Annotated in this window: 31 protein-coding genes; 4 read left to right on the top strand and 27 right to left on the bottom strand. The window is 67.0% G+C overall.

Annotation, left to right across the window (positions count from 1 at the left end):
- On the bottom strand, positions 1 to 678 hold a 678-nt coding region (locus E6K76_06820), incomplete at its 3' end, for a trypsin-like peptidase domain-containing protein (GenBank protein ID TMQ58830.1).
- Positions 679 to 1,032: 354 nt separating this feature from the next.
- Between E6K76_06820 and E6K76_06815 the strand changes: the two genes are divergently transcribed.
- A complete protein-coding gene (locus tag E6K76_06815) occupies positions 1,033 to 2,559 on the top strand; it encodes an FAD-binding oxidoreductase (GenBank protein TMQ58829.1) in 1,527 nt (508 codons plus the stop codon).
- Entirely contained in the window at positions 2,556 to 3,359 is an 804-nt protein-coding gene (locus E6K76_06810) for a hypothetical protein (protein TMQ58828.1), read from the top strand. The genes E6K76_06815 and E6K76_06810 overlap by 4 nt, the downstream gene beginning before the upstream one ends.
- Before the next feature lie 123 nt (positions 3,360 to 3,482).
- Here E6K76_06810 and E6K76_06805 read toward each other — a convergent pair whose 3' ends face one another.
- From E6K76_06805 to E6K76_06790, 4 genes are all read right to left on the bottom strand, one after another.
- The gene (locus E6K76_06805; GenBank protein TMQ58827.1) at positions 3,483 to 4,217 is read right to left on the bottom strand and encodes a hypothetical protein; all 735 of its coding nucleotides are present in this window, start codon (positions 4,215 to 4,217) and stop codon (positions 3,483 to 3,485) included.
- Between the two features lie 119 nt (positions 4,218 to 4,336).
- Positions 4,337 to 4,684, bottom strand: a complete 348-nt coding sequence (locus E6K76_06800) for an NIPSNAP family protein (GenBank protein ID TMQ58826.1) — start codon at positions 4,682 to 4,684, stop codon at positions 4,337 to 4,339.
- Between the two features lie 716 nt (positions 4,685 to 5,400).
- Positions 5,401 to 6,033 (bottom strand): response regulator transcription factor, encoded by a 633-nt coding sequence (locus tag E6K76_06795; GenBank protein TMQ58825.1) that lies wholly within the window; start codon positions 6,031 to 6,033, stop codon positions 5,401 to 5,403.
- A 161-nt stretch (positions 6,034 to 6,194) separates the two neighbouring features.
- Positions 6,195 to 6,704, bottom strand: a complete 510-nt coding sequence (locus E6K76_06790) for a DinB family protein (GenBank protein TMQ58824.1) — start codon at positions 6,702 to 6,704, stop codon at positions 6,195 to 6,197.
- 556 nt (positions 6,705 to 7,260) lie between these two features.
- Between E6K76_06790 and E6K76_06785 the strand changes: the two genes are divergently transcribed.
- A complete protein-coding gene (locus E6K76_06785; protein ID TMQ58823.1) occupies positions 7,261 to 8,643 on the top strand; it encodes a hypothetical protein in 1,383 nt (460 codons plus the stop codon).
- 69 nt (positions 8,644 to 8,712) lie between these two features.
- On the opposite strand, the gene E6K76_06780 is transcribed toward E6K76_06785, so the two are convergent.
- The 17 genes from E6K76_06780 to E6K76_06700 all read right to left on the bottom strand — a co-directional run bounded on the left by E6K76_06780 (position 8,713) and on the right by E6K76_06700 (position 28,470).
- Positions 8,713 to 9,138, bottom strand: a complete 426-nt coding sequence (locus tag E6K76_06780; GenBank protein ID TMQ58822.1) for a DUF1772 domain-containing protein — start codon at positions 9,136 to 9,138, stop codon at positions 8,713 to 8,715.
- A 23-nt stretch (positions 9,139 to 9,161) separates the two neighbouring features.
- Positions 9,162 to 9,533, bottom strand: coding sequence for a hypothetical protein (locus tag E6K76_06775; GenBank protein TMQ58821.1), 372 nt, complete (start codon positions 9,531 to 9,533; stop codon positions 9,162 to 9,164).
- Between the two features lie 11 nt (positions 9,534 to 9,544).
- Entirely contained in the window at positions 9,545 to 10,060 is a 516-nt protein-coding gene (locus E6K76_06770; GenBank protein TMQ58820.1) for a nuclear transport factor 2 family protein, read from the bottom strand.
- A gap of 20 nt (positions 10,061 to 10,080) precedes the next feature.
- Positions 10,081 to 10,752 (bottom strand): hypothetical protein, encoded by a 672-nt coding sequence (locus E6K76_06765; protein TMQ58819.1) that lies wholly within the window; start codon positions 10,750 to 10,752, stop codon positions 10,081 to 10,083.
- Positions 10,753 to 10,956: 204 nt separating this feature from the next.
- A complete protein-coding gene (locus E6K76_06760) occupies positions 10,957 to 11,439 on the bottom strand; it encodes a DinB family protein (GenBank protein ID TMQ58818.1) in 483 nt (160 codons plus the stop codon).
- A gap of 18 nt (positions 11,440 to 11,457) precedes the next feature.
- Complete coding sequence (locus E6K76_06755) at positions 11,458 to 12,042, bottom strand: isoprenylcysteine carboxylmethyltransferase family protein (GenBank protein ID TMQ58817.1); 585 nt, start codon at positions 12,040 to 12,042, stop codon at positions 11,458 to 11,460.
- A gap of 48 nt (positions 12,043 to 12,090) precedes the next feature.
- Positions 12,091 to 13,335 carry a hypothetical protein gene (locus E6K76_06750; protein ID TMQ58816.1) on the bottom strand — a complete coding sequence of 415 codons (1,245 nt, stop codon included), beginning with the start codon at positions 13,333 to 13,335 and terminating at the stop codon, positions 12,091 to 12,093.
- 650 nt (positions 13,336 to 13,985) lie between these two features.
- The gene (locus tag E6K76_06745; GenBank protein TMQ58815.1) at positions 13,986 to 16,229 is read right to left on the bottom strand and encodes a response regulator; all 2,244 of its coding nucleotides are present in this window, start codon (positions 16,227 to 16,229) and stop codon (positions 13,986 to 13,988) included.
- Positions 16,230 to 16,249: 20 nt separating this feature from the next.
- Positions 16,250 to 19,240 carry a chemotaxis protein CheR gene (locus E6K76_06740; GenBank protein TMQ58814.1) on the bottom strand — a complete coding sequence of 997 codons (2,991 nt, stop codon included), beginning with the start codon at positions 19,238 to 19,240 and terminating at the stop codon, positions 16,250 to 16,252.
- Between the two features lie 118 nt (positions 19,241 to 19,358).
- Positions 19,359 to 20,048, bottom strand: coding sequence for a response regulator transcription factor (locus E6K76_06735; protein TMQ58813.1), 690 nt, complete (start codon positions 20,046 to 20,048; stop codon positions 19,359 to 19,361).
- Entirely contained in the window at positions 20,045 to 21,154 is a 1,110-nt protein-coding gene (locus tag E6K76_06730) for a hypothetical protein (GenBank protein ID TMQ58812.1), read from the bottom strand. The genes E6K76_06735 and E6K76_06730 overlap by 4 nt, the downstream gene beginning before the upstream one ends.
- A 318-nt stretch (positions 21,155 to 21,472) precedes the next feature.
- Positions 21,473 to 22,138: a lamin tail domain-containing protein gene (locus E6K76_06725; GenBank protein ID TMQ58811.1), complete on the bottom strand. Its 666-nt coding sequence runs from the start codon at positions 22,136 to 22,138 to the stop codon at positions 21,473 to 21,475.
- A gap of 74 nt (positions 22,139 to 22,212) precedes the next feature.
- The gene (locus E6K76_06720; GenBank protein ID TMQ58810.1) at positions 22,213 to 23,283 is read right to left on the bottom strand and encodes an ABC transporter permease; all 1,071 of its coding nucleotides are present in this window, start codon (positions 23,281 to 23,283) and stop codon (positions 22,213 to 22,215) included.
- 13 nt (positions 23,284 to 23,296) lie between these two features.
- Positions 23,297 to 24,805: an ATP-binding cassette domain-containing protein gene (locus E6K76_06715; protein ID TMQ58809.1), complete on the bottom strand. Its 1,509-nt coding sequence runs from the start codon at positions 24,803 to 24,805 to the stop codon at positions 23,297 to 23,299.
- A gap of 49 nt (positions 24,806 to 24,854) precedes the next feature.
- Entirely contained in the window at positions 24,855 to 25,835 is a 981-nt protein-coding gene (arcC, locus tag E6K76_06710; GenBank protein TMQ58808.1) for a carbamate kinase, read from the bottom strand.
- Positions 25,836 to 25,838: 3 nt separating this feature from the next.
- Entirely contained in the window at positions 25,839 to 27,017 is a 1,179-nt protein-coding gene (locus E6K76_06705; protein TMQ58807.1) for a pyridoxal phosphate-dependent aminotransferase, read from the bottom strand.
- A 10-nt stretch (positions 27,018 to 27,027) separates the two neighbouring features.
- A complete protein-coding gene (locus E6K76_06700) occupies positions 27,028 to 28,470 on the bottom strand; it encodes a hypothetical protein (GenBank protein ID TMQ58806.1) in 1,443 nt (480 codons plus the stop codon).
- A 135-nt stretch (positions 28,471 to 28,605) separates the two neighbouring features.
- Here E6K76_06700 and E6K76_06695 point away from each other — a divergent pair, with 135 nt between their 5' ends.
- Complete coding sequence (locus E6K76_06695; GenBank protein TMQ58805.1) at positions 28,606 to 31,584, top strand: T9SS type A sorting domain-containing protein; 2,979 nt, start codon at positions 28,606 to 28,608, stop codon at positions 31,582 to 31,584.
- A gap of 884 nt (positions 31,585 to 32,468) precedes the next feature.
- Here the strand turns inward: E6K76_06695 and E6K76_06690 are convergent.
- From E6K76_06690 to E6K76_06670, 5 genes are all read right to left on the bottom strand, one after another.
- Positions 32,469 to 34,220, bottom strand: coding sequence for a hypothetical protein (locus E6K76_06690; protein ID TMQ58804.1), 1,752 nt, complete (start codon positions 34,218 to 34,220; stop codon positions 32,469 to 32,471).
- A 115-nt stretch (positions 34,221 to 34,335) separates the two neighbouring features.
- Positions 34,336 to 36,498: a hypothetical protein gene (locus E6K76_06685; protein TMQ58803.1), complete on the bottom strand. Its 2,163-nt coding sequence runs from the start codon at positions 36,496 to 36,498 to the stop codon at positions 34,336 to 34,338.
- A 196-nt stretch (positions 36,499 to 36,694) separates the two neighbouring features.
- On the bottom strand, positions 36,695 to 37,372 hold the full coding sequence (locus E6K76_06680; protein TMQ58802.1) for an STAS domain-containing protein: 678 nt from the start codon (positions 37,370 to 37,372) through the stop codon (positions 36,695 to 36,697).
- Positions 37,369 to 39,822 (bottom strand): HAMP domain-containing protein, encoded by a 2,454-nt coding sequence (locus E6K76_06675; protein TMQ58801.1) that lies wholly within the window; start codon positions 39,820 to 39,822, stop codon positions 37,369 to 37,371. Before E6K76_06675 ends, E6K76_06680 begins: the two co-directional genes overlap by 4 nt.
- A gap of 45 nt (positions 39,823 to 39,867) precedes the next feature.
- Positions 39,868 to 41,814 carry a hypothetical protein gene (locus E6K76_06670; GenBank protein TMQ58800.1) on the bottom strand — a complete coding sequence of 649 codons (1,947 nt, stop codon included), beginning with the start codon at positions 41,812 to 41,814 and terminating at the stop codon, positions 39,868 to 39,870.
- Positions 41,815 to 46,673 lie beyond the last annotated feature (4,859 nt).

Below are 46,673 nucleotides of genomic sequence, written 5' to 3'. Positions count from 1 at the left end.
CGGTTCGGGGTCCGGTAATCGTCGCCCGAGAATCTTCTCGATCGCATCGCACGCGCTAAAGATGTTCGCTGCGACGCCGAACGTGATGACGTGACGTGCTTCATGGCGAACAACCTCCCCGGGCCGCTTCTCTTCAACTACCTCATCACGAACCGCGATTGTTTCAAAGTTCTCGGTTACGACACCGATCACGGTGGCTGGATCCTCCGCCAAGAAAAGCGGGCCCCCGCTCAACCCTGGCGGGCAAGCGAAACTTAGCTCGAAAGCCGAATATCGACGACCGTCACGCTCAAAGAGAAACGGGCGCAGCACCGTCCCTCGGAAGAACCGAGGGGTCACCTTGACCGAGATCGGTGAAATCAAATCCACTGGATAACCGAACGCACAGACCTCTTCGCCGAAATCAGCCGCGTACTTAACTCGGCTAAACGGCGCCGCCCACCTCGCGCCTGGGGCGTCCGTCTGAAACACCGCAAGATCCGCTTCAAGAACCCATTCGATGCGTTGAACAGCAGTGAACAGGTCGGGCGGGGGACCGCCATGGTGATTGACCCGGAGTCGTTCCAGCGGGACTCCTTCTATGCAGTGGGCCGCGGTCACAAATACCATGGGCTCGAGAAGGCTGAAGCAGGATCCTAGGTACTTGCGCTCCCCGGTGTCGACGCCATCGAAGAGCAATCCGGTTCCGGCTACCGTTCTGCGGACGGCCTGGCGATCCACGTGAGGCACGGGAGCTCGAACGAGCGGACGGTCGCGCGCAAAGGGGGCGCGCCATGACCCCGAATACCGTCTCCGATCTCTCGCGTGGTCGCGAGGACCCGTATCACTCGTCCCCTCCGCTGTGTCGAGCTCGTGCGGCGGCGGCCGAGAAATTCCCGGCGCCCCGCGATGTCATTGCGAAACGGGACCAAGTCTGCGTTAAATCCTCCGAGAAATTACCGGCTCGCGAAAATCAGTGTACCGCAGATTTTCCTGTCGGCGATCGTCTCGGTTATGTGTCGGACGAGAGCGGACGGAAGGCCAGGGGAGACGATGTCGGCACGACAAACGACCGACGACACACGGATCGAATCCATCAGAATTGGTCCCGGCGATCCGCGGTATCTCGCGGTGGTCGATAAGCGCTTCAATAAGCGGTTCCGCGCGAGCCCGGACTACGTCCGGTTGGTCTGCTCGACCGATCAGGTGGTATCAGCGGTCGAGGAAGCCTTGATGCAAGGACGCCGACTCGCCGTGACGAGTGGCGGCCACTGCCTCGAGGGTTTCGTATCGGATGCCGGGGTGCGGGTGATCATCGACGTCTCGCCCATGAAGCGCGTGTATTACGACGCGGAAAGGGGCGCCGTGGCCGTCGAGGCCGGCGCCACGGTGGGCGAGACGTTCCGGGCGCTGTTCGAGACGTGGGGAGTCGTGATACCGCTCGGTGAGTATCCGGAGATCGGCATGGGCGGGCATGTGTCCGGTGGCGCCTTTGGCTTCCTCTGCCGCCAGCTCGGCCTCGCAGCGGATTATTTGTATGCGGTCGAGGTGGTCACGGTGGACGAGGGCGGACGGGCGAGCGGCGTGGTGGCGACCCGGGAGACGTCCGACCCGCATCGCGACCTCTGGTGGGCCCATACCGGCGGGGGCGGTGGCAACTTCGGCGTCGTCACCCGGTACTGGTTCCGATCGCCCGAAGCATCCGGAGAGGATCCCGCCGGGCTCTTGCCTCGCGCGCCGGAGTCGATCACGACCTTCAAGGCGGAATGGAGCTGGAGCGACATGGACGAGCCGGCATTCCTGCGACTCCTCAGGAACCACGGCGTCTGGTGCGAGCGAAACAGCAACGCCGATTCGCCGAATGCGTCCCTCTGGACCCTGTTCGAGATTCATCGTAAGCAGCTCGGAAAGATCGTCGTCCGCGGCGTGACCACGGCCGGCGCCGCCGCCGAGCGACAGGTGGATGACCATCTGGCGGCGCTGAGCGAAGGGGTCCTCGCACCGCACGGCCGAGAGCTCGCGCGGATGTCCTGGCTCGAGTTCGCCCTGAATCCATTCCCCGATTTGTTCGCCGCGCCGCCGGGCGGGGTGAGTGTCAAGGTGAAGGACGCGTTGCTCAAGAAACGGTTGACCGATCGCCAGATCGGCGTGGCGTACGATTACCTGACGCGCACCGACCACGACGTCATGGGCGGCATGCTGGGGCTCGCGACCTATGGCGGGCGGATCAACACCGTCGCGCCCGATGCGACCGCCTCCGCTCATCGAGATTCGATTCTCGACATGGCGTGCACCACCGGCTGGCTGAATCCGCGGGAAGAGGAGAAGAACCTGAGATGGGTGCGGGCATTCTACCGAGACCTGCTTGCGGAGAGCGGGGGTGTGCCAGTGCCCAGCGAGGCCTACGACGGGGCATTCATCAATCATCCCGACACCGACCTCCCGGACCCGGTGCTGAACACCTCGGGCGTGCCCTGGCACACACTGTATTACAAGGCGAACTACCCGCGCCTACAGCGGATCAAGGCGCGGTGGGACCCGCGGGATGTGTTCCGCCACGCGCTATCGATTCGGCCGTGAGGCGGGAGCGGCTGGGGGCCGCGACCTTCCTCATCCTTTTCTGCCTGGTCGCCATCGCCCAGCCGGCCTCTGCGACGATCGTGAAAACGAAGCGATTGCGCGAGCTTGCCTTGGTGATCGGATCGGGTATCGAATACGAAAGCGACGGCGACCAGACGGAATACGGTTTCCCCTTCCTCCTGGAATTCGAACCCTCGGATGCGCTCGGATTCACGTTCGAGCCGAGCTACGTCTCGATTCGCGACAAGAACGCTGGGCGCACGGTCCGTGGAGTCGGCGATCTCGAGACGACCGTGGCTTGGGAGTTTCTCGGGGAGCGCAGGAACCGGCCCGCCCTTGCTGTGGAAGGGAGCGCAAAGTGGCCAACCGCCAAGCACGAGGAAATCGGTACCGGCAAGGCCGACTACTCCCTCGGCGGCATCATCAGCAAGGAGTTCGTGCATGTGGATCTCGATCTCGAAGCGCTCTACACCTTCGTCGGGAGCCCGCCCGGCGTCAATCTGCGGAACACGTTCGAGGCATCCTTGGCGGCTGAATGGCACCTCAGCTCATTCCTCGATTTGGAAGGAGAGGTAGTCACAAGCTCTGGGTCGGGAAGCGGGTTTCGCGGACAGCCCGGTACCCTCGGTGGGCTCGGTGGCCTCGGAGCCTCGGAGAAAGGCGGGCGCGAAACCGAGGGAACGCTCGGTCTCGCCGAGCATCTGACCGATCATCTGAAACTCGAGGAGGGGATCATTTACGGGTCCGACGGCTCTTGGCAGGCAGTAGCCGCGTGGGAATTGGACTTCGCGGAGCGCTAGGGTTCTTCAACGTGCTCCGACGTGCCAGCAAACGCCGGCCAGATCGATGAAGTGGACTTCTCGACCCCACGGAAACTCGGTTGGCGGCTTGATCCGAAACCTTGGATACTTCTTCTCAAGCTGTCACTCATGCGATCCCGAGAAGCGGATGCCCGGTCCGAGGAGTGCCACGAACACCAGGGCGACCAAGATCCCAGCGACCACCCAGCCGGGGCTGAAACGCAGCGGAGAAACCGGGCCCGCCACGCCCGCCGATCCCACGGTCCGTTCCTCTACGAGTCTCGGGACGAATAGGAGCCCTGCCATGGCGCCGAAGCCGCTGCTCACGCCCGAGAGCAAGATCAGACTGGGGCCGACCCGATTGAGCGTCGACCCCGCGACCAAGAGCAGCCCACCCGCCACGTACGCCGGAAAGACCAGGCGGGGCCATTCCTTTCGATCCACCTGACCGTTCCGGACCAGGGAGATCGCATTGGCAGAAATGAGCCTGACCGCGCCAAAGTACAGTGCGGCGCCCGCCACCGTGATGACGGCGCGCCACGCCCCGTGGGGCTGAAGCCCGGAGATGACCACGGCCCAGTCCCCGAGATCGAGCACCCCGGAGAACAGCAGATATCCGGTGCCGTTCAGCAAGTTGACCGAGGTGAAGAGCCACAAGAAGTAACGCAACGCGCTGAACGTCGTTCCGCGGCGAAACAACCACATGGCGAGCGCGCCCACGACCACATTGGCAATGGAGCCCGCCGCCGCAACGAAGCGACTGCTGGTGCCTGTCTGCAGTGCGACGGTGGAAAGGGACAGCGCTCGAACGCCGGTCAGAGCGCATGCGAGGCCGTGGCCGAGTACCTCATGCGCCATGTCACAGGCCGCATACGCTACGGTTCCGACGGCGATCACCGTCCAGAGGTTGGCCGGGGCGGAACTCGGGTGCGAGGGGTCTCTCATCCGAGTCCCGGCTCAGGACGCTCCCGCGACCTTCAGGGTCGATCCTCCGCGCTCTTTCGAAGGGAATCTACCGTCGACGAATCCATCTCGATAACGACCGAGGTTTCGCTCTCAATGAGGGAGATGATCTTCTCGCGTGGCCCTTGTCGCCATTCAGCGCTTCCGTAGAAAGCATCCTGGCTCGATTGGCGATGTTCCAGGCTGTCATATGCTCGGATGAGGTAGTAGGAGCTTGTGTCGTGAGGGGAAGGACCAAACGCAACCACATCAACACCCCATCGTTTCAGCATGGGGAGGGACACTTCAGACACCAAGCGATGAAACTCGACGCGACTCCCAGGCGTCAGGTTATACGAACGTATTTCAACCAGCCTGTTCATCGCAGCTGGTTAGCAGACTCGGGGCTGCCCGGGGCGGGAGGGTGTCCGCAAGAAGCCCACCATCCTGAATTCCGATGCGCGAACCACGTCAAGAAACGCGCGACCGGATAGGCTTCTCCACGGCATCGCGGTGCCGACCTTGAACGCGCTCTTCCGAGCCGAATCGCTCGGAAAAGGTTGTCGCGGGCCAGCGTGTCCGGTCACCGGCCACGCCCACCGCCCGGGCCCCCCATCGAGGAGCGGGATCGAGCTGGATCGAGAGATCGCGCGCGGTGTCGGCCAAGGAGAATGTGCCCGACCCTGGCTAACCGGGTCGGCGCACGCTGGAGCGCGCCGCCTGCTCCGAATCGGAAGCTCGAGCCTGCCGTCCTATCGAGCGAGACCGGCTGGCCCCCGCTCCTCGTTTGCCTAGCGCACCCCGACGCCCGCCCATGCGCGCGGTGGAGATGCGCGTCGATTATGCGGGACCCGACTGCCGAACGCCGCCGGGTCCCTAGCCGCCAAAGCCGGTCCAGGGAGGATTCACTCGCAATAGGACCGTCTTTGGGACCCCTCAAATTGACGTGATCAGCGTGATGCTCGGGTCAAATCCTACGAAGCCGTACGGTATCGTGAGAATCAGCGTGCCACTGATTTCCGCGTCGGACGGACTCCCAAGCCAGTGTCAGACGGAATCGGATACGGGCGAGCCGGAGGCGAGCAGTCTTGCTGGTCAGCTACTCGACGAGGTGGTTTCGGACCGCGTACACGGTCAGGTCGGCATTCGTGCGGAGGCTCATCTTCTCGAGGACGCGCGAGCGATAGGTGCTGATGGTTTTCACGCTCAGGTGAAGCTCCTCGGCGACCTCCGAAACGGCGTGGCCGGAGGCAAGGAGCCGGAAGACCTGATATTCCCGCTCGGAAAGCTGATCATGCGGGGGCCGGTCGGCGTCGCGATCTATCATGAGGGCGAGGCGCTCGGCTAGCCGCGGGCTCACGTACCGTCCCCCCGACACGACCTTCCGGACCGCTTGAACCAGCTCCTCGGGAGCGCTCTCCTTGGTCAGGTATCCCGAAGCGCCGGACCGGAGCGCGCGGACCGCGTATTGGTCCTCGGAGGCTATGGTCAGGATGAGGATCGGGAGCTTCGGACGCTGGCGCTTGATTTCGCGGAGCAGATCGAGGCCGTTTCCGTCGGGGAAGTTGAGATCGAGCACGACCACATCCCATTCACCCTGCCGGAGTTTTGCCAACACCTCCCGGCAACTCCCCGCTTCGCCTTGAACGACGATGTCCCTGGCCTCGCCCAGCACTTCGGCTAGGCCGCGCCGGAGGACGGCATGATCGTCGGCGATGAGTGCGCGGATCACGGTTCCGCCTCTTGGGCGGGAGCGTTATGGGCAAAGCACATACGAGATCCCTCGGTCACTGCGACTCCCCTCACAACGCCGAGCGTACCGCGTCGGGCCCAGGCCCGATTACCCTGCGTCATTATAGCACGTAGGAATAGCACGTAGGACGCTCTCGGCGCTCAATCGGCGCTGAGCTCGATCTTCGTCCTGCCGACCCAACGCGGGGCCGAATCAATTGTCTGCCGGAGAATGAGGTTCAGCTGCGCGGCATGGTGCTGAACGTGCCGCATGTTGTAGAGGAGCAGCTCCGAGACGCTGCCGTCAACCGACCCGAATCTACGGCGTTGAAGGGCCCCCTCCTCCGTCAGAGCTTCGATCGTTGCTCGGCACTTTCTCCGGCCGTGGGCGAGATAGCGTTGAAGCTCGTCTTTCGTATACACCCGCTCCGGGAGCACCCCCGCCGGGTCCAGCTCGGTAAGGGTGAAGGGAGCGGGAGGAGCGAATCCCTCGGCCGAGTCGGAAAGGTAAAAGTCGAGGAAGAAGAGCGTGTGATACACGAGATACCAGTATTCGGGCTTTCGCGTGCGGTCGCCCCACAGCTCCTCGGGACAGGCGAGCAGAGCGTTCTCGAGCATGTCGATAGCGGCCCCGAACTGCTGCCAGACGATTGCCTTGCTTGCAGCATCCATTTCAGAATTCCCCGGCGGATGTCCCTTTAGCAAGATCGGAGTTTTGTCGCACAGCCGAGGATATACCCGTGAGGAAGTAACAAGCGTAGGAAGTGGCAGGGCGCCGGTCCCTCTGGTCGCGCCCGGGGTGACCCCGAGGCTTGGGGGGATTACGCTAGAGGTTTAGGTCGCCAGTAGGCGCTGACCGAGATGCTAGCGAACCCTGCCACTGCTGAAGGAAGGTCGTTGAGGTGACCGAAGTGCGCCATCGGGAGAACTCGGAAAATGGGGTCAGGGAAACCCTGATATGCCGACGCCAGGTGGTCTCCCGGGTGGTCCCATAGAGCCTCCCTGGGCCTCGCGCGGGCTCCGCGCCCAACCCGCGTGGTCCCTCTCGGCCACGGGTCGTTCGCGGTATAAAATTGCGGGACCTTCGCTTACCCGGATAGGGTAGGATGCGTTGGGGGTGTCCTTGTGAAGGGAGGCCTCAAATGAAACGTCTCACGATGGCGGCGGTCCTTATCCTTCTGGCATCCGCCCTCCTTGCCGCCGACGCGCAGCAGCCGCCCACCTACACATGGGTTCAAGGCACCATCCACGCCGTACAGCCGAAGAGCGGATCGTTCGAAATGGTGACCGGTGTCGGCATGTCGCTGCGTCTCCTGCGTCTCCTGGCCTCACACAACGCCCAGGTCGCGGGGGGCGGCGCAGCGCTGACCGACCTCAAGCGCGGCGACATCTGCCGAGCGCTGTGCTACGCGTCCGACGGAAAGCTCTTCGCGGATCGTATCGAGAAGGTCGCCGCCCGGTGAGGCGCGCGACGGTCACCTCATTCTTCCTCCTCGGCATCGCCGCGAGCGGCTGCGCGAGGTTCGTGCACCCCGGCGATCCGATCTCGGGGCTGACTCCCGAGCAGCGCGACCAATTCCGGCGCGGCCGGGCGGTCTTCGACAGCGTGTTCACGCCGGAAACCGGGCTTGGTCCGCTCTTCAACTCCGCCGCCTGTGGGGAGTGCCATGAAAACCCTGTGGCGGGGGGAAGCGGTGACGAGGTGGAGGTGCATGCCACCGCCTTCCACGTCGATGGGAACTGCGATATGCTCGCGGCGGAAGGTGGCCCCGTGTTTCAGCAGGAGGTGACGCCCGCGCTCAAGGCGGCATTGGGAATCGAGCGGGAGCCCATACCTGAGGACACCACCGGGCGCGGCCTACGGAGCTCGCCGGCGATTTTCGGCCGTGGCCTCCTCGATGCCGTACCCGACTCAGACCTCATCTCCTATGCGGATCCGGACGACCGGAACCACGACGGGATTTCCGGGCGGCCCAACCGGTTCGTGGATGGACGCATAGGACGGTTCGGGCGCAAGGGCTTCGTGCCGAATCTGAACGAATTCAACGCGGGCGCGTTCGTCATAGAGCAGGGCATCACGAATCCTGCCGCGCCCACCGAGGAATCGATCGGGGGTGACTCCATTCCCGCGGGGGTCGATCCCACCCCCGATCCCGAGATCAACCAAGAGGCCCTCGATCTCACGAACGACTTCCTGCGGTTCTTGGCCCCGCCTTCGCCCTTGCGACGGACCGAAGCAGCCAAGAGGGGCGAGAAGCTTTTCGCTCACATCGGATGCGCTTCCTGCCATCTCCCGAGGCTTCGCACGGGGAAGAACCCCGTGCGTGCGCTCAACCGGAAGACTTTCTTCGCCTACACCGACCTCCTCTTGCACGACATGGGCCCGGATCTGGCGGATATTTGCCTCGGCCTCGCGACCCCGTCCGAGTTCAGGACCGAGCCTCTCATCGGCGTGCATCTCTCGTCACATTTCCTTCACGATGGCCGCGCTGCGACGCTCGAGCAGGCGATCGAGCTGCACGGAGGCGAAGGATCCGGGACACGGGATCGTTTCAAGGCGCTCAAGCCGAAGGAGCGGGAGGCGGTCATCGCGTTTCTGAAAACGTTGTAGGCAGGGCGGCGGCCCTCGCGCCCGGATCCCGGAAGCCCAGGGTCGCACCCATCTTACTTCCCTCGCGTTTCAGAAACGCGCCAGGAAGATGGCGAACGCGATGACGCCGGCCGCAGTTCGTGCCGCATGAAGGTGCCCCCACCGTGCGAGCAGCCCCGGGGCCTCTTGCCCTCGAGGATCCAGGCTCGGGTCGAGCAATCGCTTGTTCGTAGGAAGGATCACAAGAAGAGTGAAGGGAATCGCGGACGCCAGAAGAATCGCAGCCAGCGCGAGCCAGGCGTCGTGCCGCAGCCAGGCCGACCACAGACCCGTGGCCGTACCGATCACCGCCAGGATGGATTGCATCACCGCGGCTCTGGGATAGCTCGCCACGAACTCTTTCACGGCGAACTCTGCCCCGCGGGAGATTCGCGCCGGATGCTGGACCGCGCTCACGAAGAGTGCGGCGCCGGCGAAGAGACCCGCGCAGGTTGCCGCGTAGACAAGACTCAGCATGTGTTGCCTCCAGGGGTGCCAGATCAGCGCCTGACGATCCCGACCACATTCCCGGTTCCGCACTCCAGCCGCAGGAGCTCGCCCTTGCGGACCCCGTAGCGAGCGACGGGAACCTGGTAGTCGCCTCGTCCGCCCGCCGAACGGACCAGAATCAGGGGCGCGCCGTCGCGTGGATCAATCATGGGATTCTTGCATTCATCCCCGGGAGTGGGCTCCACAGCCCTGCCGTCGGGAGCGCGCACCAGAAAATGGGTGGGCGCGTCGATCGCGGGGTGAATCCCCGAAGCGCAGCCACCGACGAGGCTCAGCGTGATCAGGGCAGCGACCGCCCAGAGCGAGAGCGACCGATCGGCGCTCTTCCCCGCGAAGCTCACACCATAATGACCGATGAACATGGGCGCGGCCCTCATTTCGGCTTCGATCCAGCTCCCCTTGGTACGAGGTAATCGTGCGCGGCCACGATTACCCACCCGTCCCTGCCGCGGACCCAGGTGTCGGTGAAGCGGTATCGACGGTTGAACGGACCGTCGGCGCCGCGCCCCCGCACGACCAGCCAGCCTGTGACCACCGCCGTCGTGCCGAAGGAGTGGACGCGCATGTTCTTATTGCGCGCAAACTGCACGCTGTCGGTCCCGGCGGTCAGTTCACGCACAACCGCGCCGCCCCCCATCATGCGGTCGTTCTCCGTGTACACGAATCCCTTCGCAAGGAGCCGGCGAAAGACCGTCGCGTCACGCCGTACCAAGGCCCTGGCCCATTCATTCTCGAGGCGCACGAGCGTGGTCGCCTCGGAGGCGGACGCGTCGCGCTCTCGCGCGCCCCCGCCGTCGCGCACCCCCGGCGTCGCCTGCGCCGCAGCGCGCGAGACCGGGCCCGCGGTGCAGAGGCCGAGGAGAAAAATCGCTGCGAGAGCACGGCTCATGGAGTACCCCCTCTCCCCCGTCAAATCCTGTCCCAGTCCCAGATGGCATACCGGGTCGTGGAATCGACCGGATGGCCGCACTGCTTCAACGTGAGCAGGATGTTGCCCCGGTGATGGCTCTCATGCGCGATGAAGTACGCCAGGTACGGGATGAGGCCACGCTTGATCGTTCGGACGCCGGGGGCGCCTTCGCTCGCAAGGCGAAACAGATCCTCGACGCGTCGCGCGGAATCGCTCATGGCCGCGACGAGGGCTCTTCGGTCGGGCTCATCGTACGTAGCGAAGGTCCGGGCTCCCTTCGCGAGGGACTTCGCCCGGCGATTCAGGTGCCAGACACGCACGTTGTGGAGGTGGGCGAATTGACGGACGACATTGCGGCCGCCGCGCGTGGAGAGCGTGCACCGCATCCCGGCGTCGCTGATGCGTTCGATCAGGCGAAGGTTGATTCGATGGTTGGTGCGCCAGGCCTCGACTATTTGGTCGACCATAGGAGCGCGTAGGATACCACGGGGACGGGATCCGATCGCCCCGGGGCGCCGCGGGGCTCCTACCGCAGGGCGCGGAACGCCGAGCCAACGAAGGCCTTGACCTGGGCCCCGCCCGTCAGCTTGAGCCACACCGGGCCTCCATTCGGCTCGACCTCGACCGAGAACCGCAGAAAGGGGCAGCACATCCGCTCGAGACCGATCCATTCTGCGAGCTCCGCGATCGCGCCTGCTTCCGCCGCGAATCGGAATGCGTAGCCGTCCGAAAGCTCGCGCCTCTCCAGGATTCTCCCGCCCAACTTCTGGAGCAGCGAGGCGTGGCGCTCTCGCTCCGACGCGGAAAACGCGTCGAGGTTACACGCGATGGGGATTCCGGAGTCTGCTGCGGTCATGGAAGGGGCCGGCACCCCGCTATTTCGGCGGCCATATTCCGAGACCGCGCCGGACCAAGACCAGTTGACCCACGTGGTAGGCGTTATGGTCGGCGACCAGGAGGACCTCACGTAAGTAGGTCTGGCCCGCGCCGTGCGGAATCCGCGCGAAGAGGTCCACGGCGGAGTCCGCGGCCAGTTTCTTCAGCGCCTCGCGGTCGCGGCGAAAGGCGGCGATGCTTTCATCCCACGCCTCCCCTGTGGGCGGACCTGCGCCCGACGGCCAGTATTCCTCGGGCCACGCCCGCTCCGCATAAGCCGGGTTCCGGCAGAAGTCGAGGATGTCGTGCTGCGTGAGCCGCAAATGCTCGAGAAGCTGCCACGGCGAGTGAGGCAGGTCGTGCGGCGTGGTGCCTTGGAATGCGGGAGCGATCCCCTTCACCGCCGCATCGAAACCGACGTGCGCGTCTTCCCAGTCCAGAAGCTTCAGGAGATGTTTGCGAAGAGGCTCGTCTCGAGCCATCGAGGGTACCCTCCATGGTCACCCCTTCGGCAAGAAGCGCCCCGTGCGCTCCCGATACGCTCGGTACTCATCGCCGAAGCGAGCCGCCAGATTCTGCTCCTCTTTACGTGTGCGGAGCAAGATCAGCGCGAGCACCAGCACCCCGGTGGCAAACAGGAACCAGTTGGCCGTGATGAGAAAAACCGCCGCCACGAAGAGGGCCAACGAATCGTAGAACGGGTGACGTACCCAGCGGTAGGGACCGCTCGTCACGAGCGTATGCTCCTTCCTCGTGACGACCGTGTCGGTCAGATTCGGTCCCAGGGTTCGGAAGGTCCAGATCCACAACACCCCCGCCACGGCCCCGATGCAGAGCCCCATCACCCGGAGCCGATTCGGCAGCTCCACGTAGGACCAGGCCAGCCGCGACGGATCGATCATCCACATGAGAAGAGCAAGCACGAAGACCAACCCGACCGGCCGGAGGGTCAGCAGAATGAAGAGCCCTTCCTGGCCGCGGTCGAGCCTTTCGCCCGTCGCCTGTGATTTGATCCGGTGGTATAACGCGATCGGCAGGAGGATCAGAGCGCCCAGGATGAGCGCGACCCGGAGCATCTCGTGCATCGCACCCCCGATGGATCCCGGGCTACGGAGCTGCCGGGTCCACTCTCTTCAGCGGTATCTCAGGTCCCGGATCGGGGCAGGATAGGCCACGTCGGGCCCACCCGGGGCCGTGTACTCGAACGCGCCGAGATCGAGCAGGCCCAATAGGGATCGCGTCTTCCCCTGCGCATCGTAGACGTACTGGCTGGTGGGGGTGAGGATGTACCCGGTGGAGGAGATGCCGGGCAACGCGCCCGCGTTCAGGACCGACGACGGCGAGATGGAAGTGAGGTGGAAGTCGTACGCTGCCGGGTTCGCGAACCTGGGCGAGTTGTTGAACGAGGGCTCGAAATAGTTGCTGCTCTCGGTCACCGTGGACCCGCTGGACCAATAGGTGCCCGGGCCGTAAAAAATGTTGTTCATCGCTTTGACGATGGAGCCGGCGCGCAATCTCATGAAGGTCCCACTGCCCAGGTTGTTCACGAGGGTGTTGCTCATCACGTAGAGGTCGTTGACGCCGAGCTGGCTCTCCATTCCATAGGCAAGCATGGAGCTGTTGACCGAGCTCGGGCCCTGCTCGATCACGTTTCCGATGACGTAGGACCGGCCGCAATCCGGAATATCAATGCTGTAGCTCGACTCCCCGTCGGCTTCGTCCATGATGCGGTTGTATAGAATGTAGTTATTCCGCGCGCGCGTCTTGATGTTGTGCCCGATCCATGCTCGGTGGGTGTAGGAGTATCGGATCGTGAAGCTCCTGCCGTGGACGTACATGTTGTGGGATTGGCCGTCCCCGTGGCCGTTGTGATCGAAAACGCTGTATTCGATCAGGATCGAATCGGCCCCGCCCAGGATCCCGTCCTCGTTGTCGTGAAAATAGCAGTTTCGAAGGACCAGGTTCCCCGGCGTGTCGAACCGGATCCCGGCGCCGTTCCAGCCCGAGACCGAGGCGGCGCCGGAGAATTCGATGTTCTCCGCGGTGAAGTTCGTCCCGTAGAAGACCCAAATCCCCTTGTCCTGCTCGACGACCCCGTCGGAGCGCATGTAGGCGCGGCCGCCGACCCCGCGAACGACGAGATTGTTCGAAGTCCACTCGGTCACGTCCGCGCTGTAGACCCCGGCATCGACCAGCACCGTATCGCCGTCTTGCGTTGCCTGGGAGGCATCCCGCACGGTGGTATAGGTCCTGCTCGGGCCCACGCGAAGCGTCCTGGCGACGGAATCCGCGTGGAATATGCAGAGCGAGAGCACGACGGCGACGCCAACGCATGCCGACGAGGACAGGGGGCTTGAGGCCTTCATACGATCATTCATGTTGAAATCTCCATTGAGCTGCCGGGATCCCGCCCCCCAAGGCGCCGGCCAATGATGTGCAGCTTACCTGGAAAGAAATCGACAGGTGGGCACAAAAGCTTAATCGAAACCTCCCCATGCAATTGTCGCGCCATAACCTAGGTCCCCGCCGCTCATTGGTTGAACCCCACCAGGCTTCCTCTACTCCATGGTGTCGTTCTAACGAGAGATCGAAATTTCCGTCAGGTGAAATACCCGTGCTATTCCCTATCGACCCCGCGCAACCGTACCGGTAGACACACGGCGTGCCCTCATTTGTGCGTCCCGCAGGGGCCGTATCCAGACGGCTCCTGTCCCGCCGGGTACTTGCTTCGACGCGTAGCCTAAGGTGCGCCCTTCACTTCGGGAGCCGCGGTGTAGGGCGTCGGACCCCCCTGGCACGCTCTCTGCGGAACCAGGGGATTCGGTGATCCGGGTCCTTTGGAGGCCCCCCCACTATCAGCCCGGATTGGTCTACGGGACAGCCGCCATGTGAGCGATTCACGGGACGGCCGCTAGGGGGACCGAACCGGTTGACATAGATGCTCCCTCGACGAGAGCGGGGGGGCGAGAGTGAGGCGCCTTTGGAACGCAGTGTGCGGCCAGGGGCGCCTTCGATTTTCTGGGCCGGGCTACTGCGCCCCATGCACCATGTGCTCCATCGACTCGGCAAGGCTCTCGGGGCGGACCGGCTTCTGGATGAAGCCGGCGTGGGCAGCGGCCGCCTGCGTTTCGGCTTCCTGGTGGCCTGAGATGACGATCACCGGAATCGGTCGGAGCGCAGGATCCCGGTTCCTGCCCGCGAGGAAAGCCCATCCGTCCATGACCGGCATCACCAGATCGAGCAGGATTACGTAGGGCGCAGGGTGCGTTCGGAGATATACGAGCGCTTCCTTGCCGTTCGCGGCACCGACCGATTCATAGCCGTCCAGCGCCAACACCTGTTGCATCGCCTCTCGCGCGTCCGACTCGTCGTCGATCACGAGCACGACCTTTCGCTCTGATGACGCGCCCGGTATGGCTCGCCTGCCCACAGCCTCCCCGGCCCCGGCGGTCCGGTGCGAATCGTCGGCATCATCGTAGGGGCGCGCGATCGGAAGCGTGAAGTGGATCGTCGTGCCCGCGCCCATCTCGCTCTCTGCCCAGATCCGGCCCCCGTGAGCCTCGATGATCCCCTTCGCGATCGTGAGCCCGAGACCAACTCCCAAATTGGAGGTCTTGGCTGCTTGCCAGAACTGCTCGAAGATATGCGGGAGCTCTTCGCTCGGGATTCCCGCCCCGGTGTCACCGACCGAGAACCAGACCTCGTTGCCCTTCGGTTGGGCCCGGACCGTGACGGTGCCTTCCTGTGGAGTGAACTTGATCGCGTTCCCGATCAGGTTCGTGAGCACCTGCAAGATCCTCTCTCGGTCGCAGGTGAGCACAAGATCGGAGACGCCCGCCAGATCACACTGCAGGCGCACCGAAGCAATCGCCTGAAACCCTTCGAGGGCTTCCCGGACCAGAGGGAGGAGCGGGCACGGTTTCCTGTCGACCGCGAGGTGGCCGGATACGATCCCGACGCTATCCAAAAGGTCCGCGACGAGACGGGTCATCTTCTCCGCCGTGCGATGAATCATCTCGGCGGATTTTCGGCTCTGAATCCTCCGGTCGGTGGCCACGGGGCTCTTCAGAAGCACCGCGCTTGCCATGTCGACCACACCCAAGAGGTCTCTCAGATCATGCGAAACGACGCCGAGAAGATTTTCGCGGATGCGAATCGCACGCTGCACCTGGGTATGAAGCCGTGCGTTGTCCGCGGCAACAGCCGTCCGGCGGGCAATATCTTGGAAGAAGAGGACGTCTTCGGAGGTGTAATGGCGCTTCGACTCGGTCACGATGAACGTGAGCGTCGCGAGCAACTTTCGCCGCACCATGAGCGGCACAATGATCATCGACCTCGGACCAATCGCTCGGACGAGGTCGGAGTCCTCCTCACTCAGGCCGGAAAGGAAAAAGGGCTCCTCGGTCCGCTCGAAGAGGACGGGACTACGCGACGTCGCGACCCTCCGCTGCAGAGCCTGCGGGCCCGGCCGTAATGCGGACTCTTTGACACGTTCCGCCAGCGCCAACTGTTTTTCCGGGCTTCCGAAAGCCACCTCCAGGCGCTGAAGCCGCCCATTCTCGTCGAGCACGTCGGCGATGCAGAGGTCCGCCAGCGCCGGGACCGCGATGCGGACCACACGCTCCAGTACCGTCGGGTAATCCAAAGTGGAAGAAAGCATCTCTCCGGCGTCGGCGAGGAAACGGAGCCGATCGAGCTGCTTCAAGGCGGTGACGTCGATGAGGGCGCTCCTGTATCCGATCATGGCCCCGTCGTGGTCCCGGAGCGGAACGGTCGCCATCTGCATGACCCAGGTTCCGTGGCTCCTGCTCGACAACGTCCACTCGGTCGTCACCCGGTCCGTCTTCTCCGCGCAGGCACGCAGATGGGCTTCGAAATTGAGCTGGGTCCGGAAGGGATCCTTGTCTCGGATGGAGATCACGGCGGGGAACCGCTTATGGACGAGCTTTTCCCTGGGCACCTCGAGGAGCGAGGCGCCGGTCAGGTTGATCTCCTGTATATAGCCCTCGAGGTCGAACGTGCAGTATCCGACCGGCGCGAAATCGTAGAGGTCAGCGTAACGGCTCCGGGAGTCTTCGAGTAGCTGCTGCCCTTCCTGAAGCTCGCGATTCTGCATCTCGAGCTCGATCTGGCTCACCTGGAGGTCGTGCACCAGGCGTACCGGGTCGCTGGCCTTCAGCGCAGTCTCGAGGCGGCGCTCGGCGTCCTGAAGCTTCCGGAGCTCCCGAATCAGCTCCGTCTTCGACATCTCTTCCAGGTGTGCCTTGGCCATGGCGGCCTACGGAAGAGGGTTCACTCCTCGAACGACAGGAGTACGAGGGCGGACTCGGCCGGAACCGGAATCCGGCTGCCGCCTACTTTCAGCGTTTGTGTGCTGCCCCGCGCGGCAGGTTGACGAAGCAGAACTCCCCGAAAGCTCTCCCCGGTGCGGAGTGTCACTTCCAAACGTTGGCAAAGCTCGCCCGTGTCCGCCCACTGCGGGTCTCCATCATTCGGGAAGATGGTCCCGATGGTTTCCTGCTCGACGACTTGGAAGTAGTCGTAGAAGGGCTGATTCACCCACACGATGCGCAGCTTGCTGTCGACGATCATGAGCGGATGGTGGATGGCGCCCAGAAAATGGCCCGCATACTCCCCGACGTCACGGGTCAGCATCGCAGATTTTTTTCGCGCGTCAATATCCATCAGGGTGATGACCGCTCCTCGGATCACATGGTCCAAGGTCTTGTAGGGCACGATCCGAACCGAGTACCACCGACGGTTTCGGCAGAGAACATCTTCCTCCAGAGTGTTCAGTGTCTCCACCACGCCGCGGACTTTGGTCAAGACGTCGGCCCCGAAGAAGCCATCGATGAAGCTGATCGAACGACCCAGGTCGCCAGCGACCAGACCCAGCAGCTTCTCCGCGGCGAGAGTGTATCTCCGGATGCAAAAATCCATGCCAACGATGAGGACGGAGTTGTCGAACCCCGCCAGGAGGTTGTGCAGGTCGTCGTTGGAGAGACCGAGCTCCGACATTCTGTTCTGGAGCTCCTCGTTGACGGTTGTCAACTCCTCGTTCGTGGACTGCATCTCTTCCCTTGATGTCTCCAGCTCTTCGTTCGTGCTCTGCAGCTCTTCGTTGGAAGACTGAAGCTCCTCATTGGCCGACTTGAGCTCTTCGTTGGCGCTCTCTTTGTCCTCGATAGTGGCCTGCAGGTAGTCCTTGGTGACCTCGAGCTCCCGTTCCAGCTCCTGAAGCCGTTTTCCCAGGGCCACGATCCGCTCGTCCGGCTCGTCCGTTGGAATCGGGGGAAGCTCCTCGGGAGGCTCCATCGCCAAGAAGGACACGAGGAGGCACCGGGTCTTGGTCTCCGGATCTTGGATCGGCACCAGGTCGAGTCTCACGGCACCTGGCTTGCCGGCGTCCGAAAACTTCACGTCGGTGCTGACGCGGATCTGCTCGGCAAACGCCTGCTGAATAGCCCTCTTGAGCTCGATGCGCAGCTCGGGACGGGCCAAGCGTAAGATGCTGAAGCTGGCCGAGCCAGGCGCCGGATCGAGGTAGGGACCCGTGTGCCCTCGGAAATGCAAAATATCGAGGTTCTCATTGAGGAGCACGCCCGGGGGGGCGTACACGTCGAGAATCTTACGGTCGGCCAACGCTTGAAGGCTGATCACCGGAGGCGCCGCCCCGCGCTGGTTCCGCTCCGGGATGTTGGGGCCGCTCAGCATGGTTTCGAGAGCGAACGTCGAGCCTGAAGGTTTTTTCGAGTAAATCTTGCTCGTCCGATCGACCAAGCTGAAAAGCTCCGGGCCGTCTCCGACCGTCTCCGAGCTGCCGAGCAAGAGATAGCCGGACGTGTTCAGAGAGTAGTGGAGGATACTCAGCACCTTCTTCTGCGTCGAAGGCTGCAGATAGATGAGGAGGTTTCTGCAGCTCACCAGGTCCATGCGGGAGAAAGGCGAGTCCTTGATCAGGTTCTGCTGGGAAAAAACAACCGTGTCGCGGACACGCCGCGTGACGTGATATTCGGTGCCCTTCTTGGTAAAGAAACGACTCAGCCTTTCCGGAGAAACATCGAGCTCGATGTTCTGCGGGTAGCTTCCTCGGCGCGCGTGCTGAATCGACTGCTCGTCCACGTCGGTCCCGAAAATCTGGATCCTCTTCTCCTTCCCAACGCTCTCCAAGAATTCGATCAGAGAGATGGCGATGGAATAGGCTTCCTCCCCCGTAGCGCAGGCCGGCACCCAGACACGAACCGGCGCGTGCGTCCCGGCATGCTCCAGCACTCTTGGAAAGACCTTCGTCTTGAGCGCCTCGAAGGTCGTCCGGTCCCTGAAGAAGTTCGTGACGGTGATGAGCGTGTCCTTGTACAAGGCCTGAAGCTCCCCGGCATTGGTCTGGACGTACCTCACGTAATCCTCGAGGCTTCCGATTTTGTGGAGGATCATCCGCCTTTCGATCCGCCGCTCCACCGTCGAAGGCTTGTAGCGGGTCAAGTCGTTTCCGAAAGCGGACCGAATCAGGATGAAGAGCCTCGCGAGCTGCTCTTGAAACTGCGGCGCCCGCGCGGGAGCGCTCGGCAGCTTCACTCCATGCGGTCGCTTTGCGATCCGGGTCAGCTCTTCGGCGATCTCCTTGGGCGGGAGGCAGAAGTCCGCGAACCCGCTCGCAAGGGCGCTCCGCGGCATGCCGTCGTACTTGGCGGAAGAAGGGTCCTGGACGAATGTGATTCCGCCCGCTTCCTTGACCGCCCTAAGCCCGAGGGTGCCGTCCGTGCCTGTCCCCGAGAGGATGATCCCGATGCTCGATGCCCCCTGGTCTTGGGCGAGCGTGCGGAAAAAATAGTCGATGGGCAGGTAGGGACGCTCCCCGGCGGGTGCGATGAGGTGAATCACACCGTTCATGAGCGCGAGATCGGTGTTGGGCGGGATCACGTAGACCCGATTCGGCTCGACCGTCATCGATTCGGCCGCGGTCGTGACTTCGACTTTGCTGCTGCGCGAGAGAAGCTGGGGCAGAACGCTTTCACGATCCGGGGCGAGGTGCTGGACCACGATGAACGACATGTTGTCCAGCGGCACGTGCTTGACGAGCTGACCCAGCGCCTCCAGCCCGCCGGCTGATGCGCCGATGCCGACGATGAAGGGCCTCTCCGCCTCTCGTTCCGGCTCCGAGGCCTCTTCCAGCTCGACCGCCCGATCCTGGTCCTCGTCCTCGAAAAGCGCGTCGCGGTCCTTGCGCCCTGTCTCGGGGGTCTGGTCAGCCATGTTGCCTCCCGGCTGGGTCATGAGGGTCAACCACTCACGCTAGCATCCCGGGGAGAAGTCGGCAAGCTGAAGCGCCACGGAATTGACACAAATAAGGAGCGAGCCCGATTCGCTGCATACAGGCGCGGCGGGATGAGCTTTGGTAGGTCTAGTGCTCGCCTGCGCGGGGAGCTGCCGACGTCTCCAAGGGGACGATCCCGCGTTGGAGGGCGAAACGCACTAGATCCGTTCGGCTCCGGAGGCCGAGCTTCCGCATGAGGTTCGCGCGGTGGCTCTCCGCGGTGCGTGGGCTGATGAATAATCGCTTCGCGATTTCGCCGCTTGTGAGCCCCTCGGCAACCAGGTGGAGCACCTCTCGCTCGCGCGACGTGAGCGTGCCGTACGGATCAGCGCCGATGGGCCGCCGGAGATACGACTCGATCCGGTCGGTGGAGAAAGGGGCGCTCAGGTAGCGGCGGCCGGCTGCTGCCTCGCGGATCGCCGTCACGAGCTCCTCGACGCTCGCGTCTTTGAGAACGTAGGCGGAAGCCCCACTTCGGAGAGCCTCGACGACGTGCGCCTCACTCGAATACATGGAGAGAATGACAACGCGGGTCCTGGGAAGCCGCTTCGCCACGCGGCGCGTCACGTCGAAGCCGCCGAGACCCGGCATCATGAGATCCAGAACCAAGACGTCCGGCCTTAACCGCTCGGCCAGACTCATGACCTTGAGCCCGTCCTCGGCTTCGCCGATCACGGCGAATCCGGATTCGGCCTCCAGAAGCGCGCGAAGGCCCCGGAGGACGATCCTGTGATCGTCCGCCAGGACGATCGTCGTGGCCGAGCTCGCGGAACTCATGGGATCACTCCCGGCGCCGTACTCCGAAGCGGCAGCTCCGCCAAGAGCCGCGTGCCCAGCGCGGGAGAGGATTCGATCGTAAGGTGCCCTCCGAGGAGGTGGGCGCGCTCCTCCATGCCTGTGAGACCGGCGGAGCGGCCGGCCCGCGCCGCCTCCTGATCGAATCCTGACCCCCGGTCTTCGACCCGTAGCTTCAGGAATTTCGAATCCGCCTGGACCTCCACTTCGACAACCTCAGCGCCCGCATAGCGAGCCGCGTTGGTGAGCGCCTCCTGAATGAGGCGGAATGCCGCCGTCTCCACGGGCCTGGGAAAGCGCGAATCCGCGCCGACGTGGCTGAACGAAACGCGGATCCGGGTCTGTTCGGTGAAGCGCTCGAAGTGCCAGACAAGCGCGGACAAAAGCCCCAGCTGATCGAGCATCGGCGGCCGCAAATCCATCGAGATATTCCGGGTGCGGTCCATCAGCTCGTTGACGATTTGCAGCATCTGTTCGCGCCGCGATCCCGCGAGCCCCGGCTGAGGCTCCCGCTCGTCGGCGCTCAGCATCAGCTTGAGTCCCGTCAAGAGCTGACCGACTTCGTCGTGAAGCTCGCGTGCGATCTCGGATCGTTCGGTTTCTTGGATATCCACGAGCCGTCGCGAGAGAGCCTCGAGACGCTCCCGCCCGCTCTCGGTCTCTTGGAGCAGCCGCCGGAGGCTTCGGTGTGTGGAATCGGCGGTGAGTAGAATGGCGGGCACCCGATCGAACGGGACGGGGATCCACGCCGCCTCGACGTCGAACAGATCCCCGCTTTTCTTCTTATGACGCCAGAGGCCGATGCCCGGCGAGTTAGGCTGCCCGTTGATCAGGCTCCGCTGGACGGTTGATGCATCTTCGGGAAGATGAATATCGAGATAAGACATGCGTAGGAATTCATCGCGCGAGTAGAGATATTTGGAAACCGCCGCATCGTTTACCGCGAGAAAGCGGAGCGTGGCTCGGTCGAGTACCCATGCAGGGTGTGGGTACCTCTCGAAGACGATCCGGTACTGATCAACGCGGCGCTCTGGATCGTTCGGTTTCCGCCTCGAGATTACTTTCAAATCCTTCGCTTCCCGCAGCATGGCGCGATCCTGTCACTCAGTGACGGCACAGGACCCCCCATTCCCTAGAATTAATACACCAACAACCACCAGAGGTGGGCTGCGATAGCGGAGCTTCAGCGTGCGGGATCGTACAAGCGCTTGGTGGTCAAAAACCTTCGTCAGCGCGTCATACCACGGCGGGGGTCCCGGTTGCGGCCACCTTGACCTTTATTAACACTACGCCTGAGATGGGCTGGAGTCAAGCCTCCGGGTGGGCCCCGCCCGTGCCTCCGCGGGGCCCCCCGTGCCTCCGCGGGGCCCCGCCCGCCCCCGCGGGGCCCCCGCCCCGCCCCCGCCTCATCGATACAGCCTCTTGATCGCGCCCCACGTGCTGGGGCTCACGTCCGTGGTGCATCCGTTCACGCCCCCAGGAGTCGGAGGGCAGCCCGTTCCAGCCGGCGTCCCACCCCCAGTGTAACGATTGAGCGAGTCGAAAAGAATCCAGTCCTCGCTTTCCGTGCTCGCGTGGCCGACCGACCGGTCGTTTCCTCCCTCGATGCTCCCGTACGTGTGTGTGTCGACGGTGGTGGTGTCGGGTCCGGTGACGCGCAGCAGATATACCTGGTCCCCGGAATTGTTGAGGCTCAGCCCCGCCGCGGCAAGCCCCTGCGATCGCTGCCACGCAACCGCGGCGCTCCCCGTGGTGAGCTTCACCTCCCCCGGGGCGAGGGTTCCCTCGAGCGCAAAACGCACCGTTCTAGCCGCGTCGGCGAGGCGGTACTCCCCGATCGCGAGCGCCTCCGGGCCGACGTTTTGGATCTCGATCCACTCGTCGTTCTTGGAATCATAGAGTCCGTCGCCATCCCAGTCGCGCGCAGGCGACGCGAGAATCTCGTTGAGCCGAAGCCCCGGCGCCACCACGCGCGCCCCTCCCTCGACATCGCGCCTAGACACCGCCTGGGCCGCGACGGCCGCCGCAATGGCGATTACGAGCGCCCACACGACACCTCCCCAACGAACCATGTGCTTTCTCCTTGCGCCGAAGCGCGGTTGTGTCGGGGCGTGTCATGAATCGTCCTTACGTCGGAGCGGAGCGGTTAGTACGTTTCGCGATGCCGGGTGCGCCAGAGGGCGCGGGGGGCTCCTTGATCGGGGAGGAGGCGGGGGAGATTCCACAAGGCCGGAAACACGAGCAGGAGCGAGATCGCCGTCCCCCAACGCGGATCCGCAAGGGAGACCAGGGTCCCCGGCGCGTTCAGCCACAGGGCGAACGCAACGGATGCAATAAGGACGCCGCGCACGCTTCCAAGGCCGTAGAGCGCGATCGTGATCCCCGCGAAGGCGAGCGGGAGGGGCCAGCGCTCGAGCGCCACGGCCGGGTCCGTCCAGAGTTGGAGGGCCCCGGCCAGTCCGGCGCAGACTCCGCCGGCGGCGAGCATCGAAAGCTGGACCAGGTCCACGTCCACCCCGGCCGCCACCGCGGCGAGCGGGTTCGAGCCGACCGTCCTGAGATCGAATCCACGGGCGGACGTGCGCAAGACGTGTGCGAAGGCCAGGGCGAGGAGAAGGCCGAGCGAGAGAACCAGAATTCCCCACGTCAGGACGAAGGTATGCCCCAGCCCGAGGCCCGGGGTCCACCGGAGGGCGGCCGGAACGGGACCCAGCTCGAACGCGAGCGCGGGGAGCGCGGCCGGCGTGAGGGAGAGCGCCCGCGCGACCGGAGTCATCGCCACCCCGAGAAGAAGCCCGCTCACCACCTCGTGGACCGCAAACCGCCTGCGCAGCCAAAGCAGGACGGCCCCCGCGAGCGCGCCGGCCGCGGATCCCCCGAGGAGCGCGAGTCCGGCGCGGGCGGCGGGATCGATCGACGGGGTACGAACGATCGCGGCGGCCACGGAGAACCCGGCGAGAAATTGTGCGTAGATTCCAAGATTCAACACGCCGGCATGGAGCGGCCCCAGAAAACCGAGCCCCAGGAACAGGAGCCCCGCCACCACGAGGATCACATCGCCGCTCCACGGTGCGGCCCACGCGGCCGGGTTCCACGGCGAAGCCTGGCGCGCGAGGATCTGGGTGCCGGCGACGAGAAGGGCAAAGCAGGCGACGTTGGCAAAGAGTGACCTTGCGCCGCCCCGGCAGCGACCCGGGATCACGGACGCACTCCCGATTCGTTCGCGCGGATCACGCCGCCGTCCCCGACATCTCGTCGATGATGGCCTCGCGCGTCAGGGTTTCGGTCACCGGAAGCCACACCAGCCTGCCCGCCGCAAGGACCGCGAGGCGATCGGCCACCCGGAGCGCCTCCTCGGGATCCTCCGAGAGCCAGAGCAGGCCGCTCCGGCGTTCGCACTGCAGCACGAGCGCCTTCCGCACGTACTCCTGCGCCTCAAGGCTCAAGCCCTGCGCGGGGGAGCGCGCGACGAGGAGCACCGGATCGCGCAGCACCTCCCGCGCGATCACGATCCGCTGCTGCGCCCCCAGGCTCAGGTGCCCGAACCGGTCGCGTGGCTTGGCGTCGGGCACCTCGAAATCGCTCAGGGAGCGCACCGCGTTCCCTCGGATCGACTCGAACTTGAGCCAGCCGCGCCTCGCGAACGGGCCACGGCGCGTCTGACCCAGAATGAGATTCTCCTCCACGGTGAAATTCCCCAGCGACTGATCGCGCGCATGCGGCGGGCTCACGAAGCTCACCCCCGCTTCGACCCGCTGGCGACGATCGGTTGCGGCCAGCTCTTTCCCGAGGAACTGGATCGATCCACGGTCCGGGGCGCGATGGCCGAGCAGCACGTCGTGGAGGAGGTTGAGGCCGTCGGCCGGGGCCCCCACGATCGCGAGCACTTCTCCGGCGCGCACTTCGAACGCGACCCCCGCAAGCGACGTCTCGCGGCCTCGCCCTCGGAGGACGATGTTTTCGATGCGAAGCAGCGCGTCGCCCGCAGAGTGTGGCCCGGTCGGCGCCCGCCGGAAACCGCCCCCGGTCCACCGCTCGCTCAGAGCGGACTCCGTGACCTCGGCGGTCGAGACGGTGACCGGCGCCTCGCCTCGCCGGAGGATCGTCACCGCCTCCGCGTCCGGGTAGCCGTCGCGAGCCCACGTGCTCGTGAATACGATCGGGATCCCATCTTCCCGCGCGATGGCGCGGACAACCCCGAGAAAATGCCGCGCCTCGTGGGGACCCAACTCGCTCGTCGGCTCATCGAGGAGCAACGCGCGGGGGGATTCGCCGAGGGCCGCGGCGAGCTCGATCAGCCTCCGCTCGAGCGGACGCAGGGCTTCGACCGGAACGTCCAGCAGAGCCTCCAGCCCGACGCGCTTCGCGAGCGCCCGGGCATGTTCCTCGGCTCTCTTGCCGTGGATCGCGAGCCCCAACCGCCGGGGCGGACGTCCGACCAGGAGGCGTTCCAGGGTCGAAAGTTGGGTGGCATCGCACTCGCGGGGTAAGAATCGCGCGCCGCGCCGCCGGTCGCGCGGAGGGGCATTGTCCGATTCGCCGAGTCTCACCGTGCCGCGCTCCTCGCGGCGAAGCCCGGCGACCGCTTCGAGCAACGCAGTCTTGCCCGTGTCGCGCTCTCCCAGGACCATGTGCACGGCCCCGGGCTTGACTTCCATGTCGAGGTCCCGCACGAGCCAGCGCGAACCGTCCGCCACCGTGAGCCCCTTCACCCTGAGCCCCGTGCTTCTCCCGCTCACTCCCGACCCCCTTCCCACGTCCGTGCCCGTCCCGCCGGCGCGGCGCGCTTCACTCCCGAACGATCCGGGTTCCCGCCGCTCCTTCCAGAGCCTCGCGGATCTTCTCCGGCGAGGTGATCCAGACCGAGCCACCCCCGCTGCGCACGAACTCGATCGCGGCCTGGATCTTCGGCCCCATGCTCCCCTGTGGAAAATGCCCCTCGGCCATGAATCGTTCAAGCTCCGATGCGTTAGCGGTCGTCAGATCCCGCTGGTCCGGCTTTCCGAAATGGACCGCGACCCGGTCCACCCCGGTCACGATCACGAGCGCCTCCGAGCCGAGGAGCCTCCCCAAGAGCGAGGACGCGAGGTCCTTGTCGATGACCGCCTCCACCCCGTGGAGGGTCCCGTCCCACTGGCGAGAGACCGGGATCCCGCCTCCCCCGGCCGCGATCACAACGCTCCCATCCTGCACGAGCTTTCGTATGGCTGCGATCTCCACGATCTCGAGCGGCTTCGGGGAAGGTACGACGCGCCGGTACCCCCGCCCCGCATCCTCCACCACCGTCCACCCCTTCTCCTTCGCCAGGGTTCGCGCGCGCTCGTGGGAATAGAAAGGACCGATCGGCTTCGTGGGACGCCGGAACGCCGGGTCCCGTTCGTCCACGAGCACCTGCGTCACCATCGTCACGACCGGGCGGTCGATCCCGATCCGATGGAGCTCATTCTGAAGGGCCTGCTGCATCATGTAGCCGATACCGCCCTGCGAATCGGCCCCGCATACGTCGAGCGGCATCGGGGGTATCTGATCCCGCACCGCCTCGTTCCGGATCAGGATGTTTCCCACGATCGGCCCGTTGCCGTGGCTCAGCACCACGGTGACGCCCTCTTGGATGAGCCGCGCGATCGGCTCCATCGTCACGCGCGTGATCGAGAGCTGCTCTTCGAATGTGCCGGTCCCGCGGGCGGGGAGAATCGCGTTCCCGCCGAGCGTGATCACGGCGGATCGGGGAAGCTTGTGTGCGCGCGGCTCGGGTTCGCGCGGCGTCATCCGTCAGCGCGCGGCCCGAACCTGGCTCTGGACCCAGACGCCGATGCGGCGGAGCGCCTCGCGGATATTCTCGATCGAGTTCGCGTAGGAGAAGCGCATGTAGCCCTCCCCGCGCGGACCGAACGCGGTCCCGGACAACGCGGCGACACCGGCCTCCTCGAGCAGGATCCGCTCCGCGTCGGCGCTCTTCATCTGGAGCGCCTCGATATTCGGGAACACGTAGAAGGCGCCCGCGGGCTTCAGGCAGCGGATTCCCGGGATCGCGTTCAGACCCCGGACGATCTCGTCGCGCCGCCGGTGGAACTCGGCGACCATGCCGCGAACTTCGCTCTGGGTCCCGCCGAGGGCCACGATGGCCGCCCGCTGCACGAACGAGGTGGCGCAGGAGTAGACGTTCGTGGCGAGCCGCGCGACGTGCTTCGCGAGCGTCGGATTCATGACACCGTACCCGAGCCGCCAGCCGGTCATCGCGTAGGTCTTCGAGAATCCGTCGAGGAGGATCGTCTTCTCCGCCATTCCCGGACGCGTGGCAATCGACTCGTGGACGCCGTCGTAGAGAATCTTCGAGTAGATCTCGTCGGAGAGCACGAAGATCTCGCGCTCGCGGAGCAGCGCGGCGATCTCATCGAGATCTTTGGGGGTGAGGACCGAGCCGGTCGGGTTGTGCGGCGAGTTGAGCACCACCATCCGCGTCCTCGGGGTGAGCAGGGGCTCGAGATCGGCCGCGCCGACCCGGAATCCTCGGTCCTCGCGCAACGGCATCGGAACCGCCTTCGCGCCGATGAAGCGGACCACGGATTCATAGATAGGAAAGCCGGGATCGGGCACGACCACTTCGTCCCCGGGGTTCACGCAGGCCATGATCGCGAACGTGAGCACCGGTTTCCCGCCCGGGGTCACGACGACCTGGTCCGGGGCGGTCGGGAGCCCCCGGTCGCGGCTGATGAAGGCTGCGATCGCCTCGCGCACCTCGGGCAGCCCCGCCGAGGGACCGTAGTGCGTGAACCCCTCGTCGAGGGCGCGCGCCGCGGCGGCGCGGATCGGAGCCGGAGTGTCGAAGTCGGGCTCCCCGATTTCGAGATGCACGATCGAGCGGCCCTGGGCTTCCAACGCCCGCGCTTTCGCGAGAACCTCGAAGGCCGTCTCGGTGCCGAGCTGATTCATCCGGTCCGCGTATCGCATGGGTTCTCTCCTAGGGTGACCGATCCAGCTTGAGCCAGACGCTTCCGCTCCAGGGCCTGGTGCCGCCCGGGCCCTCACCGCGCTCGAGCGCGTATCCGATGCGCCAGAGCCGTGACCCGAACCCTCCGCGCGCCGAGACCCAGAGGCCGGGCTTCGATCGCGCCCGCAGCGTGGTTTCCCCGGAGGGCGCGAGCCCCACGCCCCACGCGGGCGCGCCCTTCCGAATCCGGGTCGCCTCGACGAGGATCGAGTGCCGGCCGAGCTTTCCCGCGCGCAGGTCGAGCCGCGAGCCGAGCGTCGTGCTCGAGCTGCTCGAACCGGCGTTCGAGGAGCCGCGCCTCAGCGCGTGAACGGCGAGGCTGCACCGGTCATCGCGGGCGAGGGTCGCGACGGCGAGCCCGTAGGATTCATGCACCGTGAAGCGATTCCCTTCACGGCCGAGCCCGGCCGCCCCGACCCGCAGCCGCAAGGCGGCGGCGCCACGGCGAGATCTCGACGCCTCCAGCTCGAGGAGCCCGTCGTCGGCCGCGGCGTTCCGCGACCAGGAACGCCACGTCACGCGTGCCCGCGAATCGGGGCCGAGCGTCTCCGCGCCGAGCTCCGCGGCGACCTTTCTCGACTTCCAGGAGCGGAAACGCCAGCGCGCGGAAAGGAGCGCCCTTCCGGCGCGCCCGCGGGCTTCCGCGAGAAGCGCGTGTCCCTCCGGAGACCGGAGCGCCTCGAGGGCCCAGTCCCGGCCCTGGCTCTGCCGGGCGACGGTGATCGAGCCGCAGCGGAAAGGCCGGGGCGCGGTCCCTCCGCCTCCGTCCGGGGCATCGTTCCCGCCGACCCGGGCGGGCAGCCCCGCGCCGAACGCCGCCGAGCCGCGCATCCGCCCGCGCGAGACCCCCAAGCCCACGCCCGCGATCGGCTCGCGGATCTCGCTTCGAACCCCTGCGAAGGCCCAGATCGTGGGGCCCGCGTTCCAGGTGAAGGCGCCCCCGTCGATCGCTCCCGCCGAGGCCCCCAGCGAGGGGTGCGCGCGTACAGGGTCGGTCCTCGGCCCCCGCACGCGCCGTCCGCTCCGCCCCACGCGCATCGCTTCCGCGAACAGCGCGGGGCCGTGCGACAGGGTGACCCGGCCGGCGGCGAGATCGAGGTGACCCGCGGCCGCGGTCGCGCGGGCTCCCGCTCTCGGGTGCCTCCCGTCCACGAGAAAACCCAGCTCGCCGCGCACACCCCGGCGCTCTTCAAGCACCGCGATCCGCCGCAGTCGAAATCGGCCGCGCGTGAGAGCGCCGCGGAGGAGCGCCCCCCTACGCGCGGGTCTCTCCTCTTCCAGGAGATCGGCGTTCTCGAGTTCCTCTTCCGCAAGCGGCAGCCACCTGTCGTCGCCGGTGGAATCCTGCTCGGTGGGCGCGAGGCCCGCCGAATCCAACGTCGCGAATTCCGCCAGCCGGGTGTCCCTACGCATGATAGCAGAGGGCGCGATTTCGGTGGAAGCGATCGCGCGGATCGGATATAATACTCGACGCCGCTTCCGAGTGGTTTCCTCAGTCGCGGAGCGGATGTCGCAATTTTCCAGCACACGAGGTCTCCCCGAGGCGACATGCCATGCCCGCGCCGGTCTGTCCGCAGACGCCCCGCTGTGCCCGGCCTGTATTCCGCTCAGGAGCGCCCTCGAGATCGGGTTTTGACTCGAATTCACCCCCCATTCGATCGATTCAAAAGGAGCGCACCTATGCGACGTAGTGCTACCGCGGTGCTTTGGTCTCTTCTCCTCCCGGCATTTTCCTTCGGCAGCGCCGGGGCCTCCTCGAACGTGCCCGCGCCGGCCGGCCCGACGATCCTCCCGGGAATCGTGCAGACCCAGATTCCCGAGAGGGGACCCGATGTGGGTGCGCCCCCACCGCGCGCGGGACGATCGATGCGCTCGGCGACGGTCGGGGACACCGTTTGGGCGTTCATCGACAGCCTCGAGACGCGCACGAGCCCGAGTAACGAGGGGGGGTGGACGCACTACGACGCTTCCGCGAAGCCCACCGCGTGGCACATCGACACGTTCCTCGGTTGCCAGAACCATTCGTGGTGGTGCGGGATCATAGACTCTTCCTGGATTTACGACTCGAACCGCGCCGGGTACGACAACGATTGGATTCAGTACCTCCAGAACAAATTCCCCACGAACGTCATCCCCCCGGGCACGCCGGTCAAGCTCAGCTTCCGACACCACTTCGACGCCGAGCCCGGTTACGACTATGGCTATGTCGAGGTGAACGACCTCGACAACAGCTGGCAGCAGATCGCCTTCTTCACCGGGAAGGTTCCGAATAGCTCCCTTTGCGACACGTTCACGGTGACTATCCCCGACTCCATCGTCGCGAAGTACCGCCGCGGAAACCCCGACGACTCGATACCCCTTCCGGTCCCGTTCCGGTTCTCGTTCACGAGCGATATCGGCTATTCCTCGGCGGACGGCCTCTACAACGGGGATGGCTGGATCATCGACAACATCACCATCAAGGCGGGGTCGAACGTCATTTTCTTCGACGACGCGGAGAGCGGGATGGGAAGCTGGCAGCGGTCCACCTTCCCGGGCGTGGGGGACTACTTCTTCCTCCAGCGGAACGTCCTGACGGAGGATATCTGCGCTACGAATCAGTCGAAGGTCTGGACCGACTGGAACCAGGTCACCCTGTCCCTGGTTCCCGGGCTGGACAACTTCGTCGTGACCCCGCCGGTCAAGACCAACAGGGCGAGCACGGTCTTTCTCAATTTCGATGTCTACCGGAACCTGCCCCTCAATTCGTGCTTCTACTATCACACCAATTTCCGCACGAAGAACGTCGGTGACGCCCAGTGGGGAAATTGGATCGATCCGACGTTCTTCGTTTATTACGGGGGGAGCAAAGACTGGATCCGGCAGGCGATCTCGTTGCCCGGGGCGGGCGGGAAGGATTCGGTCCAGGTGGAGTTGGGGCTCAGGGATTACTCCAACGTCTTTTGCTCCGGCGTCTCGTCGCCCGCCAATACGTATGCCCTGTTCGACAACGTGGCGATCGGCGTCATCGGCCAGGCCGCTCCCGGCTTCGTCGTCCGCGACATCGACCTTTTCAACGACACGTTTCAGACGACCGCGTTCTTCCGGGACGACAACTTCAATACGCCCCTCGGCGACACCACGGTCGTACAGGTCAGCGCGTCGCACGGGTACAAGAACGGCTTCATGTATTACAGGCTGAATGGGGGGTCGTTCAACTCCGTGCCGCTCCAACGCGTGGCGCCAGCGCTCCCGACCCATTTCTTCGCCGACGTCCCGCCCGGGAACTACCCGGCGAACACGACCCTCGAGTACTACTTCGCGGCGACGGACAGTCAGAACACGACCGCCTATTTCCCGAGCGACGCGATCACGAACCAGCGCTATCGCTCGGCTTCGATCCTGCCCGTGAAGACCGCGATCAACCTTCCGATGGGGTGCAGCGACAGCCTCGCCTCGATCCTTTTCGTGAATCACTTCTCCGGACGCGAGCCGCAGGTCTACATGACAAACGCCCTGAGCGCGCTCGGGTTCAAGTACGACACCTGGGATGTGAACGGCCCCTCGAGCGGGATCGGAAACTGCCTCGGGGGCTCCGACCCGACGGACGTGCAGTACCACTGGCCGGTCACCGACGTCGGCAAGCTGCTCCAGTACTCCACGATCATTTGGCACTCGGGAGACCTCTCCGCGTTCACCATCACGCCCCAGGACCAGGCGGTGATCCAGTCTTGGATCCAGCAACCCGGGAAAAACCGCAACTTCTGGATCACCGGAGATGACGTGGGCTTCGAGCTCATGGCGAACAACGGCGAGCTCAACTACAACAGCTTCCTCGGATTCACGTGCGGGGTGGTCTGGCTCCGGAACAACTGGGAAAACAGCCCCCAGGACACGCTCCATCCGATCGTGAGAGGGGTCAACGGGGGCCCCACGGCGGGACGGTTCATGCACGTGAACGGGGACTGCCCGATCATCAATCAGTTCGACCTGGTCACCCTTTCCTCGACCGCCAACTCGGGCAGGTCGGGCCTCATGCTCGCGTACCCGAACACATTTGCCGCCGCGACCCGCTACGCCACCGATTACAACACGTTCTCCCCGACGGACAGCGCCAAGGTCGTCTTCCAGGGCTTCAGCTTCAACTTCATCGAGGAGACCGGGGAGCGGTACCAGCTCGCGAAGTCGGTCGTCCAGACCTACTTCAAGGAAGCGCCCTGCTACATCGCTTCGGGGGTCGACGAGGGATCGGGCGGGGAGACGCCGCCCGTCCGGAGCAGCCTGGCGCAGAACGTGCCGAACCCGTTCAACCCCGAGACCGCGATCCACTACTCGGTCGCGCGAGCGGGTCAGGTTGATATTCGCATCTACAACGTGGCCGGAGCCCTGGTCCGTACTTTGGTGAGTCGCGTTGAGCCTTCCGGCGAGCACATCGCCCGCTGGAACGGAACGGACGACCAGGGGCATTCCCTCCCGAGCGGAGCCTACTTCTACGTGCTCGAATCGAACGGGTTCCGGGCCTCGAAGAAGCTGATCCTCCTGCGCTAGCCCGCGCCTTAGGCGGCGGAATTTCGAAGACTGGGGACGGCCCGCATTCACCGCGGGCCGTCCATTTTTCTCGCGCGCGAGTCCGAGACGCATTCCCGTGATCGTTCCTCCGAAGGAGTAGTCGAGCCTTCCCCAGGACGCTTCGAGACTCCCCAATCTGAGATTGAAGGCGACGCCGATCCGGCCGGGCCCCGTGCCGCGTCCCAAGCTCACGCGCAGGGCGTCCGCAAGCGGAATCTCGAGCGCCATGCGCGGGGCGTGGGTCGCGTCCGGTTGCCAGCGATCCAGGATCGCGATGGCGGCCGATCCCGCGCGAAGCGAGGCGCCCAGCTCCAACGCGGCGGGAACGGCCGCGCGCTCGAGCGCCCGGGTTCTCAGAAGCCGGGCCCCGCCGACCCACGCTTCGATCCCGCCGCCCAGCGCGCCCCGCGCGCATCCGCCGAGGGCCCAGCCGCCCCAGGTTTCCGCGTCGTCGGGGAGAAAATCGAGCCGTTCCGCGCGCAGCGCCAGAGAGATTGGACGCACGGCGGTCTCCCTGATCTCAAGGCCGATCGACGACTCCCGTGTCCCCGGGCCGGAGAGCGCAACGTAATCGAGCCGGATCGCATGGGTGTTCCCCTGCAGGGAGAGGTCGAGCTGATTCAGCAAGAGCGCGTCGGCTCCAAAGAGCGAGGCGCGGCATGCCCCGGCGCGCCAAGTGAAACGAGGCGGCGCTGCCGACGCGGAGTCTCCGCCGCCGGCACGCCACTCCCCGGCGAACGGGAGCCATGCGCCGTCGGTGGATGCGGCCCCCAGTGCTTCCGGGCTCGCGTCCCGGAGCTCGAACGCCGCCCGGGCGGGGGCCGGCACGGCCATGATCCAGAGAAGGAGAATCGCGACGGGCCTCATCGCGTCCGCCCGTCCACCACGGCGAGCGCGAGGGCGCCGCTCCTCGCGGGCTCGCCGTCGTCGGGAATCGTTTCGGCGCGCACGACGTAGATCCCGGCCGGCACGGGAGCACCCTGGTCGTCGCGGCCGTCCCAGAAAAACGCGCCTTCCCCCAGGACCCGCTGCCCGTCGACGAGGAGCCGCCGCGCGCGGCCGAGGAGGTCGTGGACGAAGACGCGGATCCGGCTCCCGCGCGCCTCCTCGCTGAATCGCAGCGCGACCGGCGCCACGGGCGACCCCGGTACCCGCCGCACCACCCGCGCGCTCGCGTAGAGGAGCCCGCCGCGGCCTCCCGGGCTCTTCCCGGGAGCCTGGATCGAGTTCGGCCGTCCGGGGGTCCCGGCCCGAGGGTCGATCGATTCCGCCCAAGAGCTCGGCGCGGCGCTGGGGAGGGTCGCTCCGAGGCGCTCGAGCGATCCATCGCGCGCGGTGTATCCCGCCCGATAGGGAACGACATCCGAGGGCGCGCCACGCGGGTCGATGACGCGCACCCGATCGGCGAAACCGTCTTCCCCATCGGTGTCGTTGAGCGCCCCCCAGCCGCCGAGGCATCCGAGAACCGCGCTGTCGGGCAGCGAGAAGGCCCCGCGCACCAGCCCGGGCGATTGCGCGACCACGAAGATCTCCCCCGCGCTGGCCGCCCGCGGCGCCGCCCCCCGATCGATCGGATACGCGTGGCCGCCCGCGTCGGAGAGAGCGAAGAGGCCCACATCCGCGAGATCGTCCCGCGCGATCAGCTCGATCCATTCCCCTGCGCCCCGGTCCCGAAACGCGATCTCGTTCACGACGAGCGGGCCGGCGGTGGAGCGCGACAAGAGCGTCACGGTATCGGCGAGGCCGGACCCGCTCGCCCCCGGGGGTTCGCCCAGATCGCGCAGGATGAGCCGCAGACCGAATGGACCCGGCCCCGGCGGGAAGAGGGTGCATTGCACGCCCGCGCTCTCTCCCGGAGCCAGGGTCGCGCCCGGCCCGATCGCCACCGGCGCGGCGGACCATTCGCTTCCCGGACCGTCCCCGGCGCGCATCGCGACCTCGGCGCGCCATCGGGTCGCCGCGACCTCCCGGCGTCCAAGATTCTTCACGGTCGCCCGGAGAAAGGCGACCTCACCCGGCCAGGGCACGTCCGGCACGAGCCGGGCGCTTCCGCGCACGATGGAGAGCCGCGCGTCGGGATGGTTGGCCCTCCCCGGAGTGGGGCTCGGCTCGGGCGCCCAGTCGGCCGCGTTCCACCGGGTGTCCACCCCGTCCTCGGCGCGGGCGAGACTTTGCCCGGATGCGGCGTCGGCGGCAGGCGCGCCCTCGAATAGCTCGCGGGCCGTGAGCGCCCCGTAGCCCAAGAGGTCGAGCACCACCCCGTCGCGGCTCAGCCGAAGCGCGTCGGGACCGTTCTGGAGGGGCGCGAGAAGGGAGGTCCCCGCGATCAAGAAGGCGCGCCGGGGCTGGACCGAATCACCTCCGGCGCCCACGTAGACCGGGGTCCAGACGCCGGGCCTTGCGCCATCGCCCGACTCCACCACGATCCCGAGCAGGGAAATCGCGACGGTGTCCGGATTCCACAGCTCCACGAACTCCGATCCCTCATCGGCCCCCTCGGGGTCGTAGAGCACCTCGTTCAGGAGGAGCTCGGCGTTCGCGTGCGCCGCGGGCAGGGCGAGCAAAACGAGCAAAGCAAGATGTGCCGCGGGCCTCCGCCCGAGACTGCGATGCATGGGATTCCCCCTGGATGAGGAGGCGGGGGAGGCGTCGGAAACGATCGGCGGCGCTCGGGAGCGCGTGCTCCGTTCTCGGGGAGGTGTCTGAGACCGGCGGTGTGGAGGTGCCGCCCTAGAGCAGGTGAAACCTCTTTCGCAAGATCCACTCGGCGGAGGCGCCGAGGACGAGCAGGAGGAATAGCGCCACGTTGTGGAACAGGTCCAGCTCGATGATGCGGGCCTTGGCGATGTCGGGCGAGCGCAACCTGGCGAGGACCGGTTCCGGGCTGGCGAGGGGTGCCGAGACCCCGCCCGAGCGCGAGGCAAGCCGCTCGAGCACGGAAGGCTCGGCGCCGAGCGATTCGAACTCGACTCCTTGCTCCCCGACCGCGACCCGCACGCTGTCCGTGCCCAGGAGCCGCCCCCCACGCTCCACCCGCCCGAGGAGCGAATAGATCCCCTCCGGAAGCGCGATCGAGCCGGCGAAATCCCCCTGCGAGGAAGCGCCGAGCAGGACCTCGCCCGCGAGGGCGCCGGCGCTTCGCCGCGCCCGTACGGTCGCCCGCGCCCCGGTCGCAAAGGCGGCGTTCGAGAGCGCGAGCCTCACGGGAACCGCGCGCTCCGCGGGCGTGAGGTCGGGAGCGGAGAGCCGCACCGGCCGGTCGTCGGCGCTCTGCGAGAGCCAAGCGTTGATCCCACCGAAGAACGAGGGCTCGATGCCCGCCCCGCCCGCCAAGCCGGAAGCGGTCAGGCCCCATCGATAGACCCCTGTCGCGTTCAATACCGCGACGCGACCCGCTCCGACCCGTCCGGCGAGGAGAAGCGGCGTCGTCTCCGTCCCGTACCGCGCCTCGAGGAGCGGGACGAGCGCGTTCCCCTTCAGGCTCAAGAGGACCGGAACCTGAATCGGCGGGAGCGAGCGCCAGGTGGTGATCGCGGTGGCGGCGTCCCCGCCCAAGAGCGAGACCTCGTGCGCTCTGCCGGCAGGAGACAGGTCCACGCCCGCGCTGGGCCCGGTCGCTCTGCCGAGGTCGCGCCACTCGAGCCCGAGGGCGCTCGTCAAGGGCCCCGCGGCGGGAGGCGGATTCACGGGATCCGTCCAGAAGAGCACGCCGCCACCGCGATGGAGAAAATTGAGAACCTCGGCGCTCCGCTCCGGATTGAGCGTGCGCGAGTCGTACCGAACGACCGCGACGTCGGCGTCGAGCAGCGCCTGGGCGAGACTCTGCGGCGCGCCTCCCGGAGCCACGACGCCCGCCGCTCCCGACGGCATGAGCCGTTGGATCGCCCAGGACGTGTCCCCCTCCACCCCGCGCGCGAGGGAGCGGAGATCCCAGTCCCAGGATGTCGCCACAAGCGGCACCAAGCGTCTTGCGGGGCGGGCGGTGACCGCGACCAGGCGGCGTTTGTTCTGGGTGATTCGATCGCCGGGCAAGCTGTCGAGCTTCACCGCGAGGAAATGCTTTCCGCGTTCTCCGAGCGTGAAGGGAATCGTGACCCGGCTCACGGAGCCTGTTCGCTCCAGCGCGAAGGAGGCCCGGCCCAGCTCGCGCGCCCCCTCGCTCAGCCGCGCCACTCCGCGCGTCGCGGGGCGCGCTCCGTTCCGAATGGTCACCGTGAGCATCGCGGGCCGACCGAGGACGACCTCGCTCGGCGCGTCGATCCCGCCGATGCCGGTCGTGGGGGGATCGCCCGCGGAGCCGGTGACGAGCGCGAAGGCGGGGACGATCGATCCCAGCGCGCGCTCGGGATCCTCTCCGCGGTTCACCGCGCCGTCGCTCAGGACGAGAACCGCCGCGAGCGAGTCCGGGTCGACGCGGTCGAGCGCCTCGCGAATCGCGTCGCCGAGCGCGGTCTCCCCCGCGCCGCGCGTTTGGGACGCGGCGTTCCACGACGACGGCCTTGCGATCGGCCCCAACGAGGCGTCGAAGGGTGCCAGCCGCACGTCGTACCGGCCCGAGAGCTCTCCGGCGATCGCGGCCGCCGCGCTGTCCGCCGCTTGGCGGCGGGTTCGTCCCGCCGCGTCGCCATCCCGAACCTCCATGCTTCCCGAGTGGTCGACCAGGATCAGCATCCGGTTCCGCTCGCGCGACGCGCTCGAGTAGCGCACGACCGGCGCGAGCGAGGCGAAGAGCAGCGCCAGGAGCGTGATGGTGCGGACGGCGACGAGAATCGCGCGGCGGCGCGGTGAGAGGGCCGGGTACCGCGTGAGATAGAGCGAGAGCCCGAGCGCCAGGGCTCCCGCGAGGAGCGCGAGCGCGATGACGTTGGGAGATGACGAGAGCGAGAAATTCAACGGTCCGGTCTCGAGAAAATCAGGATCCCGACGGGTACGGGTCTTACGTTGTGAGGGCGGGGTCGAGTCACGGGGAGAGCGGCTTCGTAGGAGGTGGCCGTGAGCTGAAGATAGGGGGTGGAGGGTCTCCGGTCAAGCCGGAAAAAGAAAGACCCCCGCGTCTCGAAGGAAACGGGGGCCGAATGTGTCTCCGGTGTCAGCGCCTCGTCGGGCTCGAGCTGGTCGCCGGGGCGTCTCTCTTGGCAAGCGCTTCGCGCCGCTCGCGCGTGTCCAGCTCGAGCTTGCGCAGGAGCACGTAGAGCTGGACGGGGTTCAGCTCGCGTCCGCCCCGCTCCGGTCTCCTCAGCTCCTTCTGGATCCTCATGAGGCCATAATCGGGGTGCTGGCGCACGATCTCGCGCACGAGGTCGTCATCGGAAAGCACCGTCTCGCTGCGCTGCGGGGCATGTGCTTCGCCCGGCTGGCGGGGCGCGGCCGTCCCCGCGGCGTTCGGCGACATGGAGAGATTCGCCGGCACGATCGGCCCGAAGGAGGCGACCGCGAGATCGGTGTCGCTGTAGGATTGCAAGATATTCTCGAACTCGAGAAGGTCGAAGACCTCCCGGACATCGGGGGCCATCCCGGCGAGTTTCAGGTCCCCTCCGTGCTCGCGGATTTCACGAATTTCGCTGATGAAGATTCCCCACCCGGCGCTCGAGATGTACTCCACCTTCGCGAGATCCACCACCACGTGGAAGCGCTTCTCGCGGAGCAACGCTTGGAGACGCCGCTCGAGGTCGGGGCTCGTCGTGGTGTCCACGTAGCCGGAGACGCGCAGAATCGATACACCCCGGTTCTGGGGCGCCTCTTCGACGTAGACGTCGATTCCCTTCATACTCCCCCTCCTTGTCCTTCCGGAGCGCGGCCGGCCTGGGCATCCCCGGAGAGCGCCCGGGCCAGCCTTGCCATACGTCTATCGGTTCCGTTTCGGGCGAACTCGAGCCTTTTTTCCTTCGTGTTAAGCCCTTGACGCCTTAGGGTTGCGTAGACAACCGCCGGGGTCAAACGGGCTCCCGAGCGGCCCGTCGCCCGCAGCAGATCCGAGACCCGCCGGGCCCCCATCAGGGGCTGCTCTTTCACCAGGGACAAGATGGCCGCCTCTTCCTCGAGGCTTGCCCTGGCGAGCTCGGCGCGGGGTCGGATGCTCTTCAGGCCCTCCAGCCCTCCCACCTCGGCCACCCGCCGGCGATACCGGTAATAGGTCGACTGCGCGACCTGGAGCCGGTCACACGCTTCCGCGACGGCCACCCCCTCCTCCTCGACGAGCCGGAAGAGCTCGCGCCGCTTCGACTCGAGGCGCTCTTCCGGCTGAACTTTCTCTTTGATCGCGACCAGCGTGATGTCGTCGTTCTGAAGCGCGCCCGCCGTGAACTCGTGGATCTCCTTGTCCAGCGCCTCCGAGAACTCCTGCGCGCTCAGGTGCGCATGCCGCTTGATAGCGCCGAGCAGCCTCGCCTCGCCGAACTGCTCCCGCTCGGGGTTCATGGCCTCGGTGATTCCATCGGTGTAGATCACGATCATGTCTTCCTGCTTGAGCGTGAGCCGTTCGACGCTGATCGTGCGCCGGAACAGATCCGCGTCCGGCGCGTCGATCCCCACCGGAATCCCCTTCGGTTTCAGGAAGTAGGTCGCGTCCGACTCGCCGCGGTAGAGAATCATCGGATTGTGCCCCGCGCTGGCGTAGGTCACGACGCGGTTCACCGAATCGAGCACGACATAGAACATCGTCACGAACATTCCCTTCTTCATATCTTCGGTGACGAAGGCGTTCATCCGAGCCATGACGTCCGAAGCGGAGCGGTTCCCACGCGCCTCCATGCGGAGCGCCGTCCGGATCATCGTCATGACGAGCGATCCCGGCACGCCCTTGCCCGACACGTCGGCCACCACGACCCCCACGGTGCGCTCGTCCACCTGGACGAAGTCGTAATAGTCCCCTCCGACCTCTTTCGCCGCCCGGTACAGGGCGCCGATCTCGTAGCCCTCGAGCTCGGGGACGCGCCGCGGAAGGAGACTCTGCTGGATCTCCTGCGCCACCTGCATCTCTCTCTGGAGCCGTTCCTGCTCGACCAGGCTGCCCTGCGCCGCGCGGAACTTGGCGGTGACCTCGTTGAACGCCCGGGCGATGTCATCGATTTCCTCGTTCCCCGAGCCCCCGACCTCGGCCATCATCGTCCCCTCACCGATCGCGCGCACGCTTTCCGAGAGCACCTGGATCGGCCGGACGAAGATGCCGATCAGGATCACCGAGAGCACGCAGCCCAGGAGCAGCGTGAGGAGCGCGATCCCGGCCAGCTCGGCCCGCGCGCTTCCGATTCGCGAGTCGATCGCGCGCTCGCTGATCCCGATCTGGACCCAACCGAGGATTCTCGAGCCCTTGCCCGAATCGCTCGCCCGCACCGGCTCGACGATCGTGCGCACCCCGCCGCTCACAGTGTAGAGGGGGGGCGCACCGCCTCCCCCCTCGCCCGGCCCGGGCCGGGGGCCGCCGCGCTCCGTGGTGAACAGCTCCTCGAATCGATTCGAGCCCCACACGCGCCCGGTCGTGTCGAGGACGCGCGCGGAAACGTACTCATGATTCGCTCGGAGCGCGGCGCGGATCGACTGGTTCAGGAGCGTCTGCTCGATCGACATGGGCTCGGGCCGCGAAAGAAGATCGAGCGCCGGGGAGACGAGCCCGCGCGCCACGCTCCGCGCGTGGGACATCGCTTCTCCACGAACGTCCTGGATCTGCCGCGCGTGGATCCAGCCGAACGCCGCCGCGACGAGGAACGTCATCGCGCCGAATGCCTGGAGCGTGTACGCGAAGCGCAGCGAGCGGCGCTTCGGCTCTTTCCCCGGGCGCCGCCGGCGGTGCCGGAGGCGCTTCGACATCGTCAGGACGTTCCCGTTGGGGCCGCCGCGGTAGCGGACCTCGTCCATGAGCTGGTTCATCAGGAAGACGCCGAGCCCGCCGCGCTTCCTCGTCTCGACGTACATCTTGAGATCGGGGCTCTTGACGTTGCGGAGATCGAAGCTCTCGCCCGTATCCTGGATGGCGATCGAGAACTCGCGCTGATTCCCGGTGACCACGACTTCGATGAAGCCGGTCTGCCCCTTGTAGCCGTGCTTCACGATGTTGGTGCAGGCTTCGTCTACGGCGAGTTTCGTGTTGGCGAGGACCTTTCCGGGGATCTGGATCTTCTCGCCGGCATCCTGGATGAAGTCGCGGATCTCGGCTAGGTGGCGGTCCTCGGCAGGGACTCGGAGCTGGAGGCGTCGGGTCGGTCCCGCCTTGGGGCTCATCGGCTCACCCTGGGGCTCATCGGCGCGCCTTGTCGCCGGGAGCGGTCATCGGTGCACCTCAGACTTCATCCGCTCTCTCGCTTCGAGCACGTTCCGCCGCGCGCTCTCGTTCAGAGGATCGAGCACGAGGATCTGCTCCCAGTTCCGGAGCGCCTCGCGGTAGTCCCCCGCCGTGAACGCCTCCATGCCCTTGATGTAAAGTTGCTTGATCCGCGCGTTGACCTCGGGTTTCGGCGTCGAGAGCCGGCGCTGGATGCGGTCGCGCCAATCACGGGCTTCGCTGCTCGTGGGATCGAGCGCGAGCGACCGCTCGACCAGGGCTTTGGCGTCGGGATAGCGCCCTTCCGCAAACGCCCGGGCGACCTCGTTCAGCGCCCCGAGCGCGGCGAGCTTCTTGGTCAGGCTCTGCGCTTCCGCGGCGCTCTTGCCGAGCGAGCCCTGCAGGTCCACCCACATCGCGCGCGCCCGCCGATCGTCCGGGCGCAGCCGGAGCGCGAGCGCCACTTGGCCGGCGGCATCGAGGAGACGCCCTTGGCTCTGGAGTGAGTCCGCGCGGGAGAGCGCCTTGTCCGCGGTGCGATCGCGCGCCGCGGCGACGTCGCGTGTGAGCGCGGCGAGAGAATCCTGGGACACGGCGCCCGATCCGCCCGCCGCCGGGATCCCGCGCAGGAGCCCCGCGGCCTCCTCGGCATCCCCCCGCGCGAGCGCCTGCCGGGCCATCTCGGCCAGCGTCGATGCGAGCCGCCGCCCGCTTTCGGTAACGATCGCCGCCTGCGCGCCGCGCCCGATCTCCGTCCGCGCCCGTTCGGCGCGCCCGGCGTAGCTCGGCTGGCCGGGATCGGCGCGCTGCAGGACTTCCCAGAGGACGAGGGCGGTCTCCCAGTCACCCGAGGTTTCCGAGGCTTCCGCCCTCCTGCGGTCGCGCGCGATCTCGCCCGCGTGCTGCGCGCGGATCGAATCCTCGGCCGCCCGCCGAAGCACGACCAGGCGGCGCGATTCGTACTGGCTGACCGGCTCGCCCCAGGCGAGGCGGAGCGCGAACTGCTGCGTCGCCTCGATGCTCCCGCTTTGGTAGGCGTAGTCGAAGCCGTAGCGCCGGAAGCGAAGCCCCACGCCGAAGACGGGATTCCCGTTCGAAATGCCGGCGCGAACGGCTCCGAGCCCCGCGCGGGTGAGCTCGAGACCGACGCGCGGCTTCATCCCCTCCTTCCCGCGGGTCGCGACATCCAGCACGAGCTTTCCCGCGCTCGATGCGTTCAGGCGCCACTCGGGGCTTCCGAGCCCGAGGCGGAAGGAACGGTCGAGCGGCGGCGTCGTGCCGCCCAGATCCAGCGACCCGGCGAGGACGTTCTGCGCCGACACCCCGATCTGCCCGCCGCGCAGCGCGGCCGGGCGGTAGAGGACCCCCAGATCGAGCGCGGGGGCCGACGCCGAGACATCGCCGAGCGACTGCCCCAGGATCTTGAACGTGAGCCCGCCCCAGATCGGCCCACGCAGGCGGCGCGCCACGCTCGCGGCCGCGGCCGTCTCGCGGTATACGATCGAGCCGAGCGCGCGATTTCCCGAGTCGTAGGCTTCGATCCCGCCGGTTCCGATCCGGGCGAAACCGAGGCCGACAGCTCCCAGGCCGGGCACCGGATACGAGACCGCGGCGAGGTCCCAGGTCGTGGAGAATTGGAGCAACCCGTGGTGGACCAGCAGGGAGCGCTCATCCTGCGCGGCCAAGCCGGCCGGATTCATATAGATCGCGAGCGGATCGAGCGCGACCCCGGTGAAGCCGCTCGCGGCGCCCGTGCTCGGCCAGCCCGCCGGGGTCGAAAGAAGGTTGGAGGTCCCCGCGGTCTGCCCCGAGGCGCGCGCGCGCGTTCCAAAGAACGCGGCGAGGAGAAGCGAGGCGGCGCAGAGGGCGCGGATCAGGCGCCGCACGTTGGTCCGGCGAAGGAAATGGCGGCGCAGGATGCGCCCCTGACGGAAGCATCCCCGCATTCTCATCGCAGCACCCCCACCTTGATCTGCTCGCTCACGCCCGGTCCATCGATCCGGGCGACGTAGACGCCGGGCCGCACGATCTCCCCCTTGCCGTTCCGTCCATCCCAGCGCACCTCGTTCAAGCCGCTCACCCCGCCCGCGCTCCCCGAGGGAAGCGAAAGCTCGCGGACCAGATCGCCGAGGAGCGTGTAGATCGAAACCTTGACCGGAGCGTCCTGGCCGAGAACGTAGGAGAGGAGGACCGCTTCGCTCCCCGCGTGGAACGGATTCGGATAGCCGTGCGGCCGGTCGAAGAAGGTGATCTCGCGCGATGTGAGCGCCGCGAACGGAAGCCCGCCGCCCCCCGAGATGGGCGCGCGGGCCCCGGTGAGCGCATCGAGGGCGAGGACGTCGTTCCCCCGCGCGAGCTGGATCGCCATGCGGCCCACGGGCGCGCCGGCACGAAACGCGATCTCGACGAAGAGCGATTCGGCCCCGCCCGCCATGATGAGCGGCTGGCTCAGGCTCAGCGTCAATGGATTCGGCGCGCCGGGAGACGGCGTGCCTTGCGCGAGGAGCGCGCCCGCGCGGTCGCGGAGCGAAATCGAGGAAACCGAGGAGGCGGGCGGGACGCCCGGGGAGCCATCGGCGAGGACCGTGATGGCGACCGACGCCAGGGAATCCCTCGTCGAGACCCCCGCCTGGACGAGCGGCGTGAGCTCGAGTCCCCATGCGCGGATGGAAGGGCCTCCCGACGCGACCTGGACCGGCACGGCGGTGTCGATGCCGCGGACCTGGATCGCGGAAAGCTGCCCGAGCACGACCAGCTCGCTGTCGGGGGAGGTCGCGGCGGCGTTCGCGGCGAGCCCCCACTCCGTCCCGGCGATCGCCAGATCCAGCCGGTAGGGCTGGCTCGCCATCGCCGCGGGCACGAGGACCCCGGGGAATGTGAGCGTGGCCTGCGCGCTGGGCGCGAGCACGAAGGCCGCGCCGGAGGCGAGGCCGGTCATGATCTCGCTCCCGTCGCTCGCGCTCAGACGCGTCTGAGCGGGATCGATCGCGAAGGGAGACCCACCGGTGTTTCGCAGGCCGAGGGTGAAATCGACCGTCTGGCCCGGGCGTACTTCGCTCGGCGTGGTCGAGCGCGCGACGAATTGGAGCACGGCGGGCGGCATCGCGTGGAGCGTGTCGGAGGAGAGGCTCCGCGCGCGGGCCACCCCCTCCTCGAAGCCGAACACATCGAGCGTCGCCGAGGCGTCGCCGGGGGAGGCGGCCGATCCGAGAGGGGCGCCAGGGAAGGCAAGGACGAGCGATTGACCCGCGTTGAGCGTCGGGGAGGCGCCCAGGGAGCGCGTGACCGAGACCGGAGCGGCGAGCTTGAGCGCGGTCGAGGCGTCCAGCGCGAAGGGGACGTCTCCGTTGTTGCGAAGCGTGAGCGATACGGGCCGCGACTGCCCCGCGCTCACGGTGTCGGGAGCGAGAGAGCCGGCGAGCACCGTGAGGAGCGCGGGGTCCAAGACATCGACGCTGTCGGGCGCGAAGGAGATCGTGTCGGCAAAAGCCTGTCCGGATTCCGTGCCGTCGAGGAAAAGGCGCGCCCGGTAGCGCGCCTTGGGCACACCGGCCGCGGGAACCGCGAGCGAGTCGAACGCGAGCGTCGCCTGGTCCGACGCAAGGACCGCGGTGTTGGCGGAGAGCCCCGTCGCGAGCGTCGTGGCGCCGGAATCGAGCACGAGCCGCGTGGCGCTTCGATGGAGCGTGACCGCGGAGGCGCCGGTGTTTGCGACGCGCACCGTCGGGTTGGACGTCCTGCCCCGGAGGAGCCGCGGCGGCGTCCCGCTGCCCGCGGCCGCGGCGACGCGCGCGGCGGAGGTCACCCGGAAGGTGAGCGGAATCGAGTTGGATGCGACGACCGGCGTCCCCGCGAAGGAGGCGGTCGCCTGGAGCGTTGCGCTGACCGTCGTCCCCGATGGAATCCCGCCGGAGGGCACCGCGACCGGGAACGTGAACCGCGTGCTCCCGCCCGCCGGGATCGTCGTGCCGAGCGCCGGGGTCGGAGCGCCGCTGATGAAGGCGCCGGTCGAGAAGCTCAAGCTCCCGCCGGAGAGATCGCCCGGCGTGCCGGAGAGATTCGCCACGTCGAAGACCAGCGAGAGATTCTGGTATCCGAGCGGGGCGGGGTCGGGTGAAGCGCTGACCGCGGCAACGCCGATCCCGAGCACGCTCACCTGCGACCCCGCGAGGCTCGGGTAGAAGTCGAACGCGGCCCCGGTGCCGTCCACGCCGAGCGCCCGGAAGCTGGGCGCGTAGGCGCCGGGGGTCAGGGTATCCGGGACAGTCGCCGGCGCGAACGTCAGCGTGGCCGCGGCGCCCGCCCCGAGGGTCGTCGCCGAGCCGAGCGCCGCCGTGAACGTGGTCGCGCCCGAGCCGAACGAGAACACGGATCCCGTGCCGAGCTGGATCGCGCCCGCCCCTGTGTTCCGCGCCTGAAGCGTAAAGGAGGCGCTGCTCCCCGGGAGCACGGCCCCCGGCGCCGCCGTGCCCCCGACGTACGCGAGCGAAGGGGGCGGCACATAGGTGAACGCATGGCTCCCGGTGGAAGATCCCGCGCGGGTCGCCGCGGCGAGCGTGTCGGGGCCCGGCGTGGTCGGAGCGATCAGGACCAGGGAGGCCTTGCCGTCCGCCGCCGTCGCCAAATCGAGACCGGGAAAGAGCGCGCTCTGGTCCGAGGCGAGCAGGGTCCCCGCCTGCGCGCTCACGCCCACGAGCGTCCCCGCGCCCACGAGGTTCCCGAACGCGTCCCGCACCGGCCCGAGCACGACGGTGGCCGCGCTCCTGCCGTCGGCGGTCAGGCTGTCGCGCGTCGCCGCGAACGCGATCGCGCCGGACGGCGCCCCGGGAGAGACCGTCGCGGTCCCGCCGGTTCCGCTCCCGCCTCCCGCGCGGTCGGCTCCGATCGCGATCGGCTCCGCCACGGTGTCGCGCCCCGTGGTGACGAACCGGCCGGCTACGAGCGGGCCTCCGGCAGGGCTCCACGCGACCGAGCCCGCCCCGCGCATCGTGACCGCCGCACCGTCCGCCACCGTGACGTTCCCGAACGAATCCGTGGCCTCCACGCGGACGCTCTCCGGCACGCCGGCGGTCCAGCTCAGCGACCGGGGCGACACGCGCAGCGCGACGGTCGCGCCAGGGGCCGTCGCCGCGCGGATCCCGACCGCAGCGAGCGAGCCGCCGCTCGCGAAGATCGAATCCGCCTCCGGCGCCGTGCTCGGCGCCCTGTATCGAGCCGCGAGCCGACCGGAGCCGTCCGTGAGGCCGCCCTGCGAGCCCGGGCCCCCGGAAGTCGGGCCGAGCGATTCGAGGGAGCCCTTGGGGCTTGGCCCCCCGAGGAAAACCGTGAGCGCCAGACCGGGGACCGGGTTCCCTTGGCCGTCGCGCGCGGTGACGGTCACGGTTCCGGCTTGGGTCGGGGTGAGCGAGAGCGAGTCGGGGGAGATCGTGAGCGTCGCCGCCGACGAAGGATTCACCGCGACCGGGCCGTAGGTCGTAGAGCGCGGGCCGTCGCTCACCACGATCGTGAGCGGGCTCGCGAGGGTCGGGGTCACGGGAATCGAGGCGGCGCCCCCCGCGAGGACGACCGAGTCGGGCACGGTAGCGCCGCCGGAGGTCACCGTGGGCCGGAGCACATTCCCGCTCTGACCGGGCAGAGAATTCCCGAAGGAGTCATGCGCGGTAACCGTCAACGTGACCCCGGCCCCCGCGGTCAGGGGTCCCGCGGGCCCCGCGACCGTGTAATGGTCGAGCGGCCCGGGCTGGAAGACGATCGAGGGCTGCGCCGCCAGCGGGACTCCTCGCGCCGAGACGTTCACCGAGCCCGTGTCCGGAACGGAAGCCGTCGCGCGGAAATCGATGCGCCCCGCTGGATTCGTGGCGGAGGCGAGCGGGGTCACGCTCGCGGAGGCGCCCACCACCGAGACCCCGATCGAATCCGCCGGCACGCCGCCGAGCGGATGGTCCTGGCGGTCGCGAAGGGTGACCGCCACCACGCTCCCCGACGGACCGACCGGCACGGGGGAATCCGCGGAGACCGCCGAACGCGACGCGCTCACGGCCCCTGGGACGAGTCGGACATTCATGGACCCGTTCGAGAGGCCGTTGCGCAGGGCGGTCGCGGTCACCTGCGCCGTCCCGAGCGAATCCCCTCCGAACAGGGCGAGCGAGATCCCGCCACCCGCGGCGAGGATCTGGCGGCCGGGCGCGGCCGGGTCGGCGTCGGGGTTCTGAATCGCGCCGAGGGTCGTGGCGACCGTGTATTTCTCGCCGTTCTCCACCTTGTTGCCGTTCGCGTCTCGGAGGCTCGCGGCGCTGACGATCAGCGTCGCCAGGCTGTCCGCGGCGAGCGAGTCGGTGGGGGCGGAGAGGGCGACCGCCCCCGAAGGCGCACCGGCAAGAAGATGAATCGGAACCGAGCCCGCCGCGCTCCCCCGCTCCGATTGAGCCGTCGCCGCGCCGGAGCCGGACGTGGTTCCGGCCCGGACGTAGCCCCCCACGGCTCCCGTGGAGTCGGCCAGGAGCTGGGCGCCCGCCGCACCCGGATCTTGATCGGTGATCTCCGTGAGCAGGGCGCCCCCATCGAACGTGAACCGCTCTCCCTGCGCGACGGCGTTCCCGAACGCATCACGCGCCGCGCCGGCGACGAAAACCGAATCGGCACCGTCGGCGACGAGCGTGTCCTGCGTAGCGGTCAGCACGACCGCTGCGGGCACGTTCGGGGCGGTGAAAACGGGCGCGCCCGCGGTCCCGAGAAAAGGCGGGTTGCCGTTCGCGTCGATGGCGCGGAGCCGCCCCTCGGCCGTGGTCGTCTGCGTGTCGCGGAAGCGAAA

Source organism: Candidatus Eisenbacteria bacterium (assembly GCA_005893275.1).
Taxonomy (GTDB): Bacteria; Eisenbacteria; RBG-16-71-46; order SZUA-252; family SZUA-252; genus WS-7.
The sequence above is the reverse complement of the archived record's forward strand: the minus strand, read 5'-3'. Positions and strand labels throughout refer to the sequence as shown.

Excerpts from the sequence above, each read along its gene's own strand:
- E6K76_06750 (TMQ58816.1), bottom strand. The coding sequence starts at position 13,335 with ATGAATGATCGTATGAAGGCCTCAAGCCCCCTGTCCTCGTCGGCATGC.
- E6K76_06675 (TMQ58801.1), bottom strand. The coding sequence starts at position 39,822 with ATGAGCCCCAAGGCGGGACCGACCCGACGCCTCCAGCTCCGAGTCCCT.
- E6K76_06705 (TMQ58807.1), bottom strand. The coding sequence starts at position 27,017 with ATGCGATACGCGGACCGGATGAATCAGCTCGGCACCGAGACGGCCTTC.
- E6K76_06815 (TMQ58829.1), top strand. The coding sequence starts at position 1,033 with ATGTCGGCACGACAAACGACCGACGACACACGGATCGAATCCATCAGA.
- E6K76_06755 (TMQ58817.1), bottom strand. The coding sequence starts at position 12,042 with ATGCACGAGATGCTCCGGGTCGCGCTCATCCTGGGCGCTCTGATCCTC.
- E6K76_06735 (TMQ58813.1), bottom strand. The coding sequence starts at position 20,048 with ATGAGTTCCGCGAGCTCGGCCACGACGATCGTCCTGGCGGACGATCAC.
- E6K76_06785 (TMQ58823.1), top strand. The coding sequence starts at position 7,261 with ATGGGTTCAAGGCACCATCCACGCCGTACAGCCGAAGAGCGGATCGTT.
- E6K76_06805 (TMQ58827.1), bottom strand. The coding sequence starts at position 4,217 with ATGGCGCATGAGGTACTCGGCCACGGCCTCGCATGCGCTCTGACCGGC.
- E6K76_06800 (TMQ58826.1), bottom strand. The coding sequence starts at position 4,684 with ATGAACAGGCTGGTTGAAATACGTTCGTATAACCTGACGCCTGGGAGT.
- E6K76_06690 (TMQ58804.1), bottom strand. The coding sequence starts at position 34,220 with ATGCATCGCAGTCTCGGGCGGAGGCCCGCGGCACATCTTGCTTTGCTC.
- E6K76_06670 (TMQ58800.1), bottom strand. The coding sequence starts at position 41,814 with ATGAGAATGCGGGGATGCTTCCGTCAGGGGCGCATCCTGCGCCGCCAT.
- E6K76_06730 (TMQ58812.1), bottom strand. The coding sequence starts at position 21,154 with ATGCTGCGGGAAGCGAAGGATTTGAAAGTAATCTCGAGGCGGAAACCG.
- E6K76_06775 (TMQ58821.1), bottom strand. The coding sequence starts at position 9,533 with ATGTTCATCGGTCATTATGGTGTGAGCTTCGCGGGGAAGAGCGCCGAT.
- E6K76_06695 (TMQ58805.1), top strand. The coding sequence starts at position 28,606 with ATGCCATGCCCGCGCCGGTCTGTCCGCAGACGCCCCGCTGTGCCCGGC.
- E6K76_06770 (TMQ58820.1), bottom strand. The coding sequence starts at position 10,060 with ATGAGCCGTGCTCTCGCAGCGATTTTTCTCCTCGGCCTCTGCACCGCG.
- E6K76_06790 (TMQ58824.1), bottom strand. The coding sequence starts at position 6,704 with ATGGATGCTGCAAGCAAGGCAATCGTCTGGCAGCAGTTCGGGGCCGCT.
- arcC (TMQ58808.1), bottom strand. The coding sequence starts at position 25,835 with ATGACGCCGCGCGAACCCGAGCCGCGCGCACACAAGCTTCCCCGATCC.
- E6K76_06765 (TMQ58819.1), bottom strand. The coding sequence starts at position 10,752 with ATGGATCGGTCTCGAGCGGATGTGCTGCCCCTTTCTGCGGTTCTCGGT.
- E6K76_06680 (TMQ58802.1), bottom strand. The coding sequence starts at position 37,372 with ATGAAGGGAATCGACGTCTACGTCGAAGAGGCGCCCCAGAACCGGGGT.
- E6K76_06745 (TMQ58815.1), bottom strand. The coding sequence starts at position 16,229 with ATGGCCAAGGCACACCTGGAAGAGATGTCGAAGACGGAGCTGATTCGG.
- E6K76_06780 (TMQ58822.1), bottom strand. The coding sequence starts at position 9,138 with ATGCTGAGTCTTGTCTACGCGGCAACCTGCGCGGGTCTCTTCGCCGGC.
- E6K76_06725 (TMQ58811.1), bottom strand. The coding sequence starts at position 22,138 with ATGGTTCGTTGGGGAGGTGTCGTGTGGGCGCTCGTAATCGCCATTGCG.
- E6K76_06760 (TMQ58818.1), bottom strand. The coding sequence starts at position 11,439 with ATGGCTCGAGACGAGCCTCTTCGCAAACATCTCCTGAAGCTTCTGGAC.
- E6K76_06700 (TMQ58806.1), bottom strand. The coding sequence starts at position 28,470 with ATGCGTAGGGACACCCGGCTGGCGGAATTCGCGACGTTGGATTCGGCG.